This window comes from Vibrio ruber DSM 16370 (assembly GCF_900163965.1).
GTDB lineage: Bacteria > Pseudomonadota > Gammaproteobacteria > Enterobacterales > Vibrionaceae > Vibrio > Vibrio ruber.
In genome coordinates, this window is sequence record NZ_FULE01000002.1 from 1 (window position 1) to 57671 (window position 57671).

A 57671-nucleotide genomic window follows, 5' to 3' on the forward strand; every position below is an offset into this window, starting at 1 on the left:
CAACTCAGTTTTACCAGTTGTTCCATGGCAATCACTCAGTTTTTTGCAACTTTACCGCTGACAAGTCCAGGTAATATCCCAAAACATTATGAATCCTTATTGGAACAAATGAGCTACTTTAAGCTTCCACCAAGGCGGGAAGACAGAACTTACCCAAGGTGGGTAAAGCCAAAACCCAGAAAGTATCCACATAAAAAGAACAATGCCAGTCAGCTTAACTGACTGGCATTACTCTTAACAGAGGCTTTTGTTTAATTAGCGCAAAGCGTTTATTTTTCGGCTTCTGCGATTTTCACTTTCCAGACATCCGGGCCGGTCTGGTGCGCGTTGACACCATGAGAATCAACTGCCACAGTCACCGGCATATCTTCGACTTCAAATTCGTAGATAGCTTCCATCCCCAGATCTTCAAATGCCACCACACGGGCTTTCTTAATCGCTTTTGCAACCAAATAAGCTGCACCACCGACAGCCATCAGATAAACCGCCTGATGGTTTTTGATCGATTCAACCGTAGCAGCACCGCGCTCAGCTTTACCAATCATGCCCATCACGCCGACATCTTCAAGCATCATGTCTGTGAACTTATCCATGCGTGTTGATGTTGTCGGACCTGCCGGACCCACAACTTCATCACCCACGGCATCAACCGGACCAACGTAATAGATAAACTTGCCTTTCAGATCAACGCCTTCCGGCAGACCTTCCCCATTGTTTAACATAGTCTGGATACGTTTATGGGCTGCATCGCGTCCAGTCAGAATTTTGCCTGACAAGAGCAGGGTTTCACCGGTCTTCCATTGACGGACATCTTCTTTGGTCACCTGATCGAGATTGACACGACGGGTGTTCTCGCCCGCTTCCCAAGTGATATCCGGCCAGTCTTCCAGTTTTGGCGGCACAAACTCAGCCGGTCCGTTACCATTCAGTGTAAAATGAATATGACGGGTTGCTGCACAGTTCGGGATCAGGCAGACAGGCTTCGATGCAGCATGAGTCGGCGCGGTTTTGATCTTCACATCAACCACGGTGGTTAAACCACCCAGCCCTTGAGCACCAATCCCCAAGCGATTCACTCGGTTGAAGATATCCAGACGCAACTCTTCTTCGGCATTTTGCGGGCCGCGATCAATCAGCTCTTGAATATCGATATGTTCCATCAAAGATTCTTTTGCCAGTACCGCGGCTTTTTCTGCTGTACCACCGATACCGATGCCCAACATCCCCGGCGGACACCAGCCAGCTCCCATCGTTGGTAATGTTTTTTCGACCCACTCCGCAATATCGTCTGACGGATTGAGCATCACCATTTTCGTTTTGTTTTCAGAGCCGCCCCCTTTGGCTGCAATCTGAATTTCAACCTGATCACCGGGAACCATGTTGATATGAACAACAGCCGGTGTGTTGTCACGGCTATTGATCCGTTTTCCTGCCGGGTCATGCAGCACAGATGCACGGAGTGGGTTTTCCGGATTGGTATATGCCTGACGAACCCCTTCATCAACCATTTCCTGTACCGTCATATCCCCTTCCCACTGAACATTCATACCGACATTGACGAAACACGTCACGATACCGGTGTCCTGACAGATTGGGCGATGTCCTTCGGCAGACATACGAGAGTTAATCAGGATTTGGGCGATTGCATCTTTCGCGGCCTGACTTTCTTCGCGGTCATAGGCTTTCTTTAATGCCTGAACAAAATCAAGCGGATGGTAATAAGAGATATACTGAAGCGCATCAGCCACACTACTGATAACATCTTCTTTCCGAATTAGCGTCATTGCTTACCTCATTATGTTTATGCTTCCGGAGTTATTTCAGACGACAGACAATCTGACTTTAAAGTGTCAAAAACTGTCATTTACCGGAGATTTCACGGGCTTATATTACTTATAGTCATTGCTTTTTATGATACTCTTGGTTACACCAACAAGCTATGCGACGATTGGACTTTTCGTCACAGTTTATACAAATGAACAGCCATGAAGAATGCAACTGACCGATACATTGAACACAAATCACTCACATATCATCCTCGGCTCGCCATTGAGTATTTCTCTCGCATTGAAAACCTGCCTTGGTCGATGCTGTTGCGTTCTCCGGCGGAACATACCGACAGCCGCTACGATATCCTTGTTGCTCAGCCCTCTGTCACGCTCAAAACACACGGGGCGGAAACTCACATTCAAACCAGTGACAGCCAAACGTCATCAGCGGATGATCCATTTGAGTTACTGACCCGTTATCAAAATCAATATGCTCCACCTCTTGATACAACTACCGCATATCCTTTTGTCGGCGGCGCACTTGGCTATTTTGCTTATGATTTGGGACGACGGATTGAAAATTTACCCGCACAGGCAGCCCAAGATATTCAGCTGCCAGAAATGGCAGTTGGGATTTATACTTGGGCATTGGTTGTTGATCATCGTCAGCAAACGGCGGCATTGGTCGGCGTCGGGATCGACGCTGCGGAACAATGGCTCACAACACAACAAGCGGTTGAACAACCCACGTTTCGTTTGACATCTGACTGGCAGGCGAACATGACTCAAAACGAATACCGGGATAAAATCAACACGATTCATGACTATCTGCATGCCGGAGACTGCTATCAAGTCAACCTGACGCAACGTTTCCAGGCTGGCTATACCGGCAGTGAATGGCAAGCCTATCAACAATTGGAAAATGAAAACCGCGCCCCGTTTTCTGCTTATCTGCGAGTCGAGGAAGGTGTGATTTTAAGTATCTCTCCGGAGCGCTTTCTGCAATATAAAGCACCGATTATTGAAACAAAGCCCATTAAAGGCACGATGCCGCGTAGTGCAGATCACTGCCTTGACCGGCAATATGCACAAACATTAGCCGCATCGGAAAAGGATCAGTCCGAGAATCTGATGATTGTCGACTTATTACGCAATGACATCGGCCGGGTGGCAAAACCCGGTAGTGTCCATGTCCCTCAATTATTTGCGATTGAAAGTTTTCCGGCGGTTCACCATTTAGTCAGCACTATCCAAGCAGAGTTAGAAACTCATTACACTTCAGCAGATTTGCTGCGAGCCTGCTTCCCGGGGGGATCAATTACCGGCGCCCCGAAAATTCGGGCAATGGAAATTATTGAAGAACTGGAACCCCAGCGCAGAAGTGTTTATTGCGGGAGTATCGGCTATATCAGTCGCGATGGCCAGATGGACACCAGTATCACGATTCGAACCCTGATTGCCACGAAGCAACAACTTTATGTCTGGGCCGGTGGCGGTATCGTCGCCGATAGTGAGTGTGACAGCGAATATCAGGAAACATTTGATAAACTCAGTCGCATATTACCGATATTATCATCAAATCAGCCACAACGAGACTGAAGATGCACCTGACCCGAACAACGATATTAAGAGACTTTCAACTCCGTCAGCCCAGCGACTATGCCTCGGAATCATTGTCGCGAACCAAACATCTTAGTGGGCAAAACTTACGCCAAGCTGCGGTATTGGTTGCTTTTGTTGAACGCTCAACGGGGTTGAATGTCATCTTTACCAAACGGGCGGCGCATCTGAAACATCATCCGGGTCAGGTCAGTTTTCCCGGTGGCAAATGTGAACGATGGGATACATCCGTCTACGCGACGGCGATTCGAGAAGCAACCGAAGAGATTGGTCTGACTCAGCAACAGGTTGAATTAATCGGCTGTCTGCCGGCATTAAAAACTGTCAGCCGCTTTTCCGTGACACCGGTTGTCGCATTTGCCTCTCCCCATTATCAAGTCACCATGGATCCCAATGAAGTTGCAGAAGTATTTGAAGTGCCCGCAGATTATTTACTCCATCCCCGTAATCTTCACCATGCCACATTTGTCCTGAAAAATGCCCGCCACCGGGTATTTGCGATCCCTTATCAACGACATTTTATCTGGGGTGCAACTGCTCAGATCGTTCATGCCTTACAACAACAGATCAATGCGCAAGCCTATCATTCAGAAACATAGTAGCAATTGAACGTGGAATGTAGTATAAGTTGATGCACATCAACAACTTACCTATCACAATTTTATCCTCTGAATATAGGATTGAACTCATTTTATCCAGATAGTTGGAAATCTCCCCATGAACAAAAAATATTTTTTACTCCTCCCGTTATGTTTCGCCTCCTTCTATGCCAGCTCAGCCGCAGAAAAAGGCACCTATTACATGGGATATCTCCATGAAGATATCAACCAAGGCGGTGTTTTTGAACTTGGCGTCCGTGTTCCGACGTCGCAGTTTACGGAATTCAATGTTGCCGCAATGTGGTTTGCCCACGATCAAAACCTTTATGAAGGGCTTAATGCCGGATTTCATCTGACGACGGGGACACCCGTTTTAAAAGGCTATATGGGGGCTGGCTTGTTTTCCGGACAAAATAAAATGTGCGATAAACAATATAGCAATGTAAACAATCGTTATGATTATACCAATTGCGATTCAGATCTGACGGTCGGGGTTTATCCTGAAATCGGGGTTGAACTGTCACTTTTCCGGCTGAAACTGGCGACCTACGCCCGCTACTATAAAACAGCAAACAGCGGCAAGAACGAATATCGGATGTATGGCGCATACCTCGGGCTGAGTTTTTAGCATTTTGAGGCTGTTCATATATCCTAAAAATAACCGCAGATTAAGTAGATTATCAGTTGTGTAGACGGGGGGAGTCATGTACTCTCCTCCGCAATTTCATCCTGCTCAGACGAAATCACTGACTGCCATGCGAGATGAAATCATTATTTGCTGTTATTTATTGATATAAGCTGTTTGTGAGTACGCCATCTATGATTAGTGTTTTTGACATTTTTAAAATCGGCATAGGGCCATCAAGCTCTCATACGGTAGGGCCAATGAAGGCCGGGAAACAGTTCATTGACGAGCTATACCAGAAAGCAATTTTACCCAATGTGACCAAGATTACGGTTGATGTCTACGGCTCTCTGTCGCTGACAGGGAAAGGCCACCAAACCGATACCGCAACCATTCTCGGGCTGGCTGGGTATAGCCCGGAGTCTGTAGAAATCGATCAGATTCCCCACTTTATCCGTCAGGTCGAACAGACGGAAAAACTCCCGATCACCTGCTATGACCATCAGGTTGATTTCCTCAAAGCGGATGGCATGACTTTTCATACCAGTAATCTGTCTCTGCACGAGAACGGGATGAAAATTCACGCTTGGCAGAACGATGAACGACTCTACTCTAAAACATATTATTCAATCGGCGGTGGGTTCATTGTCGATGAAGAAAACTTTGGTCTGTCGATCGAATCATCTGATGAAGTTCCCTACCCTTATATCAGTGCTTCAGAATTAGTCACTCAGTGCCGTGAATCGGGCTTATCCATCAGTACACTGGTGTTAGAAAATGAAAAAGCGCTGCGAAGCGAAGAAGAGATTCATGCGCATCTGAGCAAAGTCTGGCAGACCATGAAAGACGGTATCGCCAGAGGTATGAAAACCGAAGGGATTCTGCCCGGGCCATTACGCGTGCCTCGCCGTTCAGCCGCGCTCAACCAGCAGCTTCAAACATCTGAGCGGACGTCGAACGATCCGATGGCGGTCATTGACTGGGTGAACATGTATGCATTTGCCGTCAATGAAGAAAACGCTGCCGGGGGGCGCGTCGTTACCGCACCAACCAATGGTGCTTGCGGTATCGTCCCGGCGGTACTGGCCTACTACGATAAGTTTATTCAGACGGTACATGAACAAGATTATATTCGCTATCTGGCAACCACCAGCGCAATCGGCGGGCTCTACAAACGCAATGCATCGATATCCGGTGCAGAAGTCGGTTGCCAAGGCGAAGTCGGTGTGGCTTGCTCTATGGCCGCAGCGGGTCTGGCTGAGCTATTAGGCGGGAGTCCGGAACAAGTGTGTATGGCTGCGGAAATCGCTATGGAGCATAACCTCGGTCTGACCTGTGATCCGGTGGCCGGTCAGGTTCAGGTTCCCTGTATTGAAAGAAACGGGATTGCCGCGGTGAAAGCCATCAATGCCACACGGATGGCATTGCGACGTTCTTCTGCTCCCCGGGTTTCTCTCGATAAGGTCATCGAAACCATGCTCGAAACCGGCAAAGATATGAACGCGAAATATCGTGAGACTTCGCAAGGCGGTCTGGCAGTCAAAGTGACTTGCTAGAAGCTGTTGCGAAACTGAGCTGAATATATTTAGGTACCAACTAAAACGCCCTTCATCATGAAGGGCGTTTTTTAGTCTGCGTCACTGTGATCAGGCCGCTTACTCATTCCGCGGTTATTCACCGCGATAGACACACCCTGCTGTGCAGGTTTCTTTCACTTCAATTTGACTAAGCAATGGCAGGTTCGGCTTCAGCTCATGCCAGATCCACCGTGCCAGCACTTCACTGGTCGGGTTTTCTAACCCTTCAATCTCATTCAGATAATAGTGGTCGAGGCGTTGGTAAATGGGGTTAAATGCAGCCTTAATATCTGCAAAATCAATGACCCAGCCTGTCAGAGGATCAACCTCTCCCTCAACGGAGACTCGAACCAGAAAAGAGTGCCCATGAAGACGCCCACATTTGTGGCCTTCCGGAACATGGGGCAGATGATGGGCGGCTTCAAATGTAAACTCTTTATATATGATCATCTCAAACTCTATAAATATCAATAACTTAAAATAAAAACAAACAAGTTATTATACGCGAAAAAGAGCTATTGTCACATGCTAAAATTGTGCAAATTAATATAACCGTCAGTTGGTAATGTCAATCGCAGCAAAACACCATAAAAAAATCCCCGAACAAAGTTCGAGGATTTTTCAATTGGGTAACTCGTGTCTGTTAAGTCAAGTACAGTGCTGAGTGATCAATACTCAACCACCACATCCCCTTGCGGTACACTACAGCAAGACAAGATATATCCGTCTTCAACATCTTCGTCTGTGATCCCACCGTTGTGGGTCATTTCGACATCCCCTTTGAGTTTTTTCACCTTACAAGTCCCGCAGATCCCCATCCCGCATGCTTTAGGAATGGTCAGCCCCACTTTGGCAGCAGCGGAATGCACGGTTTCTCCCGGTGCAATCTGGACGGTTTTGTCGCTGGCCGTAAACGCAACTTCGATCATTTCGCTTGGGAGAATCGCTTCCGCTTCTTCAGCAGCAATTTCCGCATCATGAACAGCCTGCTCTTCAACAACATCCGGTGTCGCGCCAAAGGCTTCTTCATGATAGTTACGCATGTCAAAACCGAAATTTTCCAGCATGGTCCGCACCGCAGTCATATAGGGGGTCGGGCCGCAACAGAAAATTTCCCGTTCCATAAAATCAGGCGCCATCATCTGCATTTTTACTTCATCGAAGAATCCCCGGTATCCTGACCAGTTCTGCCCTGACTCAAGTCTTTCGCAAATCAGGTGTAGGTTGAAATTAGAAATGCGCGAAGACATAAACTCCAGTTCGCGATGGAAGATCAAATCACGCGGTGTTCTGGCACTATGGACAAATACAATATCGACATCCGTATTGGTATCGTAAGCCCAGCGAGCCATAGACATCACAGGCGTAATCCCAACGCCGCCGGATAACAGCAAAATCTTTTCTGCCGGAAAGTCGATACTGTTAAAGTTGCCGACCGGGCCATGAACCGCCAGCTCAAAGCCGACATCCATATTGTCATGTAACCAGTTTGATACCAGACCACCCGGCACTCGTTTCACCGTAATAGAAAAACTGTAAGGAACGGATGGCGGGCTTGATATCGTATATGAGCGAAAGATTTGCTCTTCAGCAATCTCAAGTTCTAATGTTACGAATTGACCCGGTTTAAAGAAAAACATAATTGGCTGATCAGCCATAAAACAGAATGTTTTGGTATCCCACGTTTCTTGTATAGTCTTCACACATCTTACAATATGACGACCATTACTCCATGTCTGTGTCGTGACGGGAATAAATGCATTGCTCGTGGCAGGTGTGTTGTTCGGGGTATTCATATCCGGCATCTCCGCAACGGTGTTATATAGTTATATCCCTCCATGGAGGTTGATCGTATTGTTCAGGTATAAGCAAAAATGCATTTATCTCTCAACGACGTCCTATTGTCTAATACAGTCATTTATTTTGATTTTTTTTTCTTGTTGTCTCAAACAGCATCATTGGATGTCGTGTATAGACTCTTCTCTAAGAATGTAAACGTGCAGGATACGCAAAGACATTAACTCATTCCCTTATTTTTTTTAGGGCGGGGATTGAGTATGTAGCAAGGAAGCCCGGCTCGGGTACAAACACTAACCCCCTGAAAAGAAGATAGAAGCAATGACACAGAATGATTTACTCAATATTAGCTATGCAAGTTTGGATATAGCCCGCGATAAAATGACCGAACTACTGAGTGAACGTAAACCGAATTACTCATTACCACGTCCTTTATACAATGATCCTTTGATGTTCCGGATTGATGTGGAAGAGATCTTCCAGAAGGAATGGTTGTTTGTCGGGATGACGAGTGAGATTCCCAGTAAAGGAGATTACTTTACTGTTGAAATTGCTCAAAACCCGGTTCTGATTGTCCGCGATGCCGATGGTTCCGTAAATGCTTTTCACAATACCTGCCGACACCGGGGCTCGCGCATCTGTCTCGAACATCGAGGAAAAGTCGCCAACCTTGTCTGTCCTTATCATCAGTGGACATACAACACCAAAGGCAACTTACTCTTTGCCGGCACAGAAATGGGTGATGATTTTGATATGTCACAGCATAAGCTGCGCGCGGTTCACTGTAAAACCGCAGGCGGCTTTATTTTCATCTGTCTTGGCGAAAATCCCCCTGAATCTGACTTCGATGAATTTCTGGCGACACTCGAAGAATACATGGAACCGTATGATGTTGAGAACACCAAACTGGCGGTTGAATCGAACATGTATGAAAAAGCCAACTGGAAGCTGGTACTGGAAAACAACCGTGAATGTTATCACTGTTCAGGCAGCCACCCGGAGCTGCTAAATACCCTGTTGGAATGGGATGATACCAATGACCCCCGCGCTTCAGAAGAATTTCTGACTCACTATCAACGTATGGCCAGTGAATGGGATGCCGAAAAAATTCCGCATGAGCATAAAAGCTTCGGCACACGTAACCGTCTGGTGCGTATGCCGCTCAAAGAAGGCACAGAAGTGATGACCATTGATGGCAATCAAGGCTGTGAAAAACTGCTGGGACGGATTAAAAACCGTCAGCTCGGCTCACTACGGATTCTGCATTTGCCAAACTCATGGAACCACATGCAAAGTGACCACTTTATTGTCTTCCGTGTTCTGCCGATTTCAGCACAGGAGAGCCTGGTCACCACCAAATGGTTCGTTCACAAAGACGCGCTTGAAGGACAGGACTACGATCCCGAGCGACTGCGTCAGGTCTGGGATGCCACCAATGATCAGGATCGTATTCTGGGTGAAGAGAACCAACGCGGCATTAACTCCCTTGCTTACCAACCGGGGCCTTATTCTCAAACCTTTGAATTTGGGGTGATCAACTTCGTTGACTGGTATTCAGATCGCGTTCTGAATAATCTGGGAGAGAAATAAACGCTTCTGATTCGTTTGAGTTTGTTTCGTTTTCGAGCCGCATTAGCGGCTCGTTTTGAAAGGAAGCGTGATACAGGATGAGGCATATCAACAACCTATCTCCCCTATTTAAGTTTTGATGATACCAGATGCATCAGGATATGGGAGTTTGTAGCACAAGCGAGTGAAAACGATTGAGTGATAAGTTTTTCTCAAAGAGAGTTGTTCGCAAACTTTACCAATGTAATTTACATGTAACATGATATAACTCACATTTGGACGAAAATAAGTTAGATACAATCGGTTAAAATAAGAACAAGATCAAAAAAATAAAAATATCTTGCCAGATTCGATGATAATAATAAATTACTTGGTGGAGCAAATTTGTGAAAGATTCAGAGATTTTAGTCCGATGTCGTGGCTGCTATATTTGTGACTAGAATACCTGTGACTGGATTAAAAAATCATTACTTTTAAAGATTTTTGAATTGTTCCAATAGCGCTGATGAATTGTGAACAACTCATAACATTAATATGAATATAAATTAGTATAAGCTATATAACGGGAGTGATATAAATCACGAATTCTTGTTTACTTCCTTTAATTTTGAAAATAAATTCGTTATAACCCGTATTAAATAAGAGATGCATCATTAGATGCAAACGGGCGTGTTACTGCTAAGCAGGCAAGACCTGGAATGGACAAGAAATTGTCTTTCCAGGTCTTTTTTTTGTCAAAAAAAAAGGATAACTGATGAACTACGAGAATTTAACAAAGTCCATCTTGGAATATGTCGGCGGTAAAGAAAATATATCGAATGCTTTACATTGCTCAACTAGACTCAGATTGGAACTTAAAAACTCTTCTAATGCTGATTTAGAAAAAATAAAGAAAATCCCAGGTGTTATGGGCGCTGTATATAGTGGCGGTCAATGTCAAATTATTATAGGAAACAATGTAAGTACTGTTTTTCAAAACCTAACTGATTCTATTGGTGGTAGCATTGAGAAAACAGAAATTAAATCAGAAAAAATGGACCTTTCATTTAAAGGAATATTTAATAAATTTGCAGCTGTAGTCACTGGTATTTTTCAACCGATTATACCTGCAATTGCAGCGTCAGGCATGTTAAAAGCACTACTTTTGCTCTCAGTTTCTCTAGAATTAACAAGTAAAACTAGCCAATTTTATTTAGTAATGAGTTTCATTGCAGATGCCGCATTCTATTTCCTCCCTTTATTACTTGCATTTTCTTGTGCTCAGAAATTTAAAACAAATCCTTTTGTTTCTGTAGCTTTAGCTGGTGTATTAGTTCACCCGAAACTAATTGCATTGATGGGTTCTGGAACGCCAATTGATTTTATTGGTTTCCACATCCCTTCTGTTTCATATGCATCTTCAGTGCTTCCAATTATTTTTTCAATATGGTTGATGTCATATATTGAACCGCTTGCAGATAAAGTATCTCCAGGGGCTGTCAAAATTTTCATGAAGCCTTTATTGGTACTAGTGATTGTCGCACCAATAGCATTAATTATTCTTGGCCCTCTTGGTAATTATTTGGGACAGGGATTATCAAGTGGCGTTTTCTGGGTACAAAGTAAAGTTGGTTGGTTAGCTGTTGCATTATTATCAATATTCATGCCACTGATTGTGATGTTTGGAATGCATAAAGTTTTTTATCCAATCATATTTGCAGCGATGGCAAGTCCGGGGTATGAGACATTAATTCATAGTGCGATGCTCTCTTCAAATATTGCTCAAGGTGCAGGTGCATTAACTGTTTGGTTTATGGCTAAAGACGCCTCATTGAAACAAGTTGCATTACCCGCAGGTATCTCTGCATTATTTGGTATTACAGAGCCCGCATTATATGGCATACATTTAAAATTAAAACGCCCATTGTTAGGTTGCATGGTCGGTGCTGGTTGCGCTGGAGCATTTGCTGGACTTGTAACATTAAAAGCTTATGCGCCGGTAGGACCAGGCTTAGCCTCTTTACCGATGTGGATCGGTGAAGGAAATAATTTCTACTACGCATTAATTACTCTTGGCATATCACTGATTATTACACCAATTGCAGTAACGCTGATTGGTTTTGATGAAAAATAATTATATCTAAAGACATTACAAACACACTAGAAAAGGTAAGCTATGAACATTAAATTAAATACTCTCGCTGTCGCTATTTCACTTGTTTCTATCGCGCCACAATTACAAGCATATCAACTTATTAAGGATAATGATAATGATGTAAAATTAACTGGCATGGCGTATGCCGGACATTTCTTTGGTAATGAAAAAAATAGTGCGAACTATGGTAGTAATAACTTTTTAAGATTTGGCGTAGATGCTAAAACAGCCATCGATGAAAAATTGACTGCCATAGGTAGATATGAGGCTCAATTTAAATTAAATAACCCGGATAGTGAGCAAAATTTTGCATCAAATGTAAACAGCTCAGATAATAGAAATGCTGGTGATGCACAAGGCACGAACATTCGTACCAGATTAATTTTTATTGGGCTTGGTGTGAAGGATATCGGAACATTTACATTTGGCCGTCAATGGAGTCCTAATGCAGATACTTTCACTGGATGGACAGATATTGGCTATACAGATGGATATACAGGCGCTGCTTTAGGATTGGGGACTGACCGTTTTGCATCAGCAAGAGCAAGTGATGTATTGAAATATTCTGGCGTATTCGGGAAAGCACATATTCTAGCAAGTTATAAATTTAAGACTAAAAGAGATACGAGTACCCTAGATAAAGACAATAGCGCGTATAATTTAGCGATGACGTATGATTTACCAATGCATATGTCTGTCGGCGCTGGATTTATAAATGGTAATCGTCCTCAAAGTACAGCAGGTGTCAGTACGAGTGATCCTAAATTATATTTAACAGGTTTAAAGTATGATGATTCTTCTTGGTATGCTGCCGTAACTGCTTCTAAGGGAACTGATTTTCTAACGAATGGTGTAGATCATAAAGGTATAGAAACTGCATTACGCTATACTTTTACCAATGGTTTCGGGTTACTTACTACTTGGGAAAAACAAACTGTTGATGTCAATGGGAAAAGTTTAGATTCTCATAATTCAACAACATTGGGTGCTATATACAACTTCAACCAACATTTGAGTGTATCTTTTGAATACCGCATTAATAGCCTTGACAAAAATGCTTGGGATCCTGCAGCGGTAAGAGCATATGGTGATTATAGTAAGACTTCAGGCTCATATAATTCAGAGGCTGTCGATGCTGCTGATGATTATCAATTTGCCGTCAAATATTTATTTTAAAACCCCCAGCCATAATATGCTAGTAAGTTAAAAAATTAATCACATTATATAATGCTATAGTTAATTTTATCTTTATCTATATAAAAATAAATATATAGGGCGTGCTACTATATTCTCAGGCAAGTCCCGAGTAGAGTATTACATCTTGATACTCTACTCGGCATTTTTATTTTTTGGTAATTTAAGATAAAGCACATCTATTATGTTAATTATTTATCCAATGATATTGGTTGTGTATAAAATAGATTGTTCATCACTCTATATTCCTTAGGTTTAATCATATGTCGATCACGATCTGTAGTTTTACACTGAATTGAGTTGTTCTAAAACTATGCTGTATCCCATTCATAAGCTAAAGAATATTTTTCATTTGACCATTAAGGCATGAACTCTTGATATTCGACTAATTCCTCGGATTGCCCTTCTTGCACCTGACCGTTTGAGCGTTGCATCAGTAGTTGCTTCACCAAAATAGCATAAACAAACATCATGGGGAGTCCTGCCTCTAATGAGGGGAATAAAACTGGCGGCTCCAGCAGATAATATTTTCCACATCCGGCAGGAGGATACCATCATCTTCAATCCGGTCGATGGTTTCCCAGAAAGAACGTAATTCAGGTTCGTCAGCGTGATTTAACCAAGCCCCGATTTGTACTTTGAGCTGATCACTATCTATCTCTTCGTGACTGGCCACAATTCCGAATTTCCCTATCATGAAAGTGAAATCGTCCATGTCGACCAATTCGGCATACATCATCATTTCTCTCCTTGGTATTGAATTATCAGGGGGGCAACCGCCCCCCCTGATAAGATGACATTATTCAGTATAAATGTTTCTCTGTCGCCAGCCCCCGATAGAGGCTCCAGCACATCAAAATCAGCACCAGCGTAAATGGCAATCCGGTGGTTATCGCACCGGCTTGTAGGGCTGTCAGTGCCTGATCGCCTCCGCCCAGCAATAACGCAATTGCGATCACGCCTTCCAGCGATGCCCACAGAATCCGCTGCGCGGTCGGAACATCAGTTTTACCGCCGGCAGTAATGCTATCGATCACCAGCGAACCGGAATCCGAGGATGTTACAAAGAACAATAACACCAACACAATTCCCAGTGTAGAAAGTAAGAACGTCATCGGCAAGTGATCAAACATCTGGAACATCGCTTTAGACACATCACTGATGCCATTCGCCAGTTCACCGACACCATGAGTTGCTTGTTCAAGAGCGGTACCACCCATGACACTCATCCATAAAACCGTGACTAACGTCGGGATCAGTAATACCGCAGTCACAAATTCACGCACTGTCCGGCCTTTGGAAACCTGAGCGATGAACATGCCGACAAACGGTGACCAAGAAACCCACCACGCCCAGTAGAATACAGTCCAGCCATGGAACCACTCGGTATCTTGCCGGCCGACCCAGTTAGAAAGCGGAATAAAGTTTTCGACATAGCCTTTGGTAATGGTGCCGACCGTCTGGAAAATTGACAGTGTCGGCCCGACAACAATCACCAGTGCAATCAAGGCCCCGGCCATCAGCATATTGATATTACTCAGGATTTTCACCCCGCCATCCAGCCCGCGAGAGACGGAAATAATCGCAATCATGGTTACGACGACAATAAAGGCAATTTGAGTACCGAGACCGTTGCTAATGCCAAAAAGGTGGCTGAGCCCCCCGGCAGCCTGCTGAGCGCCAAACCCCAGTGACGTTGCCAGACCAAAGATGGTGGCCAGTACAGCAAGGATATCAATAATGTTACCAAGCGTTCCCCAACAACGTTTGCCGAAAATCGGATAAAACACAGACCGGATCGTCAGCGGCAGCCCCTTGTTATAGGCAAAAAATGCCAGCGCCAGACCAACAACCGCATAGATAGCCCAAGGGTGTAGTCCCCAATGGTACATTGTTGCGCTGAGCGCCAATGTCCGGCCATCTTCGGTTCGCGGTGCGACATTCAGCGGCGTGCCGTACCAGTCCGTATAATAAGCAACCGGCTCGGCAACACTCCAGAACATCAGGCCAATGCCCATTCCGGCAGCAAACAACATACTGAACCAGGATAAAGTTGAAAACTCCGGTATTGCATCAACCCCGCCGAGGCGGATTTTACCGACCGGTAAAACCAACAATATCAGACAAAAGAGTACAAACAGGTTACACCCTGCCATAAACAGCCAGTCAAAATGGTTAATCGACCAGCCCCGAGCTTGTGTCAGAACTGTTTTTGCTCCTTCCGGGAAAATCAAAGTAAGGATAATAAATAACAGTATCAGACTAACGCTGATACCGAATACGGGATTGTGAATATCCAACCCCCAAATCTTAACATTGTCCTGCCCGGCACAATAATCAGTGTCATACTTAATCCGTGACACGGGCTGGCGACGTTTTGGAGAATCTATTGTCGTTTTCATTCGATCCCTCATCAATTCCATCTGTTTTCATTATGGTTATATACAGACGTTCGCTTTTCATCCGGTGAGTTCCTGTCACCGGAATGAGCTTGCTATTTCTGTCGAATGACGCCTTCTTCAAGCAATACATCAAACACCGCCTTAGCCATATCACTGATCGGCTGATCTTTCATGACCTGACCACCTGAAGACGTCGTTTTTGCAGTCGCAGCTTTAAACCGGTCTGCTGCTGTTTTGGCTTTCACCACTTTCAAACGTTTTACTTTCGCTTTCGCGGGTGTTTCCTCCCAATTGATTGACTCCTGATCGAGTGTCACGCTCTCGACCTGACTAACGTCAATTTCCGCACGGCGGGCAATACCGAAGGCACTTTGCCTTGGCAGCGGCGCCGCAATATCTACACTGGCAACAAAAGGTAAAGACACACTCAAGGCACGTCTCTGCCCCCTGGGCAAAGCCTGTAACACCTTCGCCTGCCCGTTTTCAATCGAAAGAATTTCTGCAATCCCCACCACAACCGGACAGTGAAGCTTTTGAGCGAGAAAGAAGGGTAATAATCCTGACGACTCTCCGCTTTCAGCTCGCGTGCCCGTCAGAACGATATCCGGCATATCTTGTTGCAGATACTGCGCTAATGTATCAATCGCATCGGCCTGAGGTTCCTGTGCCAAAACGCGAATCCGGGATAATCCCATACCACTGTAATAGCCAAGCGCCGGATGCGCCGGGTCTCCGGCATGAATCACTTCCAGTTCACTCCCGGGGAGGTTCAGTGCCAGCTCGACAGCTCTGGCGTCGGTCATGGCACGGCGCGGACGACCGGAATCAGGATGAGCACCAATCGAGACCAGCGTTTTAACCATGTATGATTTAGGTGAATCAGGCTGCATCTTTAAGCTCCTCTTTTCGGTGGTCTTCGATCAGCGCAATCAGTGCTGCCAGCAACTCGTTACTGTCAGCAATAACACTCAAATCAGCCCGTTTAACCATGTCACATCCGGGATCCGTATTGACTGCAATCACTTTTTCACATTTACCGATTCCCTGCAGATGCTGAATTGCACCACTGATCCCGACAGCGATATAAACACGAGCCGTCACCCAAGAGCCGGTCGCGCCGACCTGTCTGAAACGCGGCATAAACCCGTCATCCACGGCCACACGGCTCGCCCCTTCTGTGGCACCGAGCACCTGTGCAGCATGATGGAACTGCTCCCAATCATGAATACCGTTACCGGCAGACAAGATGAATTCAGCCTCGGTCAGAGGCACAGATTGCGGATCGATAGCAACCTGTCCCAGATCGGCAATCGCCGCCTGAATCTGTGCTGTATGCTCAAGCCCGACTTCAACTGCCTCGTGCCGGGTTTCATCAATTTGTGGCGCGCACTCTTCTGCCAGCAGCAGACACCGGGGGGTCGCCCGTTTAATATCACTCCGGCCTCCGGCGCTGCGACAGACCGTCTCTTGTACGTTCACCTGCCACGCTTGTGTCGCAGGACGTTCCTTGATCAGAGCCGTCAGGCGGGCACCCAGTTCAAACCCTCCGGAAATGCTATCCGGGAACAGCCAGTGCTTCGGTGAATATTCCGCATCAACCTGTTTGAGTGCTGCGGCTTTCTGCTCAGGGCAGTAACCTGAATAGATGTCATCAGCCAGATGGAGCAGCCGGTCTACACCGGCAGTATCAAATTGGGGCTCACGATGTGCGCCAAACACAACCGCCATCACTGCCCCGGCACCACCATGCTGTTGTACCAGTTGGTGCGCCAGTCCCAAAACATCGCGATCATGGCTGCTTAAGCGGCCTCCCGGCATATCCGGTACCACCACAATGTAATATTCGGGGTCAGAAACCGTATGTAACGGTAGCTGAACTTCGGCTGAAGCGCCCTGTGAACGTACTGAGAATGCCGGTGCGCCGCTGCCGTGCAGACGGTCAATACGTTTGATCCCATTCGGCCCGATAAAACCAACCCGGTGCGGATAGCGGCGTATGAGACCGCTCGAGCCTCTCTCCTCTGTCGGTTGAGTGACAAAGCTGTCATGCTGCGGATGAAGCCGGTTACGCATAATCCATTCGACACGACGATCACGGCGTACAATTATTTCACTCATAGCTCCTCCTACACCGTTACTGCCTGAGTGTCCGGTGTCCATACACCGGCACCGGCTGCATCGCTTTCACTCGTTTCGAGTAATGCTTCGGCAACCAGCTCAGCGATATCTTTGACTTCAGGTCTTGGCTCAACCACACCTTCGAGCATGGCTGTGCATTGCTGACAACCGACGGCAACCAGTTCTGCACCGGTTTCACGAATATCATCCATCCGCATATCCGCGATCCGACGTTCTCCGGGAATATCGGTGATCGGTGCGCCACCGCCGCCGCCGCAGCAGCGTGAACGGAATCCCGAACGTGCCATTTCACTGACCTCAATTCCCAACTGTCCCAGAACGGCACGAGGTGAGTCATATTCACCGTTATAGCGCCCCAGATAACACGGGTCATGGTAAGTCACTTTGCCGCCCTGATAAGGACGCAAACGAATCAGACCTTTCTCCGCCAGTTGATTGATAAACGTGGTGTGATGCCAGACTTGATATTGCGGTGACTGACCTTCAGGGTAGAAATCCGGATACTCATTTTTCAGACAGTGAAAGGCATGAGGATCGGTCGTCACGATGCAGTTGAACTCATACTTTTCCAGTGTTTCGATATTTCGGCGCGCCAAGCGCTGGAAGGTTGCATCATCTCCTAAGCGACGCGCGACATCACCACTGTCGAGCTCTTCATCTCCGAGAATCGCAACATCAATCTTGGCTGCTTTAAGTATCTGAACGAATGCTTTGAGAATCCGCTGACTGCGCATATCAAATGCACCATCAGAGACCCAGAACAATACATCCGCTCTTTTGACATCAGCCATCAGATTCAATGATTGATCCGCAGCCCAGTGCGACCGACGCTGTGGGGCGTAACCACTTGGATTGTCGGTATAGATCAGGTTTTCCAGTACCTCGACGCCTTTTTCCGGTGTCTGACCTTTTTCCAGAGTCAGGAAGCGACGCATATCGACAATCGCATCGACATGTTCAATCATCATCGGGCACTCTTCGACACAAGCCCGGCAAGTGGTGCAAGACCACAGGGTTTCTGAGTTCAGCACCCCACCAACGATCGGTTGATGCGGATCACCTTGCGCATGACCGACTTCTTTGCCCGGATACGGGCTACCGGCGTAATGCCGATCAGTCCCGCCAGCCAATCCGACAACCATATCCTGAATCAGTTTTTTCGGGTTCAAAGGCTGACCCGCAGCAAATGCCGGACACATCGCTTCGCACTTGCCGCACTGCACGCAGGCATCAAATCCCAGTAACTGATTCCATTTAAAATCGGACGGATTTTCTACACCGAGTTTATCGGCTTCGAGATCAACGGGTTTCAGCCCGGTTGAGCGCCCGCCGCCAAAACGCTCCGGCCTGCGGTGAAATGCCAAATGTAACGCACCAGCAAAAGCGTGTTTCATCGGACCGCCCCAGCCCATCCCGAAAAACATTTCTCCCACGCCCCAGATAATCGCAACCAGCAAAACGGTCACAATGGCCCAGTGACTAAACTGTTCCGGCAGAATCCCTGAGACCGGTAAGGTCACCATAAAAAAGCTGACTGAGAACATCAGTAAGCTTTTCGGCAACCGCATCCACGGCCCTTTCGATAGTCTTGACGGCGGGTTCAAACGACGGCGGAACACAAACAGTGCACCGGTAAACATCAGCGCCAGAGAAGCAAGTAACAGATAAGAGAGAATTTCTTGAGCAACACCAAAGACGTGAACCGCAAATATCAGCAGGACTGACAGAACAAACCCACCGGCTGTCGCGACGTGGGTATTGGACATCACTTTATCGCGGGCAACCACATGGTGCAGGTCAACCAGATAACGCCGCGGCATTGCCAACAACCCGCTGATAACGGCAACCGGAGATGCCTGTCCCCGTAACCACATACGAACCCGTCTGACCATACCGATAACCGCCAGCACACTGGCGGTTACCACTAAAACGGGAAGCAACCATTCAAGGTTCATAGGCACCTCCTTAGAGATCTTTACACAAACGTAATGCGTCGTAGATCGCAGCGTGAACGTTACGTTGTGACACACAGTCTCCCAAACGCCACAGGATCATGCCTTTGTCACTTGAAGACAGCACCGGCTGAGGTGCCGCAGCAAAGAGCGCTTCATTATCAATCTGACCTTTATTGACGGAGTCAGCTTTCAGCTCGTAGTACAGCTCTTCATTCGGGCGGACACCGTTTTCAACCACGATCTGATCGACAACGCGCTCTTCTCTCTGACCGGTGTATTCATTTTCCAGTACCGCAACCAGGTTATCCCCTTCGCGGTAGACTTTTTCCAGCATCAGATCCGAGGTCATGATGACTTCTTTTTCATACAAACTGCGATAATAAGTCGGGAAAGTCGTACCACCGATACCAACGCCCGGTTTGATATCATCGGTCACTAACTCAACCAGTGCCCCTTTCGATGTCAGGTAATCCGCTGCTGACATGCCGGAGAACTCGCAAATGGTGTCATAAATCAGCACATTTTTACCCGGTTCAACCGTGCCGTTGAGGATATCCCAGCTTGAAACCACCAGACCTTCTTCCGCTCCCCATTCAGGGTTTTGATCGATAAACGGACGCCCACCGGTCGCCAAAATACACACATCCGGCTGCATTTCCCGCACCATCTCGGCACTCACCGTCGTGTTTAAAATAATTTCAACGCCCAGACGCTCCAGCTCCATCACCAGCCAGCGGGTAATCCCGGCCATCTGATCACGTTGCGGTGCTTTCGCGGCAATGGTGATTTGTCCGCCCAGTTCCTCACCTTTCTCGATCAGTGTGACCTGATGACCACGCTCGGCAGACACACGAGCCGCTTCCAGCCCGCCGGGGCCCCCACCGACAACCACGACTTTACGAACAGAACCGGTGGTTTTTTCAATGATATGAGGCAAACCCATATATTCACGGGAGGTCGCCGCGTTTTGAATACACAGCACATCTAAGCCCATGTACTGACGGTCAATACAGTAGTTTGCTCCGACACACTGGCGGATCTGATCGGTCTGATCTAACTTGATTTTGGCAATCAGATGCGGATCGGCAATATGGGCACGCGTCATGCCGACAAAATCCACATAACCGCCTTCAAGAATCCGTTTCGCCTGATTCGGATCTTTAATGTTCTGCGCGTGAATGACCGGCACAGAAACCACTTCTTTAATCCCGGCAGCCAGATGGAGGAACGGCTCAGGCGGATAACTCATGTTCGGGATAACGTTAGCCAGTGTATTATGCGTATCACAGCCCGACCCTACGACACCGAAGTAATCAACCATGTTGGTCGCATCATAGTAAGCTGCGATTTTTTTCATCTCTTCGTGATCAAGGCCGTCCGGGTGGAATTCATCACCGGTAATCCGCATCCCGACCACAAAGTCAGGCCCGACTGCTTCGCGAACTGCTTTCAGCACTTCCATCCCGAAGCGCATTCGGTTTTCAAACGTACCGCCCCACTGATCCGTGCGTTTATTGACCCGCGGAGACCAGAACTGATCAATCATATGCTGGTGAACAGCGGAAAGTTCAACACCGTCAAGACCGCCTTCTTTCGCCCGTACGGCAGCCTTGGCGAAATCACCCACGATGCGCCAGATCTCTTCTTCTTCAATGGTTTTACAGGTTGCGCGGTGAACCGGTTCACGAATCCCTGACGGTGACATGAGACTTGGCCAGTTTTCACCGTCCCAGCGTGAGCGTCGTCCCATGTGGGTAATCTGAATCATGATTTTACCGCCATGCTTATGCACGGCATCGGCAAGATTTTGGAAATGAGGAATGATTCTGTCTGTTGAAAGGTTGACCGAACTCCACCAACTTTGTGGACTGTCGATAGAAACCACACTGGAACCGCCACAAATACAAAGACCGCAGCCACCTTTGGCTTTCTCTTCATAATATTTGACATAGCGATCGGTTGTCATCCCGCCGTCAGTTGCATATACCTCGGCGTGCGCGGTACTGACGATGCGATTACGAATCGTCAGGTTATTGATTTTTAATGGTTGGAACAGAATATCAAACTGAGACATGCTTCACCTCTATACCAGCCTTATCTCCGACCGGATAAGGCTGTCTTCCTTGACTAATACTTTCTGGTTATCAGTACTTTTGTATTTATATGTGTGTTATCAGGCCACAGGCGAGACTTCAAAGATGCCATAGTCACACCCATCTTCTGCTGCGCTCTGAACCTGTTCTGCCTGAGTTTGTACCGAATAACCCAGACTTTGCGCGATTTGGTCAATCGCACCGGCAAACCAGCCCGTAAACATATAGTCAACTTTACGGTTCACTTTGCCGTACTGATAAACAAATGCTGAATTATCCAGACGTACCCGTGCGGTGCCTTCGGCAATATTCAAATGCTCAATGGTGAAGATACCCCAGCCGCGCTGAGATAAACGGTTCATATAATGCTCGAACACCGCATCACCTTCGATACCGTGTGCCTGTGCTTCTTTTTCACACCAGTAGTAAGCCGATTTGTAACCTGCTTTATAGAGGATTTGTGCATAGCGCTCTGCCCCCATTTCTTCTTCGATTGCCATATGATTGTTGACGAAGAAATGGCGCGGTACGTAGAGCATCGGTAGTGCGTCGGTCGTCCAGACACCGGTCTCATCATCAACCAGTATCGGCATTTCAGGTGCGTGTACTCCCATGTCGGATTCTCCTTTCAATTCAATGTTAAACGCTGTAAAGGTGGTTTATTCGCCCCACACGTCACCTAAAACACGCAGCCAGTTTTCGCCCATAATTTTCCGAACCTGAGTCTCAGTAAAACCATGGCGTAACAGTGCGTCAGTTAAGTTAGGAAACTCACCAAGGGTACGAATACCTTCCGGGTTGATAATCTCGCCAAAATTAGTCAGGCGACGGGCGTAGCCCTTGTCGTGAGTTAACCATTCAAAAAAGGGCTGGCCATGACCTTGCGTAAAATCGGTCCCGATTCCGATTTGATCCTCGCCAACCAAATTAAATATGTAAGCAATGGCTTCAACGTAATCTTCAATGGTTGAATGAATGCCATTTTTCAAAAACGGTGCGAACATGGTGACACCGACAAAACCACCGTGATCAGCGATGAACTTAAGTTCCTGATCGGATTTATTACGGGGATGATCTTTGAGTCCGCTGGGGAGACAGTGGGAATAGCAGACCGGTTTTTTCGACGCGAGAATCACTTCTTCTGAAGTTTTTGCGCCCACATGGGACAGGTCACACATCACGCCGACACGGTTCATTTCCGCCACGATTTCATGTCCGAAACCGGATAAACCGCCATCACGTTCGTAACACCCGGTACCAACCAGATTTTGCGTGTTGTAACACATCTGGACAACGCCAACACCGAGATCTTTGAAGACCTGTACATAACCGAGCTGGTCTTCATAAGCGTGCGCATTCTGGAACCCCATCATCACCCCGGTTTTGCCTTCCTGCTTCGCCCGGCGAATATCGGCGGTGGTGCGTACTTTAGTGATAATATCGCTGTTTGCTTCAATCAGATTATTCATCTCAACGATATTATTCACCGTATTCTGAAAGCCTTCCCAGACTGATACTGTGCAATTTGCCGTCGTGATTCCGCCTTTACGCATATCTTCAAATAAATCACGATCCCATTTCGCTATCACAAGTCCGTCGATAACGATCGCATCATCATGCAATTCCCTTGAGTCCATTTTTCACCTGATTCATTTCACTGTGAGCTTGGTACTCAGAATAGGTATTACTGCAACTGAGGAGTGTTCTGAAAACGTCACTCAGAACACCTTTTGCGTAACCTGAAGCGTCGTTTTCAGGGCGTCGTTTTCAGGTCATCGTTCAAATGCACTTATTCAATTGAGGATATGCGAGGGATTGTTCCGCCAGACAGACGAAAGCCGCCGGGAGACCCGGCGGCTTTGACAGGAAAACGGCTAAAATCAGACCAGAACCGAGCCATAAGTCGGTTCGTATTGCGCTTCATACAAAGCACGTGAAGAGCGAAGACTCGGCACTTCAAACACAGAAATGTCTGCCTGGACCGGATTATCTTCAACCACATCCGGCGTCAGTATTACATTTTCGAGTTCGGTCTCACCATGACCGAGACGTTCAGCCCGGGGTGAAATACCAATATGAATCCGATAACATTTACTGAAATGCGGAGATGAAACAAACCCGCAAGCCGTTGCGATATCAATAATTGACATCGATGTCTGACGCAACAATTGTCTGGCTCTGAACAGTCTCAACTTCAGATAGTATTTTGACGGCGGACACTGCAGATACTTCTGGAACAGACGCTCTAACTGTCTGCGCGACAGTCCGACATATGCCGCCAGTTCATCCAGCTCAATCGTTTCCTCAATGTTGGCTTCCATCAGCGTAATGGCTTCGACCAGTTTCGGTTGTGCCGTCCCCAAAACATGCCGGAGCGGAATGCGCTGATAATCGGTTTCGCCCCGAATTCTGTCGCAAATAAACATTTCAGAAATACTGGCAGCCAACTGATGACCGTAATCACGTTTGATCATGTTGATCATCATATCCATCGGTACCGAGCCACCGGTACTGGTCATGCGATCACGATCAATCACAAACAAATTATTGGTGCATGAAACCCGGGGATATGCTTCTTGCAATGCGGCAATACATTCCCAATGTGCACTACATTCATAACCATCCATCACGCCGGCATCAGCCAGCAGATAAGGGCCGGTACAAACCCCGCCCAGATTGATATGCTTGCGTGCCAAAGATTGAACCCAGCTCACCTGACGACGTGTATAACTACGGGTAATATTCACGCCACCGACAACAATCAATGTATCCAGCTTCGGTGCTGCATTGATTGATGTGTCCGGAGTTACAGTAATGCCATCACTCGCCGAAACCGGCTCCCCATCTTCTGTGATCGTATACCAATCATAGAGTTCTTTACCACTGAGCTGGTTGGCCATTCTCAACGGCTCAACCGCTGACGCCAAGGCAATCATGGTAAAATTGTTTAACAATAAAAAGCCAATACGACTAACTTCCTTTTGCGGATATTCTTTTTTGAGCGAGCTATTTAATAATGCTGACATTGCGCGACTCCATTTTGCTTGTAATAGTGGAGATTTTTAACAATTCGTTAACTGTAAACATCGAACAGAAACAAATTAGCAACATTTATACCTTAAAATAAACACTCCCTACTCCAAAATTCATCTATTGGCTTAACAAAAATTGATCGAAGTCGCAAACGTAGTAAATAAGGGCGATATGGCACATTTTCTGGCAGGGATATAAAGGAAAATGGGTCACTAAAATATGAAAATTTTTGCAACTTGTTTGCATAAAATGAGCGCATTGCACCAAGATAACTCATCAGGCCGCACCAAAGTGGCGCGCTCGGTGAATCAGGAACAATTCAACTCGGTATCCGTTGATAGGCAAGGTATTAAGTAAGAAACCGATATGAATGATTTCATGAAATATTGAGGTGAATATTGCATCGGTTCATGACGGTTTTTATGAATAAATATGGTATTGGCGGGTATTGACGATTCAGAGGCCGAAAACGGGATCATCAGCGGAATCAATAGACTCCGCTGACGCAATGGAATGAGCTTAACACTCGATGGCATTGACCGCTAATCCGCCACGAGATGTTTCTTTATATTTATCCTGCATATCCCGACCCGTATCTCTCATCGTGCGGATCACTTTATCAAGCGAAATAAAATGCTCCCCATTACCGCGTAACGCCATATTGGCTGCGTTGATTGATTTCACCGCTGCTATGGCATTGCGTTCAATACAAGGGACTTGAACTAACCCTCCGACGGGATCACAGGTAAGCCCCAAATTGTGCTCGAGGGCAATTTCGGCTGCATTTTCGACCTGCTCAGGTGTGCCGCCAAGCACTTCTGTCAACCCGGCAGCAGCCATCGCACTGGCAGATCCGACTTCACCCTGGCATCCGACTTCAGCACCGGATATCGACGCATTCATTTTACACAAGGCGCCAATCGCACTGGCCGCCAGAAAATATTTATGGACATCTTCCGGCTTGGCTTTCGGATGAAAACGCATGTGATACATCAAAACCGCAGGCATAATCCCGGCAGCACCATTAGTCGGGGCCGTCACCATTCGTCCCCCGGCAGCATTCTCTTCATTCACTGCCAACGCATAAAGATTCACCCAGTCCATCCCACTCAGTGAGGTATAGATGACGTTGTCATCATTGGATTGAATCAAAGAACGATGCAGAGAAGACGCTCGTCGCTTCACTTGTAGCCCGCCGGGTAAAGTCCCCTCTTGCTCAATACCGTTGGCAATACATTCCTGCATGACTTGCCACAGTTGGTCAATCCCGGCATCGATTTCCGGTACCGTCCGCCAGGATTGTTCATTTTTCATGACTAATTCACTGATTCGCAACTTGTGTTTGTGACAAATTTCGAGAAGCTCTTTGGCGGTAGAAAACTCATAAGGGAGTTGAATCTGGGGCGTCACATATTCAGTCTTTTGAATCGACGCTTCATCCAACACAAACCCGCCACCAATCGAATAATAAATATTTTCGGCCACAACCGCATTATCCGCACCGTAAGCAGCCAAATACATCGCATTGGGGTGATATGGTAAAGGTTCATCAATAAACAGCAGATCGGTATGCCAGTCGAAAGAAATGGTCTTCTGTTTTGCCAACCGTAATGTGCCTGTTTCTACGGTTGCTTTGATTGCCGGTTCAATCGCCGAGGGGTCAATCGTATCGGGCTGATATCCCATCAGTCCCATAACCGTAGCCTTATCTGTACCGTGCCCGACGCCTGTTGCACTGAGCGAGCCGTATAATTTGATTCCGACCCGCTCGATGCTGGCCAACACTTGTCGGTTCACCAGTGTTTCAGCAAAAAGACTGGCTGCCCGCATCGGGCCGACAGTATGAGAGCTGGATGGTCCGATACCGATTTTAAACAGATCAAATACGCTGATACTCATGGCTCGCTCCTACAAAAATCCGTTTCTTGTTATATGCTGAATTATTGGTGATTCAGACCATGAAGACATGCTCTAAAACGACATCCTGACGACTGATGTCGACGAGAAAATGATAAAGGGAACCAAATGGTTCCCTTTATCATTATTGTATAGCAGAGCATCGCGCATCTTTCTGTCTTTATTCACATGCAACCCTGCGATTTTCAAACCTCACCGTTGAGATTAATTACTGAAAACCACGGTTCGGTTACCACTGAGAAACACCCGCCGCTCGACATGATAACGAACAGCGTTAAATAGCGTAATCCGCTCAATATCCTGCCCCTTCGAGACCAAATCCTCAGGGTAATGCGCATGATCCACCGGCTGAATGCCCTGCGTAATAATCGGACCTTCATCCAGATCGTTATTGACATAATGTGCGGTCGCCCCGACCATCTTTACACCTTTTTCCCAAGCCTGATGATAAGGACGGGCACCTTTGAATCCGGGCAGCAGCGAGTGATGGATATTAATCGCCCGACCGTCTAAAGCTGCACACATTTCAGGTGACAGCACTTGCATATAGCGGGCTAATACCACTAAATCAACCTGATACTGTTCAACCAGTTGTAAAATCTGTTCTTCCTGCTCCCGTTTGGTTTCGGGAGTGATCGGCAGGTGGTAATAGGGAATATCATGCCATTTCGCCAGCGACTCTAAATCGGGATGATTGGAAATAATCACCGGTACTTCGATATTGAGCTGACCGGTCCGGTAGCGAAACAATAAATCATTCAGGCAATGGTCAAATTTCGAAACCAGTATCGCCACCCGGTCTTTCTTATTCGCCGGATAAAGTTGCCAAGTCATCTCAAACGGCTCGGCTCTTGCTGCAAAGTGTTGATTAAACTGCTCAGGAGAGAAATGCTCATCTTCCGGCGTAAACTCGATCCGCAAAAAGAACTGATTAAGCACCCGATCATCAAATGAATGGATCTCATTGATATAATTTGCCGATTCCGCCATAAAACGGGTGACGACATCAACCGTACCTAAACGGCTGGGACAGCTTGCTGTTACAATCCAAGTATCAGAAGAAGGACTCATTCGTTACTCCAGTAAAAATTGCCGGGTCACAACCCGGCAGAATCTTTATATCTTATTTTTCAATGGCTAAACCGTATTCTTTACCGGCATCCGAGAACCACCGCCAGATATAGTCGGCAAAACTGCGACGTACAATAATCTGCCAGCGCTGCTCGTCAGCCCGCCTGAATATGGCTGAACTCTTCGCCAATACGGAGCCCGCAATCTTACCGACCGGAAACTCCTTCGGATGCACATCGAGCGTGGTGCTTTTCTTCAGCAGACTGACCGCCTGAGGGCCACTTAACTCAATAACCGTCTGACCGCCACTCTGATTGACAATTGAAAAATGACCGGAGAGATATTCACGCAGTGCAACTTCCACATCGTAAGCCTGTTCACCGGGAACCAGAATCAACCATTCATCAGGGCTCATCCAACAAATCGCTTTATCATCTTTTTCAGCGGATGTCAGAGGCAATGTTGGCAATGGGAGCCCCAGTACCTTCGCAACTGCATCAATCACACCTTGATCATGACTGTCACCTCTGAGTGTGAGATGCCCCAGCAGGGCAATCTCTTTCATCGTGACACCTGCGACCTCAGAATTCGAGACAACAGTAGCCTTTTTACTCATGTGCAGTGGTGTTTGAGCCGGCACCGACGCATATTGATCCATCACTGCGACAAGGTCAGACCCGGACGCTTGTTGTTTTTCAGGGCTTAATACATCAGACATTCTGCCGTTCTCCTTTTGGATCAAAAAATACCGCGCTACAAATTTCAGCTTCAACCACCCGTCCGTCAACCAATGGGTAATAGACTTTCTCTCCCATCCGCTCCAGACCGTTTTTCACAAATCCCATCGCAATACTGCGATTCAGATTTGCACTCCAGTAACTTGACGTCACATGACCGAGCATTTCCATCGGTACCGGCTGATTCGGGTCGTTGACCGCCTGTGCCCCTTCGGGTAACACGACTTGCGGATCGACGGTTTTCAGCCCGACCAGTTGTTTGCGTCCTTCACGGGCGTTACTTTCCAGTGCCATACCGCGCTTACCGATAAAGCTGAACGGTTTATTGTTACCGACACACCACCCCATATTCAGGTCATACGGTGTGACAGAGCCATCCGTATCCTGTCCGGCGATAATGAAGCCTTTTTCAGCACGCAGAATATGCATGGTTTCTGTACCGTAAGGCGTCAGATTGTATTTTTCACCATGCTCGAATAGTTTGTCCCAGACATATTGGGCATAGTTCGCCTGCACATTAATCTCAAATGACAGCTCTCCGGTAAATGAGATCCGGAAGATGCGGGCAGGGACACCTGCAACATGTGCCTGTTTCCAGTCCATAAACTTAAAGTTATCGTTGCTCAGATCAATGTCAGTCAGCTCGGCCAGTAATTTACGGCTGTTTGGTCCGCCAACCGTCATCGTCGCCCAGTGATCGGTCACACTGGTGAAATAAACTTCCAGCTCCGGCCATTCGGTCTGATGATAGAATTCCAGCCACTCAAGCACGCGTGCTGCGCCGCCGGAAGTAGTCGTCATCAGGAAGTGATTCTCACCGAGACAAGAAGTCACCCCATCATCAAACACCATGCCGTCTTCACCACACATCAGGCCATAGCGACATTTACCGACAGCCAGTTTCGCCCAAGCATTGGTATAAACGCGACCGATAAATTCACGGGCATCTTTGCCCTGAATATCGATTTTACCCAGCGTGGATGCATCGAGAACCCCGACACTTTCGCGGACGGCTTTACATTCACGATTCAACGCTTCCTGCATGGTTTCGTTACCCCGCGGGTAATACCAAGGCCGTTTCCACTGACCGACATCTTCAAATTTTGCACCGTGAGCAACATGCCACTCATACATTGCGGTATAACGCATCGGGTCAAACAGGTCATTACAGTGACGACCGCTAATGGCACCAAAGGTAATCGGTGTATAATTGGGTCTGAAAATTGTCGTCCCGGTATCAGGGATTGTCTGCCCCAGTTTCTTGGCAGCAATCGCCATCCCATTGATATTACCCAATTTCCCTTGATCGGTACCAAAGCCCATTGCGGTATAGCGCTTGACGTGTTCAATGGATTCGAAACCTTCCAGCGTTGCCAGCTCAATGCCGGCAGCCGTGACATCATTCTGATAGTCAACAAACTGTTTTGGCGCCCGAGAAGTGGGTTTGGTATGGGGCACATGGAACAGTGCCATCGCCGGGCCTTCTTTAACTGTCGCCACTTGTGGAACAGTGACTTTTTCTGCACTAAAGCCGAGTAGTTCGGTGACTTTATGGCCGATAGCCACCCCTTGCTTGAGCACTTCGTCCAGATTGAACAGGCCATTGATCGAACCTGCCGTTAACTGACGTTGTACCGTTCTGCCGGGAATAAAACCGATCACGCTGTCATCCCAAATCGGACGACTGCCGGTGTGACAAGATAAATGAACCACCGGGCTCCAGCCACCGGAGCTGGCAATCGTGTCACAGCCAAGGGTGCGGACATTACCGGTTACTTTGTCCCCCTCACTATCGATACTTGCGACAACGGCACCGGAGACACGTTTCTTACCTTCGACATCAATCACCGCACTGCCGGACATCACCGGAATGCCAAGTGCCTTGGCTTTATCAATCAGTTCGCCTTGCGGCTTTGCCCGTGTATCAACGATCGCAACGACTTCACGACCAGCGTTCAACCAATCGATCGCCGTCTGATAAGCCCCGTCATTAGTAGTCATCAGTACCAGTTTTTCTCCCGGTACCACACAATAACGATTGATGTAAGTTGATACCGCTGATGCAAGCATACAGCCGGGAACATCATTGTTACCGTAAACCAGCGGCCGCTCATGGGCACCGGTCGCCAGCACGACCCAGCGGGCACGAACCCGGTGCAAACGCTGACGAACCTGATTCGGTCCGGCCCGATCAGCCAGATGGTCGGTTTTCCGTTCGTGAATCGTCAGAAAATTATGGTCGTGATAACCATTGACGGTTGCACGTTTCAGCAACATCACATCCGGATAGCTTTCCAGCTCATCAACCACATTCCGCACCCATTCAAGGGCTGGTTTACCATCAATAATATCTTGCGTGCTGAGCAGACTGCCACCGAACTCATTCTGTTCATCGGCAATAATGACTCTGGCACCGGCACGCGCAGCACTCAGTGCAGCCGTTAGTCCGGCAGGGCCGGCACCGACAACCATCAGATCACAGTGTTGATTCATGTGATCGTAGGTATCCGGGTCATTTTCCAGCGGAGAACGGCCAAGCCCGGCAGCTTTACGAATATATTTTTCGTAAGTCGGCCACATCGAGGCCGGAGACATAAATGTTTTGTAATAAAATCCCGGCGGCATCATCTTACCGCTGAATTTACCGAAGACCCCCATGAGATCTTTTTCAACATTCGGCCAGCCATTGGTTGATGCACAGACCAAACCATCGAACAACTCTTGTTGTGTTGCCCGGACATTCGGCACCTGAGTCGCTTCAGTCGCTCCCAGCTGTAAAATTGCATTCGGCTCTTCCGCCCCGGCGGCTACAATCCCGCGCGGACGACTATATTTAAAACTACGACCAACGATATCAATGCCGTTGGCTAATAATGCTGATGCAACCGTATCCCCTTTGAACCCTTGGTAACGATGACCGTTATATGTGAAATTCAGCGGTTTTGAATGATCAATACGGCCACCTGACGACAAGCGATTTTTCTGCTTCATAGTTCCGCTCCTTAGCCCTGTTTCGCTATGCTTTCAGGTTGTTCACCGATTTTATAAACCTGCTTGATTTCGTAAGTCACTGTATCTCGGGACACATTGAAGAATTTTCTGCACCCAAACGCGTGATACCAGATCTCATGATGTAACCCACGGGGATTGCTCCGAAAATGGAGAAATTCTCCCCACTCTTTATCGCTACACTGTTCAGGGTCAAGCGGGCGAGAAATATGTGCCTGACCTTTCACATGAAACTCTTCTTCTTCCCGCACTTCATGACAGTGCGGGCAATAGATGTGAAACATAGATGCTCTCCTTCGCTTAGTGTGCTACGCCCGCTGCGCCATGCTCATCCACCAATGCACCATCATGAAAACGGAACATCGAAAATGGTTTTGCCAACGCATGTGCTTCACCTTTTGCCAGTGTGGCAGCAAAAACATGTCCTGATCCGGGAGTCGCCTTGAAGCCTCCCGTTCCCCAACCACAGTTGAAGAACAGATTCTCAACCGGCGTATCTGAGATAATCGGACAGGCATCATGGGTTGTATCCACGATACCGCCCCACTGACGGTTCATGCGGACACGACTAAAGATTGGGAAGAGCTCAACTATCGCCTGTAGCGTATGCTCAATCGTATGATATGACCCACGCTGGCCGTAACCGTTATAGCCATCAATCCCGGCACCGATAACTAAGTCACCTTTATCAGACTGACTGACATAACCATGCACGTGGTTCGACATCACCACGGTATCCAGAATCGGTTTAATCGGCTCAGACACCAGTGCTTGTAACGGGTGAGATTCAAGCGGCATTTCAAAACCAGCCATTTTGGCCATCACCCCCGAGTTGCCTGCGGTTACACAACCGACTCGGTTTGCTTTGATAATTCCGTGACGGTTGGTTTTCACCCCGACAATCGCACCATCTTCAATGACCATATCGGTCACTTCACATTGCTGAATCAAATCAACACCGTAACTATCTGCGCCGCGGGCATAACCCCATGCCACAGCGTCGTGACGGGCAACCCCACCGCGTGGCTGCCACGAAGCCCCCATCACCGGATAACGGCGGTTCTGTGAACAGTCCATATGCGGTACGATTTCTTGTACCTGCTTGGCATCCAAAACTTCACCATCGATACCATTGAGACGGTTCGCATTGACCCGCCGCTCGATATCGCGCATATCCTGTAGGGTATGACCGAGATTCAACACACCACGCTGCGAAAACATGACGTTATAGTTCAAATCCTGAGACAGACCTTCCCAGAGTTTCATCGCATGTTCATAAAGATGAGCCGCTTCATCCCACAAGTAATTTGACCGGACGATGGTGGTGTTGCGAGCTGTGTTTCCGCCGCCCAGATAGCCTTTTTCAATCACGGCAACATTGGTAATGCCATGCTCTTTCGCCAAATAATAAGCCGTTGCCAAACCGTGACCGCCGCCCCCGATGATAATGACATCATATTTCTTCTTGGGTTTTGGATTACGCCAGACACGTTGCCAGTTTTCGTGATAGGCGAAACTGTGCTTCAACAGCCCAAATCCAGAATAACGCTCCATAAATACTACTCCCAGACAATCCTTAGCAGACTCAGCGATACACAGGGAATTCAGCGCAAAGCGCGATTACCTGTGACTTAACTTGTTCGATGGTGCTCTCCAGCTTTGCTTCATCATCAAGGACATCGAGAATGTCAGCAATCCAGCCGGCCAACAGCGTACATTCTTTCTCTTTAAATCCTCGGGTGGTGACGACAGGAGAGCCGATACGCAACCCTGACGTCACAAACGGTGACTGCGGGTCATTAGGAACAGCATTCTTGTTGACGGTAATATTAGCTTTGCCCAGTGCAGCATCGGCTGCTTTACCGGTTAAACCCTGCTTGATTAAGCTGAGCAAGAACAGATGGTTATCGGTGCCGTCAGAGACGATGTCGAATCCACGGCTGCTCAATACTTCAGCCATCACCTGCGCATTAAGAATGACTTGTTGCTGATAATCTCGGAACTCTGGCTGGAGAGCTTCCTGAAAAGCAACGGCTTTCGCCGCAATCACATGCATCAACGGACCGCCCTGACCACCGGGGAAAACCGCTGAGTTGAGTTTCTTTTCCAGTTCAGGATTACTTTGTGCCAGAATCAGCCCCCCACGCGGACCACGCAGGGTTTTGTGGGTTGTGGTGGTGACAACGTCAGCCCAAGGGACAGGGTTAGGATAGAGTTTTGCTGCAACCAGACCGGCAACATGAGCCATATCGACAAACAGATATGCATCGACCATATCAGCAATTTCACGAAAACGTGCCCAGTCAACTTTTCTTGAATAAGCCGAGAAACCGGCCACAATCATTTTCGGATGATGCTCTTTGGCTAAACGCTCAACCTGATCATAATCGATTTCACCGGTTTCAGGGTTGAGGCCATACTGTACCGCATTGTAGATTTTTCCGGAGAAGCTGACTTTGGCGCCATGCGTTAAGTGTCCGCCATGATCAAGACTCATTCCCAGAATCGTATCGCCCGGATTACACAATGCCATATAAACCGCAGCATTCGCCTGAGAACCCGAGTGTGGTTGCACGTTAGCGTAATCAGCACAAAAAAGACGGCAGGCACGCTCGATGGCCAGGCTTTCCACCTGATCGACATACTCACAGCCACCATAATAACGTTTTGCCGGATAGCCCTCGGCATACTTGTTTGTCAGAACAGAGCCCTGCGCTTCCATGACACGCGGACTAGTATAGTTTTCTGATGCAATCAGCTCGATGTGTTCTTCCTGTCGCTTTGCTTCAAGCTGCATTGCCGCCCATACCGCATCATCGAAACCGGCTATCGAATCATTCTTTGTAAACATTTATTTTTCTCCATGCTGACCTTTTATTCAGGGCATATCGTCCTTACCCGCTGATGTTATCGGCTGACCTCTATGTCGATATGTTTCGAAACGCCTCACCGATGTCGATTTGCGACATAGTGGTGAATAAAAAAATGAGGATGAAAACGATGGCTCAGGCATTGTCAGTCTGTCGCTTCCCCGTTTTAATTGAACAAAGTTCAATCATTACGGTGCAAGATGTCTTAAAAATGTCGTCAGTAGATACACTTCTCCGGCTTTCTTCACGCTAAACCATTCAAGAGTCATTGATTTTAGTGTATTGTTAAGCTCTATTGATGCTGGGGAAAGATGACTGTCAGAGACCGCCCCCAACACTTTCGGCATAATTTTTTGATTTGTAATAATTAATTGACTAAAGGATACCAACACTACTATGACGTACGCGCCTGTTGTTGACGTATTAAGCGGCAAGCTCGCGGTTGACAGTGAAGTCACTGTCCGCGGCTGGATCCGTACACGTCGTGATTCCAAAGCCGGAATTTCGTTTCTTGCCATTTATGACGGTTCTTGTTTCGACCCGATTCAGGCCGTGGTCCCGAATAATCTCAATAATTACAATGAAGAAGTGTTAAAGCTGACAACCGGTTGTTCTGTCGAAGTCACCGGCACAATCGTCGCGTCTCCGGCACAAGGTCAGGACTTTGAGCTGGCAGCAACAGCGGTCAAGGTTGTCGGATGGGTCGAAGATGCAGACACTTATCCGATGGCAAAAACTCGTCACTCAATCGAGTACCTGCGTGAAGTCGCACACCTGCGTCCGCGTACGAATGTAATTGGTGCCGTTGCCCGGGTGCGTAACTGCCTTTCTCAGGCAATTCACCGTTTTTATCATGAACAGGGATTTTTCTGGGTTTCGACGCCGCTGATCACCGCTGCTGACTGTGAAGGTGCCGGTGAAATGTTCCGCGTTTCCACGCTGGATCTGACCAACCTGCCGCTGACAGAGCAAGGCAACGTGGACTTTAACGAAGATTTCTTCGGCAAAGAGACATTTTTGACCGTTTCAGGTCAGCTAAACGGTGAAACCTACGCTTGTGCCCTGAGCAAAATTTACACGTTCGGTCCGACATTCCGGGCAGAAAACTCCAATACCAGCCGCCACTTAGCAGAATTTTGGATGGTGGAACCAGAAGTTGCATTTGCCGAACTGGACGACATCGCCAAACTTGCTGAAGATATGCTCAAGTACGTTTTTAAAGCCGTACTTGAAGAGCGTCGTGATGATCTGGAATTCTTTGCTCAAAGAATCGATAAAGATGTGATTAACCGCCTGGAAAACTTTGTCGAGTCAGATTTCGCACAAGTTGATTACACCGATGCGATTCAAATCCTGCTCGATTCCGGTAAAGAATTTGAGTTCCCGGTTGAATGGGGTATCGACATGTCTTCAGAACATGAGCGCTACCTCGCTGAAGAGCACTTTAAAGCACCGGTTGTGGTGAAAAACTATCCGAAAGATATCAAAGCATTTTATATGCGGATGAATGATGACGGTAAAACCGTTGCTGCAATGGATGTGCTCGCTCCGGGAATCGGTGAAATTATCGGAGGCTCTCAGCGTGAAGAACGTTTGAACATCCTTGATCAACGGATGCTTGATATGGGAATCGAACCGGAAAGTATGAACTGGTATCGTGACTTACGCCGTTACGGCACCGTTCCTCATTCAGGATTCGGTCTCGGCTTCGAACGGTTGGTCTCTTATGTCACAGGTATGGGGAACATCCGCGATGTGATTCCATTCCCGAGAACACCGCGTTCAGCAAACTTCTAAGCCAGATCCCCTTGATCACTCTCAATGCCATCGTTTCCGGTGGCATTTTTATTTTTCCCCGGTTTTACTTGCCTACTGATTTCCAGAGGCTGTTGACACAAAACCGTTCACCCTGTCAGGAAAACAGGATCAGAAATTATTTACTTTTTTCATCGTGTGACGGTTGTAACAAGATAGCCATAGAGGTATAAATAATTGCATCACGATGTCACGAAACTGGCATAAAAACTCACCATTTCCTTTCAATTTTACACGGATGAAAAACATGTTTGAAAAAGTTGTCGCAGCACCGGCTGATCCCATTCTCGGACTCACTGAAGAGTTCAAAAGCGATCCCCGTTCAGAGAAGATTAATCTCGGGGTTGGGATCTATAAAGATGAATCCGGTCAGACACCGATCCTCGCGACAGTAAAAAAAGCGGAAGCCATACTGCTCGAATCAGAAAAAACAAAATCTTATCTCACCATTGAAGGAATGGCTGATTATGCACTGGCGGTACAGAAGCTTCTGTTTGGCTCAGACGCAGAAATCGTCACCAGTCAACGAGCGAAAACATCTCAGGCGCCGGGCGGAACCGGTGCGCTGCGTGTCGCCGGTGAATTCATCAAACGTCATTTGAGCAGCACGAAAATCTGGATCAGTAATCCAACCTGGGCTAACCATAACGGCGTTTTTAAGGCTGCCGGCCTCGAAGTCGCACAATACAGCTATTATAACGCGGCAACCAAAGATAAAGATTTTGCTGCAATGGTTGCCGACCTGCAAGGTGCCAGTGCCGGTGATATCGTTTTATTACACGGTTGCTGCCATAACCCGACTGGGATTGACCCGACCCTTGAAGAGTGGGAAACGCTGGCAAAACTTGTGGCAGAGAAAGGATTGATTCCTCTGTTTGATTTTGCTTATCAAGGCTTTGCTAAAGGGGTTGAAGAAGATGCTGCGGGTCTGCGGATCTTTGCCCGTTATAATCAAGAGTTACTCGTTGCCAGCTCGTTTTCGAAAAATTTCGGCCTGTATAGCGAACGTGTCGGTGCATTCACGCTTGTAGCTGAATCCAAAGAGATTGCGACGACAGCATTTTCCCAAGTGAAAAGCATTATTCGTTCAATCTATTCCAATCCCCCTGCTCACGGCGCTGCTGTTGTCACAACAATTCTGAATCATCCTGAGCTTCATGCTGAGTGGATTCAAGAAGTGGCAGAAATGCGTGATCGCATTCAAGAAATGCGTGATCTGTTCGTTGTAACCTTAAAAGAGCAAGGTGTTGAGCAAGACTTTAGCTTCATTGCGCGTCAAAACGGCATGTTCTCATTCTCGGGTCTCAGCCCTGAGCAAGTCGCACAGCTAAAAAATGAGTTTGGGATTTATATTGTCGGATCAGGAAGAATTAGTGTTGCCGGTATGACAAAAGACAACATGTTGCCATTGTGTAAGGCTATCGCTGCAGTCATTTAATTCGTTGCGGTGATATCATAAAGTGTTGGCGATAAAAACATCCCGGAATCTCCGGGATGTTTTGTATCAACTGACCGATATCATTAAGAAATACGATAAACTGCACACAGTTTATTGCCTGTCGGATCACGCAGATAGGCTAAATATAACTCCCGACCGGAATGCGCGCGAATACCCGGAGGATCCTCACAAGTGACACCGCCATTTTCGACTCCCGCTTGGTGCCACGCATCAGCTTGTTCTGGATTTGAGACGCTAAAACCGATAGTCATCCCGTTCCCCGGGGTTGCTTCCTGACCATTCACGGGAGATGTGACGATAAAAACACCTTCAGAATTTGCATAGATACAGCGACCTTTTTCATCAATCACCCCAGCCGGATAACCTAAAACAGCCAAAGTTGCATCGTAAAACGCTTTTGATTTTTCGATATCGTTTGAACCAACGACGATGTGACTAAACATGAGCTCTCCTTTTGATAAGTAGCATATTTATATCAATAACATGCGGATTTATCTTGCTACAAGGAGAACCGGCTGTCTAGGGGCTATTGATCGATTTCGTTCAGTCTGACGAAATACCACAATCCCAGCGTTTAGAAGAGCGCATTCTTTGCTGAATCATTTCGACACTCATTGGCTTGTCAAAATAATAGCCCTGAACCAGACAGCCGGTCGCAGTATGATTGGTCAATGCCAGCAATTGTGCGTAAGTTTCTACGCCTTCCGCCACAACACGGAAAGGCGCCGACTGCCCTATCGCCAGTATGGTTTTGATCAGAGAGCAACTCTCTTCACTACATAACATCTTGTCGATAAAACTTTTATCAATCTTCACTTCATCAATCGGCAGCTGATTGAGATAACTCAAAGAGGCATAACCTTTACCAAAGTCATCCAGCGAGATGCGAAGACCAGCCCGTCTCAAAGAGAATAAAACCTCTCTGGCTTGTTGAAATTCGCGAATAAAAGCACTCTCCGTAATTTCAATATGAATTCGGCTGATATCAATGCCGACATGCTCAATGATTGCAGTAATATCATTCACAAATCCCGGAGTCAGAAGCTGCTTTGCCGAAACATTGACATTCAGGCTTAACGCATAAAGACCATTCGGACTCAATGCTAAGACCTCTCGGCAAGCCCGTTCAAAAATATAGTTTCCCAATGTATAAATCAGACCGACATCTTCCGCAATATGGATAAACTCTTCCGGCGCCACTGCACCGAGAACATCATTATCCCACCGAACCAAAGCTTCAAGACCGAGCACATTCCACGTTTTGACGTGCACTAACGGCTGGTAGCAGATAAACATTTCATGTTTACGCAACGCATGTTGCAGCTGGGCTTCAATCGCAATGAAATGCTGCAAATGCGCATGAATTTCCTGATTGTAGAAGACAACGCTTCCCCGTTGTTTTTTCTTCGCCTGATAAAGCACTACATCGGCTTTATGCAATAACTCCTCTGCTGATGTTCCATCATCAGGATATAAGCTGGCTCCGATACTGCATGTCGTTTGTAATTGCGTCCCACCCAGCTCAAACGGCTCATCAAATACCCGTTGTATCCGTGAAACTTTATGTTCAGCTTCGGCTTTTTGTAACAATTCCGAAAAGCAAAAAACAAATTCATCGCCCCCGAATCTAGAAACGAATTCATGCGCCCCCAGTAAGTGACGAAAACGCTCAGCAACGGTCATCAATAACTGATCGCCCGTCGCGTGACCATACGTGTCATTAATTTTCTTAAATTCATCCAGGTCAACAAATACAATCACCAGATATTGCGCCTGCGATTTAGCGCGCAGTCTGAATACCTCCTTTTGAACGCCCTTTAAAAACATCATCCGATTGGGCAATGAGGTCAACACATCATGCATCGCCATAAAATGCATCTGATCCCGAGAATCTTCGACATGCTCGATATGCTGACGAATTTTTTCCTGATAGCGGGAAAAGCGGCCTGCGATCAGCCGACCAATATAAAAAGACAGCAGTAAAACTATCCCCGAGAACAACACACTGAAGATAACAATATTCCACAATGCTTGGTCACTTTTCTTTTTGATCTGGGCGAATTTTTGCTGAAAGTAATGATCAAAGCGCTCCATCGGAAATCCGGCAACGACATGCCATCCCCAATCGCCTAAACTTTCGATATAAAGCATTGATTCATCACCGGCTTCCCCGTTATTGAATACCATCTTCCCTTGCACAAACCGGCTGGGAAGATGAGACTGAGCAAGACTTTGCCAGGTATCACTCTTCCCTTCAGGCAATAATATATGTTTCAGTTGTTTCCCGATGTAGACAGATGCATTATCCGCCAAAACCCGGCCATATTGATCAACAACCGATATCATATATGCGCCACCACTTTGGTGACGGACATGCTCATAAGGATATTGATCAATCCACTTGAGTAATGACTGCTGAACGTTGTGTTCCATATCCGTAACATTTTCAACCGCACCGATGACCCAACCCAGTGGGGAGAAATATTTACCAAATCCCATTTTTTCTCGCTGACTTGGCTCCGACATAGATGAAGGAAATTGGGACTGGACATCCCAGCGGAAAAAAGATTCGCCCTGACGTTCTATCTGTCTCAGAAAATCTTCAGAGACCGGTACGTCGGGATGAAAAGAGGCGGGTAAAACTTGAATATTCTCAGACTGTTTCTTCAATATTCCCGATTGAAGGCGTGACTGAATAAAGAAGTAGCCAGAACGGGGAAGCTCACTTTGAGATTGAAGCGCCTGTGTCACAGCAAGTTTAATCTCTTCCGGAGACAGGGCATTATCTTGATCATAGAGGTGACGGATGAGTTCATACGCGTCATAAACCCGTTGACGAACCTGAAACTGAAGATGTTGCATCAGATAGGACTTTTGCCGGCCGAATTCTTTGTGAATCAATGCGACATGCTGCTGGGTCAGCAACTTCTCTGAGAGCATCATCTCATGGTACAGCGCACTGCTATTTTCAGCTAATCGTTGCCGGTCCGCTTCATACAAATAGCTATTTAGCACCAGTGCCAGACAACCAACGACAAATATTGGCGCCAGTTGAATAATCCACAATAAATGTCGCTCATTTCCCAAAGGCGAATTAGCACTACTCATAGCCGCAAATTCTCAAATCATATTAGCATTATTTTTCGAAACGCTTTCCACAATTGTTGGGGAAAGCGGAATAAAACACTTCTCAGTTTATTATTTAATAATATTCTTATTGATAGCAGGTTAACTTGTTTAGATTAGAAAATCACCAATAAAATTCAACTCAAAGATTCATTTTAACGTCGTGTCTCAATATTGCCGGTTGACGCTCAATGATAATTTTTCCGGCTCTGACTGACCAAAGGACATCACTCTGATTTCTCAAAACAGAGACATCATCAATGCCATCCAAAATAATCAAATGCCCGGGGTTTCCTTCGGCAATACCATATTGATCAGAGATATTCAGCACGCGGGCACCATGGTCGGTAATAAAACTGAGTGCATTCACTAGGTCTTCATATCCCATCATATGACAAGCATGAATTGCAAAATCTAGTTCACGTAACAATTTTCCATTTCCCAAGGTGTACCACGGGTCTTGTATCGAGTCTTGCGCCAAAGCAACATTAATTCCCGCCCGATGAAGTTCTTTCACCCGGGTAATCCCCCGCCGTTTCGGAAATTCATCAAAGCGTCCCTGCAAATGCATATTTTCAGTCGGACAAGAAACGAAATTAATCTGTGACTTTTTCAGTAACCGAAATAATTTTGAACAATAAGCATTATTATATGAATGCATGGCAGTTGTATGACTGGCAGTCACTTTTGCGCCCATATTCAGTTCCAGTGCTACTGTTGCCAATACTTCAAGAAAGCGGGAATTTTCATCGTCAATTTCATCACAATGCACATCGACTAACTTCCCGTGTCGGCGGGCAAACTCGACAACCCAGTGCATCGATTCAACGCCGTATTCCCGGGTAAATTCAAAATGAGGAATGCCCCCGACGACATCAATCCCGATTTCCAATGCCTGTTCCATCAATGCCTTACCGTTCGGGTAAGAGAAAATACCTTCCTGCGGGAAAGCGACGATTTGTAAATCAAGGTAGGGTTGGAGTACCGGTTTCAACTGGTTAATCGCTTTCAATGCAGTCAATTCGGGATCGGTCACATCAACATGGGTACGAATATACTGAACACCATTGGCAATCAGCAATTCAGCCGCAGTCAGTACACGTCGTTTAACATCATCGATATCCAGTAGTGCTTTTCTTTCCGCCCAGCACTCAATGCCCTCAAAGAGCGTGCCACTCATATTCCAGCGCGGTTCACCGGCGGTCAGAACCGCATCGAGATGAATGTGAGGTTCCACAAACGGGGCACAACATAATTTCCCCATGGCATCAATATCCGCAGCTTCATCAAGCTGACCAGATTGCAATTGGATTTTCTGAAAAATACCATCTTCAATTTGAATCGAGTAGAGTCCTTCAGTCCCTCTTAAACGTGCGTTGATAATTTTCATTTCTTATTTCCCTTCATCATCGTGGTCATACATCCTTGTTTGAGAATAGTAGTATTTGATAGCAGTTGTATTTGAGAACAGTTGTATTTGAGAACAGTTGTATTTAATTACAATCCAGTCCATAAAAAGAGCCCCAATCACACGGATCAGGGCTCTTTTACTACGTGACACACATTTGGATGATTCACCACATCTTAGAGTTTGAAGCGGGAGATTTCTCGTCCGAGCTCCGTCATCAAGCGATGAACTTCCTGTGCTTCTTCAGCGGCCAGCTGAGCTTCATGGGTCATCTGATCACTCACTTCCCGGACAGACTCGGTGTTACCATTAATATCCGCGGTCACTAAAGACTGCTCTTCTGCTGCCGAAGCAATCTGTGTTGCCATATCACTGATCGTGTTAATCGATTCACTGATCATCTGCAGTTTCTCACCGGTATGATTAAAGTCTTCAACACTATTTTCAACCAAATGGTGGCTGGCCTGCATTACACTGACCGCATTGTTGGTGACTTTCTGCAACCCTTCGATCTTCGACTGAATTTCTTCTGTGGACGCATGCGTTCTTTGCGACAGCACGCGTACTTCATCGGCAACCACCGCGAAACCGCGTCCCTGCTCCCCTGCTCTCGCAGCTTCAATTGCAGCATTCAAGGCTAACAGGTTGGTCTGTTCGGCAATCGCCCGAATCGTTGACAAAATCGTTGATATTTCGTTCGCATGAACTTCAAGGTCACCGATAATTCCGGCAGCGCGAGTCAGTTCTTCAGCCAGTTGGTTAATCGACTTCATGCTTTTCTGCATCTGCTCATAACCTTCCGAGCCTAACTCAACCGACTGGTTAGCGCTTTTCGCAGTGTTTTCAGCATTACCGGCAATCTCAGCCGTTGCAGACGCCATTTCAGTCACCGCTGTGGCAACCATGGTGATTTCATCCTGCTGGGTCTTCAGTTGTTGGCTACGCTTCGTCGCAGCAGATGCTGCGCTGTCTGCTTTTTGGTTCAGGGCGATTGACACATCGTGAACTTTTTTCACCATCATATGCAGCCGATCAACAAATTTGTTGAATCGTTCTGCCAACAAGCCGACTTCATCTTTACGATCAACTTCAAGCCGTTTCGTCAGGTCACCATTCCCTTCAGCAATTTCAGCTAATGCATCACCGATGTCACCAATGGCTTTGAGTTGTCGGGAGAGTACCCATGATGTTAACAGTGCAATCACAACGAGGATGACGATAGCGATAATAATTTGCTTCAACAGCAACGAATTCATCGGTTTTTCCAACGTTGCCTGATCCATAATCATGATCAGCATCCAGTCGGTGTGTGCAATGTTTTGCCCCATCACCACTTTATTCTTCCCGCCAATATCGATAAACAGAAGCTCACCGGAATCAGAGATTTGAGACAGAGACTGAATATTCAACTGTGGGATCGCTTCGCTGATAGGTTTCAAAATCAGGTCTTTCTTCGGATGTGCAACCACCGTGCCTTTTTTATTCACCAGAATTGAATAGCCATCACCCAACACTTTCATTTTTAAGACATCATTAATTAACTGATCCAACGCCAGATTCGACGCAGCAACACCAATTAACTGACCATCTTTATAGATCGGATCGGCCAGAGTCACCACGAGTTTTTGCATTGTCACACTGACATACGGATCAGTTGTAACCGCTTCATTTTTGGACTTCGCTAGTTTATACCAGCCTCTGACCCGGGGATCATAACCAGGTTTGTTCAGGGAAGGATCTTGTCTGTACATCTCCCCTTTTTCATTACCGTAATAGCTCAAACCGAATCCGCCAGATTTAAACGTTTGTCTTAAATGAGGTACAACATCTAAGTTCGGATCCCGTTCGATTTCATCTTTTAATCCTTCAATTGCCAACTGCTTATCATGGAACCATTCACCAATCCCTTTTGCATAAGCCATTAACGTATTGCGACTTTCACTCTGAATGGCACGCCAGCTATCTTGCTTAAACGACTGATAGCTGACAATCACTAAAATTGCTGCCGTCAAGGTAATCGCAGCAACAACAGAAAGAACAATCTTCCTTTTCAAACTCAATTGCATAGGAAGCACTCCCTAAGTTTGTGAAACAATTTTGCATGTTATTCAACAGATAACTCACAATGAAATGACGAACAATCGCCATTTGTCATTTAAAATCTTTTTAGTGATCCATTTATGTTTTATTCACTGGTTTTTATATTTCCTAACTATAGATGAACAACATCAAAATAGGAGAAGAGATATGTGAAATACCTCTAAATCAAACATTAAAAGGTACATTCATCATATACATTGTGGTTAATGGTAACCAATACATACATCTCACTCCTGAAAACACCAGAATTTCATCCTATTTTTCCCACAGTTACGAGATGAAAATGATCATCTGTCCCCCTTTTAACGACACTAATCACGTTTTCTTGAATCTAAATCTCAATAAGATACATCTCATCGTCAAACGTCGAATGAACATACTCCGAGGCAAGCGAAGAGGCTGATAGACACATCATCAATAAGTGATGCAATAGAAAGGAAAGCCCCGAATCACCATACTGAACCGGGGCCGGATATCGCTGATTGATGCGCGAATGCTGCGGCAATCGGATCAACGATTTATGTCAGCCAAAGATGGAAAAGCTGTTGAGATATTGCTGGCTAACGATTACGTAGCAATCATCAAATGATTGATTCTATGTCAAAGTTTGAAGCGGGAAATCTCCCGACCCAGTTCAGTCATCAAGCGATGAACTTCCTGTGCTTCGTCAGCGGCCAGCTGAGCTTCATGAGTCATCTGGTCACTGACTTCACGGATAGATTCAGTATTACCATTAATATCCGCGGTCACCAGAGACTGTTCTTCTGCTGCCGAAGCAATCTGTGTCGCCATATCACTAATCATCGTAATCGATTCACTGATCCGCTGGAGTTTATCACCCGTATGGCTGAAGTCTTGTACACTATTCTCAACCAAATGATGGCTGGCCTGCATCACGCTGACCGCATTGTTGGTGACTTTCTGCAATCCTTCAATCTTCGACTGAATTTCTTCTGTGGATGCATGCGTTCTTTGCGACAGCACGCGTACTTCATCGGCAACCACCGCGAAACCACGCCCCTGCTCCCCTGCTCTCGCAGCTTCAATTGCAGCATTCAAAGCTAACAGGTTGGTCTGTTCGGCAATCGCCCGAATCGTCGACAGAATCGTTGATATATCGTTCGCATGAACTTCAAGGTCACCGATAATCCCGGCGGCGCGAGTCAGTTCTTCGGCCAGTTGATTAATCAACTTCATGCTTTTCTGCATTTGCCCATAACCTTCCGCTCCCAGCTCAACCGACTGGTTAGCGCTTTTCGCAGTGTTTTCAGCATTACCGGCAATCTCAGCGGTCGCAGAAGTCATTTCAGTCACCGCTGTAGCGACCATGGTAATTTCATCCTGCTGGGTCTTCAGTTGCTGGCTGCGCTTCGTCGCAGCCGATGCTGCACTGTCTGCTTTTTGGTTCAGGGCGATTGACACATCGTGAACTTTTTTCACCATCGTATGCAGCCGATCAACAAATTTGTTGAATCGTTCTGCCAACAAGCCGACTTCATCCTTACGATCAACGTTCAATCGTTTCGTCAGGTCGCCATTCCCTTCAGCAATTTCAGCCAATGCATCACCAATGTCACCAATGGCTTTGAGTTGTCGGGAGAGTACCCACGATGTTAATAGTGCAATCACGACAAGGATCAAGATAGCGATGATGATTTGCTTCAGCAGCAACGAATTCATCGGTTTTTCCAAGGTTGCCTGATCCATAATTATCAGCAACATCCAGTCCGTGTGTGCAATGTTTTGCCCCATCACCACTTTATTCTTCCCGTCAATATCGACGAACAGTGGTTGTCCTGAATCAGAAGCCTGAGACAGAGACTGAATATTCAACTGTGGGATCGCTTCACTGATAGGTTTGAGGAGCAAATCTTTGTTCGGATGCGCAACGACCGTGCCTTTCTTATTCACCAGAACCGAATAACCGTCGCCCAATACGTTCATGTTTAAGACGTCACTCGTTAATTGATCCAACGCCAGATCCGACGCGGCAACACCGATAAACCGGCCATTCTGCCGAACCGGTTCTGCCAGAGTCACAACCAGCTGTTGCATCGTTACACTGACATACGGTTCAGTTATCACTGCCGCACTCTTTGACTTCACCAGTTTATACCAACCTCTGACACGTGGATCATAACCGGGCTTGTTCAGGGTAGGATCTTGCCTGTACATCTCTCCTTTCTCATTGCCGTAATAACTCAAACCGAATCCGCCAGATTTCAACGTTTGTCTTAAATGGGGAATAACATCTAAAGCCGGGTTCCGTTCGATTTCATCTTTTAGCCCTGTGATTGCTAATTGCTTATCATGAAACCATTCACTGATCCCTTTTGCATAAGCCATCAACGTATTACGATTCTCACTCTGAATCGCTCGCCAGCTATCTTTTTTAAATGACTGATAACTAACCATCACTAAAATGGTGGCCGTTAAGGTAATTGCAGCAACAACAGAAAGAACAATCTTCCTTTTCAAACTCAATTGCATAGGAAGTACTCCCTAAAATTATAAAACAACCTCGTATGTCATTTTAATGATGACCGATACACACACTTCATTTCAAAAAATCATCAAGATTTACAACTACATTACACGACAGTATTAGATAAAAATCATAACCAACTCACTTTTAATAACATTAATATGCTTTATTTCATCTAAATATCAGTCAAATAAATTCTCATAACTGTATCTCTGTAGCAAAGGTGATCATTGCGCTCACAGATATGGTCAGTCATACAATCAAGTCGAAAATGTAATGATATTGGCGATGTCATAAAGACATCACCAAACGGAGAAAAAACTTCGAATCACCATTCGGACCCGAAGTCAGAGAGGGTTTAGTGGCGAGTGGCTAATGTGGTAGCAATCGGATCGACGATTTGTGTCAGCCAAAGATGAGAAAGCTGTTGGGTCATCGCAGGGTAGCCGCTGTGTTGCATCATCCCGACACTGTCAAATGATGCCTCATGGAGCAACTGTTTCGATTCTGACCAAAGAGACCAGTGGCCGGAAACGGTGATTTTGCCGTGTCTATCGGCATGAAAACGATAGACTTCAATATCCAGCATTAATTTAGGCCGAATATACTGATAAGACGGAATCCAAGTGAGTGTCGGTAGCCGTTCTTTCAGCCGTCTTAACGTCATCTTTTCCAGCTGAGAACTCAGTGATTCAGCCCATAAATGTTGTGATGCCAGATAGACCTGCCCATCGGGATCGACCATGGCGATATTCGGTTTTTCCAGATACCCCGGTATTTTAATGGCTTTGAGCTGTATCGTTTGGTTAATCAGTGTCGGTGCTTTCAGCGCCGATACCTGCTCCGACATGGGTAGCAGATATTGAGTCGTTTCCAGCGCGGTGCTCCCTGAACATCCGCCGAGGAATACCAGCATGAGCGATAGTAATACAGCGCGTCCTGTCAATCTCATTGAGCACTCCCTTTGGTCACTTTCGGTTCAATATCCTGCTCACTCTGTTTGCCGAAAATAATGGCATTCGGCTGTCGGCGTAAGTCTTGTAGTAATGGATATAATGTTTCAAGATTCCGTTGTATCGCATCAAGACTTTGCTGAATATTCTGGCCTAAAGCTCCCTGAGCCTGATAATCACTCAGGGTTTCGTTTAAGGTTTCCAGCGTACTCACCAGCCGATCCGGAATTGCCTGTGTCTTCTCTTGTGACAGCAGTTTTTTGAGGTTCTTGCTCGCTTCATGTAGCTCTTTGAATGTGTCATCGGCAGAAGCCAGAGTCTGATTCAATTGCCCGACGGTCTTATCCATCGGTAGTGCCGCCAAACGATCAAGAATCAGCGTAATCTTCTCCTGTATTGAAGCAAAAGAACTGCTGACCGACGGGAACACCGGATACCCATAATACATGGTTTCATCGAGCGGTTTGGGATCTTTAACAAACACCACCGATACGACTTTTGCACCGGTCAGCAGGTTGCTGCTACTCAGTGTTGCCCGCATTCCCTGCTTAAACCCTTGGGTAAACATATCGCGCCACTCATCCAAATTCATATTTTTCTGTTTTAAGTGAGATGCAATTCTTTGTGGTTCCAAACGAATCAGAATCGGAACAGACGGCATACGAATGTCATTCGTACTATCAAACGAACCACCATGAAATGGCACTTCTTCTACAGTTCCCAAACGGACACCATTATATTCCAGCGGCGCACCGGGCAGCAGGCCACTGATACTGCCCTGAACCAACATAATGTAATCGATATATTTATCATAGCGATTATTGGCCGCCGCTTCTTTCGAAGAAAAAAGCCGGAACTCGGTTGAGTCCTTGACGGGGGAGCCAGAAACCTGATTATTTGTCGTACCGAAGGAGATCCCACCGGAAAGCAGTGTCTGTAAAGAGTCCATCCGCACTTCCAGTCCTTTTGCCGTTCCTTCAACCAACAGCCCCGGAGTTATCCAGAACTGCACATTGCTGTGAACTAAAGCATCATAAGGCGCCTTGACAAAAATATGGTATGTAATCGCTTTGCGTTTGACATCAAAATCAACATTTTCAATGTAGCCGACTTCAAACCCGCGGAAATGAACCGGTGAGCCGACCTCCATTTTTGCGTTATCCGTCGAATAGAGCCTCAGACGAATCCCCCGGTTATCAGCCGTTGATAACGGCGGTTGTTTGAGCATGGTAAAACGCTCACGTTTTTCACCATTCTTACCCGGATTAACATTGATAAACGCCCCGGAAAGAATCGTCCCCAGACCACTAATCCCTTCTTTCCCCACTCTGGGTTTCACCACCCAGAACTGGCTTTTGCTGTTTAGCATCGCCTCAGCGCCCTGCTCCATCCGGATATGGATAATCGCGTGATTAAAGTCATCACTGAGTTGAATGTCGGTGACTTCTCCGACATCAACGTTATGAGCCTTCACTTTAGTTTTTCCGGCGATCAGACCATCTGCATTTTCTGCGACAACAATAATCTCGGGCCCTTGCCGAGACCAATTCTCAACTAACATCCATCCGGCAACAATCGCTGCAATTAAAGGCACGAACCAAATTGAATTAAAGTGCATCCGGTGGGCGGATTCAACAGCAGATGATGAACGACTCAAGTGGTTATCTCCTCAGATTTATCCCAGATCAGACGGGAATCAAACGACATTGCTGCCAGCATAGTCAGAATCACCACAGCAGCAAAAGAAATAGCGGCAATACCGGGAATAATATTCATCATGGCACCAAGCTGAACCAGTGCTGACAAAATTGCCACTACAAACACATCAACCATTGACCAGCGCCCGATAAATTCTGTGATGTGATAAATTCGTTGGGTTGGTTTTTCATACTCTCTGCAACCAAAACGAATTTGCCAGCAGAGCCAGAACAACATCAAAATTTTCATCACCGGCACCAGAATACTGGCAACAAAAATCACACCGGCGACAAGATATGACTTCATTCCCCACAATAAAATCACGCCACCCATAATGGTTGACGGCTCACTGGTTCCAAGAAACGTCGTAATCATAATCGGAAAAAGATTAGCAGGCAGATACAAAACACACGATGCAAATAATAATGCTAACGTATTATTCAGGCTGCCTTGTTGACGCTGATGCAGAACATGATGACAGCGCGTACATTTATGGGTTTGCGCAGTCATCAGTGCCCCGCAATACTGACAGCCTTTTAACCCTTGAGATAATGCAGAACCGGAACGAACCGCAACCGTCGGTGCCGGGCCACACAGACAGTGCCAAATCCAGCGTTTATCAACAAAAGAGATTGTCCTGAACAGGCAGATCGTAAACACACAGAATGCCCAGAAAGACAGCCCCAACTCAATTTCAGCCAAGCTTTGCAGTTTAACTAAAGCCACCAGCCCGCCGAGCAGAAAAACATCGACCATCAGCCAGGGTTTCAGGGCATTGATCGTGTGCGTCAATCCATAATGAATTGCGCGGAGCTTACCTTGTCGCATTGCCAAAGCAGTCAAAAGTACCGCTGTCAGATAGATCACCGGTAGCACCAGTAAAGACAGGGTCACAATAATACCGAGCGAGATGTAATGTTCCCCCATCAGGCCATAAATACAGTCTAACAAGGTAATCTGCTGATGGCTGCCTTGCGAGGAAAACCCGAGAAAAACAAAACACAGCGACATAATGAACATCAATACCGCTGAGCATCCGTTACTCAGTAGCTGTTGAGGGGCATTCGGATGGCACTTCACAATCAAATGACCACAACGGGCACAATCATGCTGTTCACCGGCTTGCAATGGCGGCAAAACATTCACCCAGTCACAGTGATCACAAGCCGTTGCTTGTTCATGGTATTTCCCGCTACTCATCTCTGTCACACCATTTGGTTCCCTGTCGCTCAACATTCGTGAATCATCCACGTTTATCATCGAGTTTACCCACGACTTAGAAATCTGTAAAAACAATTGTTATCACAAATGAACACTGACTGTTATGTCATTTTATGGACGGTAAATACACTTTGTGGACACATGGGTCTGTCATCCACGGACAACCGACTGCCATAACCCCGTAGATGAAGTGACCGAATACCACCACTTATCATTGAGCTCATTCCTTTTTATTCTTAAAGAAGAGACAGTAATAATTAAATATTACATAAAAACGCGACGACACCCTGAACAACATATTGCTGTGTTCTTTATCAATGCGTATGATTGCCGGTATACACTGAGTCATATGACATTAAACTCTTATTCTCTCTGTCTTCCGTTGTCTTACTTCTCTGTTGTTATGCATCAGTGTCAATCCGGGTATACTCCCAAGTAATGTCGGGGTTTCATGCTGACGGGAATGTACGATACGTGTACTTATTGCGGTAGATTCAACAATGAAAGAAAAAATAGCAGCAATCTGTGGCTGGATGTTGATGCTCAGCTTGACCCTCTCCGTCATATCCACATTCAGCGATTCTGTTCCGTTCTATTGGGCCGGAATTCCGATCTGGCTGGTTTCCTGCGTGTTAATCCCAACCCTGAAAGCGACCCAAAAAAAGCAAATATTCATTTTACTGGGGATCGGATTAGCCGGTTTGCTATTCGGGCTATTGAATCAGGCTGACATCAGTTACATTTTCAAAGCGATAGAAGCCAATCAAAAAGTCATTAATATGCTGATTGGGGTCGGGTTTCTGAAAATTTTTGCCACCGCAAGTATCCGTAGTCAAGAAGACTTACCTAAAGGAAAAGGGGCTTTGCTGCGAACTTTACTGGGTACACACCTCTTCGGTGCCGTGTTAAATATGTCGTCTGTGATTATTGTCGGGGATCGGCTTGCCAGTCAGAGTCGTATGACGCCTTTGCAGGGGATATTATTGCTCCGGGCATTCTGTATCTGCGCATTCTGGTCACCTTTTTTCGCCGCAATGGGATTGACACTGATCAGTTCTCCGGGGGCGCAACTCAGTACACTGGTTCTGTATGGTATTCCAATCAGTATTGCCGCCATCGCTTTCAGTGCATGGGAAATTCTCCGGCAGCCGGACGCCGGAGATCTGCACGGTTATCCGATTGCCCGGCATTCACTGTGGATGCCTTGTTTACTGGCGTTGATTGTCATCGGGATGCATGAATGGCAACCGCAAATCAGCGTTCTGACGCTGGTTACCCTGACGGCTATCCTGTTTATTTTTATTTGGTTACTCACCAGTGACGGACTCAGAGGGTTATTCCGTTTTAAGCAACATATCGAGTCAGGTATTGTCAGCTCTGCCGGTGAAGTCGCTTTATTTGCAGCCGCAGCGTTGTTAGCGGCCGGAACCGCGGCAACGCTATCATCACTGGATATCCGCCTTGCCCCACCGCATTTCGGCTCGCTGGAAGCCAGTATCACCGTGATGATTCTGGTTGCGCTGGCAATGACGGGGATGCATCCGGTCACCAGCGTGGTGCTCGCCGGGAGCTTACTTGCCCCATCGGTTCATGATCCGAACCTGTTAGGCATGACGTTATTGATGGGCTGGTCACTCGGTATTTTACTCTCCCCGTTCTCTGGCGTTCAGCTCAGTATTCAGTCTCGCTATGAAATCAGCGCAATCAGCCTGCTCAAAATGAACTGGCGTTACGCGATTACCATGCTATTGCTGTGCTTTGCCTTGCTGTGGTTCTATCAGTTTTCGCACTGAGAACGCGAGCAGTAAAACCCAAAATCAGTGCCTCATGCCACTAAACGCGCAGTACACTTTCCTGAAAATATGAAATCAGTGATTAAAAAACAACCAACAATACCCAATTCTGGCAGCTGTTCCGGGCGATATCATCCTGAAGTGAAACAACTTCAATTAAAATAACAAAGGCAGCGTCCTGATATGAACGCTGCCTTTCATCGGTACTTTCTTTTGCATTGATTGCTTGATCATTCGATCACTTTATTCATCACTCACTTCACCGGACATTACTGCGCAGATAAAGACAAACCGAGCGACTGTCTCAGATAAGCACCGGCACCTAATAGTCCCGGTTCTTTATGGGTAATAACAAAGACAGGAATGTTCTCTAAATAAGTCTTGAACCGCCCTTTATCTTCAAATGCAGTGCGGTATTGTGAATCGAGCAAGAAGTCGACAAAACGGGGCACAACACCACCGGCAATGTAAACACCGCCCAAAGTTTCAAGATTCAGTGCCAGATTACCGGCAAAGCGCCCCATCAGGGTACAAAACAGTTCCAGCGCTTTGCGACAATCCGCTTGTGTGTTGGCCTGAGCCTGTTCAACCACATCTTTCGGCGTGTATGCTTCCGGTGTCCGTCCGTCGGCACGCACCACGGCATTGTACAGATTGACAATGCCTTGTCCGGATAAACAGCGCTCCGCAGAAACCCGACCAAACTCTTTGCGTAACTCCGCTAAAATCAGGTCTTCTTCCTGACTCCCCGGCGCCAGATCCACATGACCGCCTTCTCCGGGCAGACTGAGCCATTGATCGTTCACCGGCAGTAAATGCGCCACACCCAGTCCGGTTCCGGCCCCGTAAACTGCAACCGGCTTACCTGTAACTGCACTGCCCTGACCCACTTTGACCACATCAGATTCAGCTAAAACCGGAATCGCCATTGAGACTGCGGTAAAATCATTGATCACCTGAAATGTTTCAAGACCGAGGTTACGTTGCAGGGTTTCGATGGAAAATTCCCAGCTATGATTGGTCATCGAAATCCAGTCACCTTGCACCGGACAGGCAATCGCAATACAGGCTTGTTGAATAGCGACTTCGGATGCTTCGATATAATGCTTAATCACTGACTCAAGACTTGGATACTCGGCACAGGCATACGTCCTTGCGTGACTGACTTCCCCTGATGCCAGTTCGCATAATGCCAGACGGGCATTTGTACCGCCAATATCGCCAATCAACGCAAATTGATAGGGCATAAAATCCTCCATTAAAATTCAAATCCAAAAATCAAAAAATGTCGGCAAAGTGCCAACATTAAAAATAAAACGACACAAGTGGATGACCGCCAGATGAGGTTGAGAACGCGTCCCTATTCTCTTGCGTGACTATCACGATCGGCTATTTTCGCTGCCAGTTCGACCAAGCGCTTTGTGAGTCAGCACTTAGATTGTCAAATGCAGCATTCTATCGATTTCGCCCCGGCGAACCTGAGATATCCGTCAAAGCTAGGGATAAATTATCCGTCTCTGCGCATTTTTATGCTTAACTGCTACTGAATCACCAGACTGCCATCTTCATTGAAATCCCAGCAGTCGCCATAGGCAACTTCCCATAAATGACCATCGGGATCAGAAAAATAGCCACTATAACCGCCCCAGAAGGCATCTTTGGCAGGTTTTTCCAGCTTTGCACCGACACTGACCGCCAGTGCCAAGACTTCATCAACTTCCTCTTTTGAACGCGTATTGTGAGCCAATGTCACACCAGAGAAGCCTGAACAGGGAGCTGCGAACTCCGGTGAAACATCATCAGCCAGTTCATCCAGCGGATAAAGTGCAAGACAGACACCGCCAGTCTTAAAGAAAATGATACCGTCTGCCGGTTTTTGCGGTGAGGTAAAGCCGAGTGCAGCATAAAAGTTATATGAAGTCTCTAAATTTTTCACACCGAGTGTGATAATACTAATCCTTGGTTCCACCGAATGCTCCTTGATACATCAATCACTTCATATATCACGCAACCATATGTCAGCAATCAATCCTTGGCTCGACATGGTGGTGAGATAATAAGACCTTTCTATTCTAGCCTAGCAAATCTACGAAAAAACATCGTGAAAGTGCAAATAATTAGCCGTGTTCTCAAAAAAATCACAACCCGGTCTGATAACAATGAAACTTAATCCATATGATTATCAAAAGAATTTAATTTTTAAACCACAATATTACAGCAACATGATCGCAATAACTTTTTGGCCACAAGAACTCATCCATCGATGCGTGGCACCCCATCGACAACATTTGACTCACTCCTTTTCAGTATGGCTGTCGATGGTGATCATCACCGCATCCGGACGCCAGTATTCAAACTCACAATCGATGATTGCGCCGTCTTGTTTATAATTAACACGACAAATTTTCAGCACTTGCTGCCCGGCAGCAATGTTGAGCGCTTTCGCGACGGCCGGCGTTGCAGCGGTGGCAATCACATCAAAACGGGAGCGGCTGGTGACATAGCCATATTTATGCCGGTACAGTCCGGTCAGTGACTGGGTGAGATTTTCTTCCAGAATGCCGGGGAACCAATGGGCAATCAGGCAGTTTTCCACATACAGCACGACGCGCCCGTCAATAAAACGCAGCCGTTGAATAATATGCAGTGGCGTCATCTCATTACGTGCCAGCAACTTGGCTTCATCACTGGTCGCCATGCGGCTTTGCACTGCAATCAACCGTGTTTCAGCAATCCGGTGCTGATCACGGATCATCTGATGAAAGTGACTGCGGGACAACGGGTTATAATGAACGCGTGGCGGTGAAACAAACCAGCCCCGGCGCTCTTCGCGATAAATTAAGCCTTCCGTTTCCAGAGACGCCAGTGAATCTTTGACGGTAATCCGTGTGGTCGAAAACAGCGTACATAACTCCCGTTCTGAGGGTAATTTTTGTCGGGCACTCATCGTCCCGCCGAGAATCTGTTCCCGAATGACATCTTTAATTTTCGTTAACTGCGTCATCTATCTGTTTACCTGAATCTGTTTACCTGAATCCGTTTCTCTAAACCTATTTCCATGAACTAGCCCAACATTGATCCCATTCAATGTAAGAGCTCGCCCGAAACCAGACAAGCAGACCCCGGCAATCTTCATCAATCTGTCATAAATAATTTAGAAAACAGCCAAGGAATCGTCACATTTGCTCAATAGGATGAAATACAAGCAAACTGAACTAGTCCAAAGGATGGCTTTATGAAATTACGTCGTACCCCCCGAATGATAATGGCAACTACATCGTTGCTTTCCCTTACAATGGCCTTTCATGCAACAGCAAAAACCCAGTCGCTTGATGAGTTGGTGAAAGCCGCCAAAGCGGAAGGACAAGTCTACAGTGTCGGTATGCCCGACAGCTGGGCCAACTGGAAAGATACCTGGCGCGATCTGAATAGCAAATATCACCTGCAACATCAGGATACCGATATGAGTTCAGCGCAAGAAGTTGCCAAATTTGCGGCGGAAAAACACAATGCCACCGCCGATATCGGTGATGTCGGCTTCGCGTTCGGCCGTGTTGCGGTACAAAAAGGTGTCGCTCAGCCTTACAAACCATCGACTTGGAACGAGATTCCTGACTGGGCCAAAGATAAAGACGGTTACTGGGCGCTTGCCTATACCGGCACCATCGCCTTTATGTCGAACAATAATCTGGTCAAAAACCCACCCAAGACATGGGCTGATCTGCTCACTGGCAAGTATAAAGTCACCATCGGTGATGTCGGTGTTGCCTCGCAAGCCAACAATGCGGTGTTAGCCGCTGCATTTGCCAACGGCGGTAATGAATCGAATCTAAAACCGGCTCTCAAGTTCTTCGCCAAACTGGCTGAACAAGGCCGTCTGTCTTTTACCGCGCCGAGTCTGGCAAATCTGGAAAAAGGCGAAGTGGAAGTCGCGGTACTGTGGGATTTCAACGCACTCAACTACCGCGATAAAATTGACCGCTCTCGCTTCACGGTGAGCATCCCTCAGGACGGTTCGGTCATTTCCGGCTATACCACCATCATTAACAAATACGCGAAACATCCGAATGCGGCAAAACTGACCCGTGAATATATCTTCAGTGATCAAGGGCAAATCAACCTTGCCAACGGTTATGCGCGCCCGATCCGCACCAATATTGCGCTGCCGGCAGAAACCAAAGCCAAATTACTTGATAACAAACAGTACGAACATGTGCATCCGATTAAAAATTTCGATGCATGGGAAAAATCCGCCCGCCGCCTGCCGCGTCAATGGCAGGAAAATGTCCTCATCCACCAGCAGTAAGGCAACCCGATGAACAATAAAGTTATCCTTGTTGTTCTGGATGGCCTCAACCTTTCAGTAGCCCGGCAGTGTCTGGGCTACCTGAATGGTCTGATCGCCTCGCAGCAAGCCACCTTATATCCGCTTACCTGTGAACTGCCCTCATTATCCCGGCCACTTTATGAATGTTTGCTGACGGGCGTTCCGCCGGTCGCAAGCGGCATCGTGCACAATCAGATCAACCACCGTTCACATCATGAATCGGTGTTCAGTCTGGCAAGCCAGCAAGGCAAAAAAACGGCCGCGGCGGCCTATCATTGGTTTAGCGAACTGTATAACCGTTCCCCCTACCATCCGGTCGAAGATCGCTTTACCAACGACCCGACCCTGAATATTCAGCACGGCATTTTTTATCACTGGGATCACTACCCCGACGAAGCACTGTTTCTCGATGCCGAATACCTGCGCCGTCACTATGACCCGGATTTTTTGCTGATCCACCCAATGAATATTGATGATGCCGGTCATCACGCCGGTCTCGATTCAGCTCATTATCGCAATACCGCCCGCAAAGCCGATATGATTTTATCGGACCACTTGCCACAATGGATGGCAGCGGGATATCAGATTTTGATCACCAGTGACCACGGCATGAACAATGACCACTCGCACGGTGGCACCTTGCCGGAAGAGCGCGAAGTCCCGCTGTTGGTGATCGGTGACCATTTTAGCCACCAAGCGGCTCAAATCGCCCAGACCGATATTTGTGGTGTGATTTGTGAATTACTGGGACTGACCCACCAAAAATCCATCGCGGGAGGTGTTCTTCGATGAGTTTGTCTTCACCATCCCAAAGATCGCCCGACACCGTTCTCATGCGGCTGAAACAATGGCGGCCATTACTCTGGTTAGTACCGTTTGCGGTCGTGTTCTACCTTTTTCAGATTTCGCCGCTGACGTGGGTCATCACCAATAGTTTCAGTGACGGCACTCAGTTCTCGCTGGACAATTACCGGGAAATTTTAGACTCGCCCTTTATTTTGCAAGGGTTTAGCAACAGTTTATGGCTGGCTCTCTGGTCAAGTTTAATCGGTTTGCTGATCGCAGCCGTGCTGGTTTCATCGCTGCGTCATCTCAACAGCCGCATCCGCGATGCTGTGATTGCCTTTACCAATATGAGCAGTAACTTTGTCGGTGTGCCGCTCGCGTTTGCTTTTA

42 protein-coding genes and 2 pseudogenes (1 of these 44 running past the window's edge) are annotated in these 57671 nt (G+C 46.8%); 14 read left to right on the forward strand and 30 right to left on the reverse strand.

Annotated elements, in window-relative coordinates; all coding sequences use genetic code 11:
• Positions 1-222 (forward strand): annotated as a pseudogene (locus VR7878_RS21280) (IS4 family transposase); the annotation flags it as partial.
• 47 nt (positions 223-269) lie between these two features.
• Here the strand turns inward: VR7878_RS21280 and VR7878_RS00145 are convergent.
• A complete protein-coding gene (locus VR7878_RS00145) occupies positions 270-1784 on the reverse strand; it encodes a fumarate hydratase (RefSeq protein ID WP_077332274.1) in 1515 nt (504 codons plus the stop codon).
• Positions 1785-1985: 201 nt separating this feature from the next.
• Here VR7878_RS00145 and pabB point away from each other — a divergent pair, with 201 nt between their 5' ends.
• From pabB to VR7878_RS00165, 4 genes are all read left to right on the forward strand, one after another.
• Positions 1986-3368 carry an aminodeoxychorismate synthase component 1 gene (gene pabB, locus VR7878_RS00150; protein WP_077332275.1) on the forward strand — a complete coding sequence of 461 codons (1383 nt, stop codon included), beginning with the start codon at positions 1986-1988 and terminating at the stop codon, positions 3366-3368.
• A gap of 2 nt (positions 3369-3370) precedes the next feature.
• On the forward strand, positions 3371-3988 hold the full coding sequence (locus VR7878_RS00155; RefSeq protein WP_077332277.1) for a CoA pyrophosphatase: 618 nt from the start codon (positions 3371-3373) through the stop codon (positions 3986-3988).
• Between the two features lie 118 nt (positions 3989-4106).
• Positions 4107-4616, forward strand: a complete 510-nt coding sequence (locus tag VR7878_RS00160; RefSeq protein WP_077332279.1) for a hypothetical protein — start codon at positions 4107-4109, stop codon at positions 4614-4616.
• Positions 4617-4807: 191 nt separating this feature from the next.
• Positions 4808-6169, forward strand: a complete 1362-nt coding sequence (locus tag VR7878_RS00165) for an L-serine ammonia-lyase (protein WP_077332281.1) — start codon at positions 4808-4810, stop codon at positions 6167-6169.
• 114 nt (positions 6170-6283) lie between these two features.
• On the opposite strand, the gene queD is transcribed toward VR7878_RS00165, so the two are convergent.
• The gene (queD, locus tag VR7878_RS00170) at positions 6284-6640 is read right to left on the reverse strand and encodes a 6-carboxytetrahydropterin synthase QueD (RefSeq protein WP_077332283.1); all 357 of its coding nucleotides are present in this window, start codon (positions 6638-6640) and stop codon (positions 6284-6286) included.
• A gap of 218 nt (positions 6641-6858) precedes the next feature.
• Positions 6859-7986 carry a glycine betaine monooxygenase reductase subunit gene (gene gbcB / locus VR7878_RS00175; RefSeq protein ID WP_077332362.1) on the reverse strand — a complete coding sequence of 376 codons (1128 nt, stop codon included), beginning with the start codon at positions 7984-7986 and terminating at the stop codon, positions 6859-6861.
• 322 nt (positions 7987-8308) lie between these two features.
• Here gbcB and gbca point away from each other — a divergent pair, with 322 nt between their 5' ends.
• The 3 genes from gbca to VR7878_RS00190 all read left to right on the forward strand — a co-directional run bounded on the left by gbca (position 8309) and on the right by VR7878_RS00190 (position 12866).
• A complete protein-coding gene (gene gbca, locus VR7878_RS00180; protein ID WP_077332285.1) occupies positions 8309-9577 on the forward strand; it encodes a glycine betaine monooxygenase oxygenase subunit in 1269 nt (422 codons plus the stop codon).
• Between the two features lie 733 nt (positions 9578-10310).
• Positions 10311-11669, forward strand: a complete 1359-nt coding sequence (locus VR7878_RS00185; protein WP_077332287.1) for a PTS transporter subunit EIIC — start codon at positions 10311-10313, stop codon at positions 11667-11669.
• Positions 11670-11711: 42 nt separating this feature from the next.
• A complete protein-coding gene (locus VR7878_RS00190; RefSeq protein WP_077332289.1) occupies positions 11712-12866 on the forward strand; it encodes a porin in 1155 nt (384 codons plus the stop codon).
• Between the two features lie 505 nt (positions 12867-13371).
• On the opposite strand, the gene VR7878_RS00195 is transcribed toward VR7878_RS00190, so the two are convergent.
• The 16 genes from VR7878_RS00195 to glyA all read right to left on the reverse strand — a co-directional run bounded on the left by VR7878_RS00195 (position 13372) and on the right by glyA (position 34091).
• Positions 13372-13623: a hypothetical protein gene (locus VR7878_RS00195; RefSeq protein WP_077332291.1), complete on the reverse strand. Its 252-nt coding sequence runs from the start codon at positions 13621-13623 to the stop codon at positions 13372-13374.
• Positions 13624-13687: 64 nt separating this feature from the next.
• Entirely contained in the window at positions 13688-15286 is a 1599-nt protein-coding gene (locus VR7878_RS00200; protein WP_077332364.1) for a BCCT family transporter, read from the reverse strand.
• A 92-nt stretch (positions 15287-15378) separates the two neighbouring features.
• The gene (gene etfB, locus VR7878_RS00205; RefSeq protein ID WP_077332293.1) at positions 15379-16176 is read right to left on the reverse strand and encodes an electron transfer flavoprotein subunit beta; all 798 of its coding nucleotides are present in this window, start codon (positions 16174-16176) and stop codon (positions 15379-15381) included.
• Positions 16166-17404 (reverse strand): electron transfer flavoprotein subunit alpha, encoded by a 1239-nt coding sequence (gene etfA / locus VR7878_RS00210; RefSeq protein ID WP_077332295.1) that lies wholly within the window; start codon positions 17402-17404, stop codon positions 16166-16168. Before etfA ends, etfB begins: the two co-directional genes overlap by 11 nt.
• An 8-nt stretch (positions 17405-17412) precedes the next feature.
• On the reverse strand, positions 17413-19380 hold the full coding sequence (locus VR7878_RS00215) for a (Fe-S)-binding protein (protein ID WP_077332297.1): 1968 nt from the start codon (positions 19378-19380) through the stop codon (positions 17413-17415).
• 10 nt (positions 19381-19390) lie between these two features.
• A complete protein-coding gene (gene dgcA / locus VR7878_RS00220; RefSeq protein ID WP_077332299.1) occupies positions 19391-21454 on the reverse strand; it encodes a dimethylglycine demethylation protein DgcA in 2064 nt (687 codons plus the stop codon).
• Between the two features lie 99 nt (positions 21455-21553).
• A complete protein-coding gene (locus tag VR7878_RS00225) occupies positions 21554-22087 on the reverse strand; it encodes a DUF5943 domain-containing protein (protein ID WP_077332301.1) in 534 nt (177 codons plus the stop codon).
• Between the two features lie 45 nt (positions 22088-22132).
• A complete protein-coding gene (locus tag VR7878_RS00230; RefSeq protein ID WP_077332303.1) occupies positions 22133-23110 on the reverse strand; it encodes a dipeptidase in 978 nt (325 codons plus the stop codon).
• A gap of 243 nt (positions 23111-23353) precedes the next feature.
• A complete protein-coding gene (gene gbdR, locus VR7878_RS00235; protein ID WP_077332305.1) occupies positions 23354-24499 on the reverse strand; it encodes a choline metabolism transcriptional regulator GbdR in 1146 nt (381 codons plus the stop codon).
• Between the two features lie 526 nt (positions 24500-25025).
• A complete protein-coding gene (locus VR7878_RS00240; protein ID WP_077332307.1) occupies positions 25026-26405 on the reverse strand; it encodes an L-serine ammonia-lyase in 1380 nt (459 codons plus the stop codon).
• A 222-nt stretch (positions 26406-26627) separates the two neighbouring features.
• A complete protein-coding gene (gene purU, locus VR7878_RS00245) occupies positions 26628-27494 on the reverse strand; it encodes a formyltetrahydrofolate deformylase (RefSeq protein ID WP_077332308.1) in 867 nt (288 codons plus the stop codon).
• Positions 27495-27546: 52 nt separating this feature from the next.
• Positions 27547-28212 (reverse strand): sarcosine oxidase subunit gamma, encoded by a 666-nt coding sequence (locus VR7878_RS00250; protein ID WP_077332310.1) that lies wholly within the window; start codon positions 28210-28212, stop codon positions 27547-27549.
• Positions 28205-31222, reverse strand: a complete 3018-nt coding sequence (locus VR7878_RS00255) for a sarcosine oxidase subunit alpha (RefSeq protein ID WP_077332312.1) — start codon at positions 31220-31222, stop codon at positions 28205-28207. Before VR7878_RS00255 ends, VR7878_RS00250 begins: the two co-directional genes overlap by 8 nt.
• A gap of 11 nt (positions 31223-31233) precedes the next feature.
• The gene (locus tag VR7878_RS00260; protein WP_077332314.1) at positions 31234-31524 is read right to left on the reverse strand and encodes a sarcosine oxidase subunit delta; all 291 of its coding nucleotides are present in this window, start codon (positions 31522-31524) and stop codon (positions 31234-31236) included.
• A 16-nt stretch (positions 31525-31540) separates the two neighbouring features.
• Positions 31541-32794 carry a sarcosine oxidase subunit beta family protein gene (locus tag VR7878_RS00265; protein ID WP_077332316.1) on the reverse strand — a complete coding sequence of 418 codons (1254 nt, stop codon included), beginning with the start codon at positions 32792-32794 and terminating at the stop codon, positions 31541-31543.
• Positions 32795-32825: 31 nt separating this feature from the next.
• The gene (glyA, locus tag VR7878_RS00270; protein ID WP_077332318.1) at positions 32826-34091 is read right to left on the reverse strand and encodes a serine hydroxymethyltransferase; all 1266 of its coding nucleotides are present in this window, start codon (positions 34089-34091) and stop codon (positions 32826-32828) included.
• 415 nt (positions 34092-34506) lie between these two features.
• On the opposite strand from glyA, the gene asnS reads away from it, so the two are divergent.
• Entirely contained in the window at positions 34507-35907 is a 1401-nt protein-coding gene (asnS, locus tag VR7878_RS00275) for an asparagine--tRNA ligase (RefSeq protein ID WP_077332320.1), read from the forward strand.
• A 265-nt stretch (positions 35908-36172) separates the two neighbouring features.
• Positions 36173-37363 (forward strand): amino acid aminotransferase, encoded by a 1191-nt coding sequence (locus tag VR7878_RS00280; RefSeq protein WP_077332322.1) that lies wholly within the window; start codon positions 36173-36175, stop codon positions 37361-37363.
• Between the two features lie 83 nt (positions 37364-37446).
• On the opposite strand, the gene VR7878_RS00285 is transcribed toward VR7878_RS00280, so the two are convergent.
• The 8 genes from VR7878_RS00285 to VR7878_RS00320 form a co-directional block, all read right to left on the reverse strand.
• Positions 37447-37827, reverse strand: a complete 381-nt coding sequence (locus VR7878_RS00285) for a VOC family protein (protein WP_077332324.1) — start codon at positions 37825-37827, stop codon at positions 37447-37449.
• Positions 37828-37927: 100 nt separating this feature from the next.
• A complete protein-coding gene (locus VR7878_RS00290) occupies positions 37928-40492 on the reverse strand; it encodes a bifunctional diguanylate cyclase/phosphodiesterase (protein ID WP_077332326.1) in 2565 nt (854 codons plus the stop codon).
• Between the two features lie 160 nt (positions 40493-40652).
• Positions 40653-41900: a cytosine deaminase gene (gene codA, locus VR7878_RS00295; protein WP_077332328.1), complete on the reverse strand. Its 1248-nt coding sequence runs from the start codon at positions 41898-41900 to the stop codon at positions 40653-40655.
• 194 nt (positions 41901-42094) lie between these two features.
• Entirely contained in the window at positions 42095-43984 is a 1890-nt protein-coding gene (locus tag VR7878_RS00300) for a methyl-accepting chemotaxis protein (protein ID WP_077332330.1), read from the reverse strand.
• 634 nt (positions 43985-44618) lie between these two features.
• Entirely contained in the window at positions 44619-46508 is a 1890-nt protein-coding gene (locus VR7878_RS00305) for a methyl-accepting chemotaxis protein (RefSeq protein WP_077332332.1), read from the reverse strand.
• Between the two features lie 353 nt (positions 46509-46861).
• Positions 46862-47455: a PqiC family protein gene (locus VR7878_RS00310; protein ID WP_077332334.1), complete on the reverse strand. Its 594-nt coding sequence runs from the start codon at positions 47453-47455 to the stop codon at positions 46862-46864.
• The gene (gene pqiB / locus VR7878_RS00315) at positions 47452-49113 is read right to left on the reverse strand and encodes an intermembrane transport protein PqiB (protein WP_077332336.1); all 1662 of its coding nucleotides are present in this window, start codon (positions 49111-49113) and stop codon (positions 47452-47454) included. The genes VR7878_RS00310 and pqiB overlap by 4 nt, the downstream gene beginning before the upstream one ends.
• Positions 49110-50354 (reverse strand): PqiA/YebS family transporter subunit, encoded by a 1245-nt coding sequence (locus VR7878_RS00320; protein WP_077332338.1) that lies wholly within the window; start codon positions 50352-50354, stop codon positions 49110-49112. The genes pqiB and VR7878_RS00320 overlap by 4 nt, the downstream gene beginning before the upstream one ends.
• Before the next feature lie 521 nt (positions 50355-50875).
• Between VR7878_RS00320 and VR7878_RS00325 the strand changes: the two genes are divergently transcribed.
• Positions 50876-52168 carry a hypothetical protein gene (locus tag VR7878_RS00325; RefSeq protein ID WP_077332340.1) on the forward strand — a complete coding sequence of 431 codons (1293 nt, stop codon included), beginning with the start codon at positions 50876-50878 and terminating at the stop codon, positions 52166-52168.
• Between the two features lie 269 nt (positions 52169-52437).
• Here the strand turns inward: VR7878_RS00325 and glk are convergent, their stop codons facing one another.
• From glk to VR7878_RS00340, 3 genes are all read right to left on the reverse strand, one after another.
• Positions 52438-53415, reverse strand: a complete 978-nt coding sequence (gene glk, locus VR7878_RS00330; RefSeq protein ID WP_077332342.1) for a glucokinase — start codon at positions 53413-53415, stop codon at positions 52438-52440.
• Positions 53416-53708: 293 nt separating this feature from the next.
• Positions 53709-54137 carry a VOC family protein gene (locus VR7878_RS00335; protein WP_077332344.1) on the reverse strand — a complete coding sequence of 143 codons (429 nt, stop codon included), beginning with the start codon at positions 54135-54137 and terminating at the stop codon, positions 53709-53711.
• 324 nt (positions 54138-54461) lie between these two features.
• Complete coding sequence (locus VR7878_RS00340) at positions 54462-55172, reverse strand: UTRA domain-containing protein (protein WP_077332346.1); 711 nt, start codon at positions 55170-55172, stop codon at positions 54462-54464.
• Between the two features lie 291 nt (positions 55173-55463).
• Here VR7878_RS00340 and VR7878_RS00345 point away from each other — a divergent pair, with 291 nt between their 5' ends.
• The 3 genes and pseudogenes from VR7878_RS00345 to VR7878_RS00355 form a co-directional block, all read left to right on the forward strand.
• Positions 55464-56474, forward strand: a complete 1011-nt coding sequence (locus VR7878_RS00345; RefSeq protein WP_370737063.1) for an ABC transporter substrate-binding protein — start codon at positions 55464-55466, stop codon at positions 56472-56474.
• A gap of 9 nt (positions 56475-56483) precedes the next feature.
• Positions 56484-57287, forward strand: coding sequence for an alkaline phosphatase family protein (locus VR7878_RS00350; RefSeq protein ID WP_077332350.1), 804 nt, complete (start codon positions 56484-56486; stop codon positions 57285-57287).
• A gap of 41 nt (positions 57288-57328) precedes the next feature.
• Positions 57329-57671, forward strand: a pseudogene (locus VR7878_RS00355) (ABC transporter permease); its annotated part runs 494 nt beyond the window's last position; the annotation flags it as partial.

Excerpts from the sequence above, each read along its gene's own strand:
- VR7878_RS00145 (WP_077332274.1), bottom strand. The coding sequence starts at position 1,784 with ATGACGCTAATTCGGAAAGAAGATGTTATCAGTAGTGTGGCTGATGCG.
- pabB (WP_077332275.1), top strand. The coding sequence starts at position 1,986 with ATGAAGAATGCAACTGACCGATACATTGAACACAAATCACTCACATAT.
- VR7878_RS00155 (WP_077332277.1), top strand. The coding sequence starts at position 3,371 with ATGCACCTGACCCGAACAACGATATTAAGAGACTTTCAACTCCGTCAG.
- VR7878_RS00160 (WP_077332279.1), top strand. The coding sequence starts at position 4,107 with ATGAACAAAAAATATTTTTTACTCCTCCCGTTATGTTTCGCCTCCTTC.
- VR7878_RS00165 (WP_077332281.1), top strand. The coding sequence starts at position 4,808 with ATGATTAGTGTTTTTGACATTTTTAAAATCGGCATAGGGCCATCAAGC.
- queD (WP_077332283.1), bottom strand. The coding sequence starts at position 6,640 with ATGATCATATATAAAGAGTTTACATTTGAAGCCGCCCATCATCTGCCC.
- gbcB (WP_077332362.1), bottom strand. The coding sequence starts at position 7,986 with ATGAATACCCCGAACAACACACCTGCCACGAGCAATGCATTTATTCCC.
- gbca (WP_077332285.1), top strand. The coding sequence starts at position 8,309 with ATGACACAGAATGATTTACTCAATATTAGCTATGCAAGTTTGGATATA.
- VR7878_RS00185 (WP_077332287.1), top strand. The coding sequence starts at position 10,311 with ATGAACTACGAGAATTTAACAAAGTCCATCTTGGAATATGTCGGCGGT.
- VR7878_RS00190 (WP_077332289.1), top strand. The coding sequence starts at position 11,712 with ATGAACATTAAATTAAATACTCTCGCTGTCGCTATTTCACTTGTTTCT.
- VR7878_RS00195 (WP_077332291.1), bottom strand. The coding sequence starts at position 13,623 with ATGATGTATGCCGAATTGGTCGACATGGACGATTTCACTTTCATGATA.
- VR7878_RS00200 (WP_077332364.1), bottom strand. The coding sequence starts at position 15,286 with ATGAAAACGACAATAGATTCTCCAAAACGTCGCCAGCCCGTGTCACGG.
- etfB (WP_077332293.1), bottom strand. The coding sequence starts at position 16,176 with ATGCAGCCTGATTCACCTAAATCATACATGGTTAAAACGCTGGTCTCG.
- etfA (WP_077332295.1), bottom strand. The coding sequence starts at position 17,404 with ATGAGTGAAATAATTGTACGCCGTGATCGTCGTGTCGAATGGATTATG.
- VR7878_RS00215 (WP_077332297.1), bottom strand. The coding sequence starts at position 19,380 with ATGAACCTTGAATGGTTGCTTCCCGTTTTAGTGGTAACCGCCAGTGTG.
- dgcA (WP_077332299.1), bottom strand. The coding sequence starts at position 21,454 with ATGTCTCAGTTTGATATTCTGTTCCAACCATTAAAAATCAATAACCTG.
- VR7878_RS00225 (WP_077332301.1), bottom strand. The coding sequence starts at position 22,087 with ATGGGAGTACACGCACCTGAAATGCCGATACTGGTTGATGATGAGACC.
- VR7878_RS00230 (WP_077332303.1), bottom strand. The coding sequence starts at position 23,110 with ATGGACTCAAGGGAATTGCATGATGATGCGATCGTTATCGACGGACTT.
- gbdR (WP_077332305.1), bottom strand. The coding sequence starts at position 24,499 with ATGTCAGCATTATTAAATAGCTCGCTCAAAAAAGAATATCCGCAAAAG.
- VR7878_RS00240 (WP_077332307.1), bottom strand. The coding sequence starts at position 26,405 with ATGAGTATCAGCGTATTTGATCTGTTTAAAATCGGTATCGGACCATCC.
- purU (WP_077332308.1), bottom strand. The coding sequence starts at position 27,494 with ATGAGTCCTTCTTCTGATACTTGGATTGTAACAGCAAGCTGTCCCAGC.
- VR7878_RS00250 (WP_077332310.1), bottom strand. The coding sequence starts at position 28,212 with ATGTCTGATGTATTAAGCCCTGAAAAACAACAAGCGTCCGGGTCTGAC.
- VR7878_RS00255 (WP_077332312.1), bottom strand. The coding sequence starts at position 31,222 with ATGAAGCAGAAAAATCGCTTGTCGTCAGGTGGCCGTATTGATCATTCA.
- VR7878_RS00260 (WP_077332314.1), bottom strand. The coding sequence starts at position 31,524 with ATGTTTCACATCTATTGCCCGCACTGTCATGAAGTGCGGGAAGAAGAA.
- VR7878_RS00265 (WP_077332316.1), bottom strand. The coding sequence starts at position 32,794 with ATGGAGCGTTATTCTGGATTTGGGCTGTTGAAGCACAGTTTCGCCTAT.
- glyA (WP_077332318.1), bottom strand. The coding sequence starts at position 34,091 with ATGTTTACAAAGAATGATTCGATAGCCGGTTTCGATGATGCGGTATGG.
- asnS (WP_077332320.1), top strand. The coding sequence starts at position 34,507 with ATGACGTACGCGCCTGTTGTTGACGTATTAAGCGGCAAGCTCGCGGTT.
- VR7878_RS00280 (WP_077332322.1), top strand. The coding sequence starts at position 36,173 with ATGTTTGAAAAAGTTGTCGCAGCACCGGCTGATCCCATTCTCGGACTC.
- VR7878_RS00285 (WP_077332324.1), bottom strand. The coding sequence starts at position 37,827 with ATGTTTAGTCACATCGTCGTTGGTTCAAACGATATCGAAAAATCAAAA.
- VR7878_RS00290 (WP_077332326.1), bottom strand. The coding sequence starts at position 40,492 with ATGAGTAGTGCTAATTCGCCTTTGGGAAATGAGCGACATTTATTGTGG.
- codA (WP_077332328.1), bottom strand. The coding sequence starts at position 41,900 with ATGAAAATTATCAACGCACGTTTAAGAGGGACTGAAGGACTCTACTCG.
- VR7878_RS00300 (WP_077332330.1), bottom strand. The coding sequence starts at position 43,984 with ATGCAATTGAGTTTGAAAAGGAAGATTGTTCTTTCTGTTGTTGCTGCG.
- VR7878_RS00305 (WP_077332332.1), bottom strand. The coding sequence starts at position 46,508 with ATGCAATTGAGTTTGAAAAGGAAGATTGTTCTTTCTGTTGTTGCTGCA.
- VR7878_RS00310 (WP_077332334.1), bottom strand. The coding sequence starts at position 47,455 with ATGAGATTGACAGGACGCGCTGTATTACTATCGCTCATGCTGGTATTC.
- VR7878_RS00320 (WP_077332338.1), bottom strand. The coding sequence starts at position 50,354 with ATGAGTAGCGGGAAATACCATGAACAAGCAACGGCTTGTGATCACTGT.
- VR7878_RS00325 (WP_077332340.1), top strand. The coding sequence starts at position 50,876 with ATGAAAGAAAAAATAGCAGCAATCTGTGGCTGGATGTTGATGCTCAGC.
- glk (WP_077332342.1), bottom strand. The coding sequence starts at position 53,415 with ATGCCCTATCAATTTGCGTTGATTGGCGATATTGGCGGTACAAATGCC.
- VR7878_RS00340 (WP_077332346.1), bottom strand. The coding sequence starts at position 55,172 with ATGACGCAGTTAACGAAAATTAAAGATGTCATTCGGGAACAGATTCTC.
- VR7878_RS00345 (WP_370737063.1), top strand. The coding sequence starts at position 55,464 with ATGGCCTTTCATGCAACAGCAAAAACCCAGTCGCTTGATGAGTTGGTG.
- VR7878_RS00350 (WP_077332350.1), top strand. The coding sequence starts at position 56,484 with ATGAACAATAAAGTTATCCTTGTTGTTCTGGATGGCCTCAACCTTTCA.